Origin of the sequence: Hafnia sp. CBA7124, from assembly GCF_002355555.1 — a bacterium.
GTDB lineage: Bacteria > Pseudomonadota > Gammaproteobacteria > Enterobacterales > Enterobacteriaceae > Hafnia > Hafnia alvei.
Genome location: NZ_AP017469.1, coordinates 2,476,566 through 2,530,766 on the forward strand (window position 1 = coordinate 2,476,566; position 54,201 = coordinate 2,530,766).

General features: G+C 47.8%; 67 protein-coding genes and 2 pseudogenes (1 of these 69 cut by a window edge). 19 read left to right on the forward strand and 50 right to left on the reverse strand.

Features of this window, described 5'->3' with window-relative positions; genetic code table 11:
• Positions 1-2: 2 nt before the first annotated feature.
• A complete protein-coding gene (locus CPY98_RS11470; RefSeq protein WP_025796988.1) occupies positions 3-206 on the reverse strand; it encodes a hypothetical protein in 204 nt (67 codons plus the stop codon).
• 244 nt (positions 207-450) lie between these two features.
• On the opposite strand from CPY98_RS11470, the gene CPY98_RS21010 reads away from it, so the two are divergent.
• The 3 genes from CPY98_RS21010 to CPY98_RS11485 all read left to right on the forward strand — a co-directional run bounded on the left by CPY98_RS21010 (position 451) and on the right by CPY98_RS11485 (position 1,933).
• Positions 451-624, forward strand: a complete 174-nt coding sequence (locus CPY98_RS21010) for a YnfU family zinc-binding protein (protein ID WP_219334615.1) — start codon at positions 451-453, stop codon at positions 622-624.
• 133 nt (positions 625-757) lie between these two features.
• Entirely contained in the window at positions 758-1,297 is a 540-nt protein-coding gene (locus CPY98_RS11480; RefSeq protein ID WP_040046593.1) for a DUF2058 domain-containing protein, read from the forward strand.
• 153 nt (positions 1,298-1,450) lie between these two features.
• Entirely contained in the window at positions 1,451-1,933 is a 483-nt protein-coding gene (locus CPY98_RS11485; protein WP_040046592.1) for a cold-shock protein, read from the forward strand.
• A gap of 105 nt (positions 1,934-2,038) precedes the next feature.
• On the opposite strand, the gene CPY98_RS11490 is transcribed toward CPY98_RS11485, so the two are convergent.
• The 3 genes and pseudogenes from CPY98_RS11490 to CPY98_RS20910 all read right to left on the reverse strand — a co-directional run.
• A complete protein-coding gene (locus CPY98_RS11490; protein WP_043493527.1) occupies positions 2,039-2,341 on the reverse strand; it encodes a hypothetical protein in 303 nt (100 codons plus the stop codon).
• A 400-nt stretch (positions 2,342-2,741) separates the two neighbouring features.
• On the reverse strand, positions 2,742-2,987 hold the full coding sequence (locus tag CPY98_RS11495) for a YmjA family protein (RefSeq protein ID WP_043493530.1): 246 nt from the start codon (positions 2,985-2,987) through the stop codon (positions 2,742-2,744).
• Positions 2,988-3,105: 118 nt separating this feature from the next.
• Positions 3,106-3,219: pseudogene (locus CPY98_RS20910) on the reverse strand (hypothetical protein); the annotation flags it as partial.
• A gap of 85 nt (positions 3,220-3,304) precedes the next feature.
• Here CPY98_RS20910 and CPY98_RS11500 point away from each other — a divergent pair.
• Entirely contained in the window at positions 3,305-3,541 is a 237-nt protein-coding gene (locus CPY98_RS11500; RefSeq protein WP_051874146.1) for a hypothetical protein, read from the forward strand.
• 122 nt (positions 3,542-3,663) lie between these two features.
• Here CPY98_RS11500 and tolA read toward each other — a convergent pair whose 3' ends face one another.
• Together tolA and CPY98_RS11510 are read right to left on the reverse strand one after the other, a co-directional pair.
• Positions 3,664-4,047, reverse strand: coding sequence for a cell envelope integrity protein TolA (gene tolA, locus CPY98_RS11505; protein ID WP_046449183.1), 384 nt, complete (start codon positions 4,045-4,047; stop codon positions 3,664-3,666).
• A gap of 29 nt (positions 4,048-4,076) precedes the next feature.
• The gene (locus CPY98_RS11510) at positions 4,077-5,018 is read right to left on the reverse strand and encodes a LysR family transcriptional regulator (protein ID WP_046449182.1); all 942 of its coding nucleotides are present in this window, start codon (positions 5,016-5,018) and stop codon (positions 4,077-4,079) included.
• A 103-nt stretch (positions 5,019-5,121) separates the two neighbouring features.
• On the opposite strand from CPY98_RS11510, the gene CPY98_RS11515 reads away from it, so the two are divergent.
• The gene (locus CPY98_RS11515; protein WP_096387746.1) at positions 5,122-6,330 is read left to right on the forward strand and encodes an MFS transporter; all 1,209 of its coding nucleotides are present in this window, start codon (positions 5,122-5,124) and stop codon (positions 6,328-6,330) included.
• Between the two features lie 100 nt (positions 6,331-6,430).
• Here CPY98_RS11515 and CPY98_RS11520 read toward each other — a convergent pair whose 3' ends face one another.
• Complete coding sequence (locus CPY98_RS11520) at positions 6,431-7,333, reverse strand: LysR substrate-binding domain-containing protein (protein WP_043493539.1); 903 nt, start codon at positions 7,331-7,333, stop codon at positions 6,431-6,433.
• Positions 7,334-7,500: 167 nt separating this feature from the next.
• On the opposite strand from CPY98_RS11520, the gene CPY98_RS11525 reads away from it, so the two are divergent.
• The 5 genes from CPY98_RS11525 (at position 7,501) to CPY98_RS11545 (ending at position 10,575) form a co-directional block, all read left to right on the forward strand.
• Positions 7,501-8,046: a sugar ABC transporter gene (locus CPY98_RS11525; RefSeq protein WP_096387748.1), complete on the forward strand. Its 546-nt coding sequence runs from the start codon at positions 7,501-7,503 to the stop codon at positions 8,044-8,046.
• Between the two features lie 4 nt (positions 8,047-8,050).
• A complete protein-coding gene (locus CPY98_RS11530; RefSeq protein ID WP_096387750.1) occupies positions 8,051-8,377 on the forward strand; it encodes a hypothetical protein in 327 nt (108 codons plus the stop codon).
• 13 nt (positions 8,378-8,390) lie between these two features.
• Complete coding sequence (locus CPY98_RS11535; protein WP_096387752.1) at positions 8,391-9,233, forward strand: MBL fold metallo-hydrolase; 843 nt, start codon at positions 8,391-8,393, stop codon at positions 9,231-9,233.
• Between the two features lie 393 nt (positions 9,234-9,626).
• Positions 9,627-9,971, forward strand: a complete 345-nt coding sequence (locus CPY98_RS11540; RefSeq protein WP_038502276.1) for a hypothetical protein — start codon at positions 9,627-9,629, stop codon at positions 9,969-9,971.
• A gap of 145 nt (positions 9,972-10,116) precedes the next feature.
• Positions 10,117-10,575, forward strand: coding sequence for a GNAT family N-acetyltransferase (locus tag CPY98_RS11545; RefSeq protein WP_096387754.1), 459 nt, complete (start codon positions 10,117-10,119; stop codon positions 10,573-10,575).
• Positions 10,576-10,640: 65 nt separating this feature from the next.
• On the opposite strand, the gene CPY98_RS11550 is transcribed toward CPY98_RS11545, so the two are convergent.
• From CPY98_RS11550 to CPY98_RS11565, 3 genes and pseudogenes are all read right to left on the reverse strand, one after another.
• Entirely contained in the window at positions 10,641-11,078 is a 438-nt protein-coding gene (locus tag CPY98_RS11550; protein WP_043493551.1) for a glyoxalase/bleomycin resistance/dioxygenase family protein, read from the reverse strand.
• Between the two features lie 229 nt (positions 11,079-11,307).
• Positions 11,308-12,123 carry an excinuclease Cho gene (gene cho / locus CPY98_RS11555; protein WP_096388756.1) on the reverse strand — a complete coding sequence of 272 codons (816 nt, stop codon included), beginning with the start codon at positions 12,121-12,123 and terminating at the stop codon, positions 11,308-11,310.
• Positions 12,124-12,454: 331 nt separating this feature from the next.
• Positions 12,455-12,628, reverse strand: a pseudogene (locus CPY98_RS11565) (isocitrate/isopropylmalate family dehydrogenase); the annotation flags it as partial.
• Between the two features lie 979 nt (positions 12,629-13,607).
• Between CPY98_RS11565 and CPY98_RS11575 the strand changes: the two are divergent.
• On the forward strand, positions 13,608-15,371 hold the full coding sequence (locus tag CPY98_RS11575) for an EAL domain-containing protein (protein WP_096387758.1): 1,764 nt from the start codon (positions 13,608-13,610) through the stop codon (positions 15,369-15,371).
• Positions 15,372-15,614: 243 nt separating this feature from the next.
• Here CPY98_RS11575 and CPY98_RS11580 read toward each other — a convergent pair whose 3' ends face one another.
• A complete protein-coding gene (locus CPY98_RS11580; RefSeq protein ID WP_096387760.1) occupies positions 15,615-16,499 on the reverse strand; it encodes a LysR family transcriptional regulator in 885 nt (294 codons plus the stop codon).
• Positions 16,500-16,671: 172 nt separating this feature from the next.
• Here CPY98_RS11580 and CPY98_RS11585 point away from each other — a divergent pair, with 172 nt between their 5' ends.
• From CPY98_RS11585 to CPY98_RS11595, 3 genes are all read left to right on the forward strand, one after another.
• Positions 16,672-17,799: an alpha/beta hydrolase gene (locus CPY98_RS11585; RefSeq protein WP_096387762.1), complete on the forward strand. Its 1,128-nt coding sequence runs from the start codon at positions 16,672-16,674 to the stop codon at positions 17,797-17,799.
• Positions 17,800-17,942: 143 nt separating this feature from the next.
• Entirely contained in the window at positions 17,943-19,136 is a 1,194-nt protein-coding gene (locus tag CPY98_RS11590) for an MFS transporter (protein WP_096387764.1), read from the forward strand.
• A gap of 320 nt (positions 19,137-19,456) precedes the next feature.
• A complete protein-coding gene (locus CPY98_RS11595) occupies positions 19,457-21,070 on the forward strand; it encodes a restriction endonuclease (protein WP_072309755.1) in 1,614 nt (537 codons plus the stop codon).
• 333 nt (positions 21,071-21,403) lie between these two features.
• Here the strand turns inward: CPY98_RS11595 and umuC are convergent, their stop codons facing one another.
• Positions 21,404-22,672: a translesion error-prone DNA polymerase V subunit UmuC gene (gene umuC, locus CPY98_RS11600; protein WP_072309757.1), complete on the reverse strand. Its 1,269-nt coding sequence runs from the start codon at positions 22,670-22,672 to the stop codon at positions 21,404-21,406.
• Positions 22,672-23,091, reverse strand: coding sequence for a translesion error-prone DNA polymerase V autoproteolytic subunit (gene umuD / locus CPY98_RS11605; RefSeq protein ID WP_072309758.1), 420 nt, complete (start codon positions 23,089-23,091; stop codon positions 22,672-22,674). The genes umuC and umuD overlap by 1 nt, the downstream gene beginning before the upstream one ends.
• A gap of 870 nt (positions 23,092-23,961) precedes the next feature.
• On the opposite strand from umuD, the gene CPY98_RS11615 reads away from it, so the two are divergent.
• On the forward strand, positions 23,962-24,507 hold the full coding sequence (locus tag CPY98_RS11615; protein WP_072309760.1) for a serine acetyltransferase: 546 nt from the start codon (positions 23,962-23,964) through the stop codon (positions 24,505-24,507).
• An 18-nt stretch (positions 24,508-24,525) separates the two neighbouring features.
• Here CPY98_RS11615 and CPY98_RS11620 read toward each other — a convergent pair whose 3' ends face one another.
• From CPY98_RS11620 to CPY98_RS11740, 25 genes are all read right to left on the reverse strand, one after another.
• On the reverse strand, positions 24,526-25,041 hold the full coding sequence (locus CPY98_RS11620) for a tail fiber assembly protein (protein ID WP_157743844.1): 516 nt from the start codon (positions 25,039-25,041) through the stop codon (positions 24,526-24,528).
• A 7-nt stretch (positions 25,042-25,048) separates the two neighbouring features.
• On the reverse strand, positions 25,049-26,713 hold the full coding sequence (locus CPY98_RS11625; protein WP_096387768.1) for a phage tail protein: 1,665 nt from the start codon (positions 26,711-26,713) through the stop codon (positions 25,049-25,051).
• Entirely contained in the window at positions 26,706-27,260 is a 555-nt protein-coding gene (locus tag CPY98_RS11630; RefSeq protein ID WP_338085263.1) for a phage tail protein I, read from the reverse strand. Before CPY98_RS11630 ends, CPY98_RS11625 begins: the two co-directional genes overlap by 8 nt.
• Positions 27,250-28,164: a baseplate J/gp47 family protein gene (locus CPY98_RS11635; RefSeq protein WP_096387772.1), complete on the reverse strand. Its 915-nt coding sequence runs from the start codon at positions 28,162-28,164 to the stop codon at positions 27,250-27,252. The genes CPY98_RS11630 and CPY98_RS11635 overlap by 11 nt, the downstream gene beginning before the upstream one ends.
• A complete protein-coding gene (locus tag CPY98_RS11640; protein ID WP_096387774.1) occupies positions 28,148-28,498 on the reverse strand; it encodes a GPW/gp25 family protein in 351 nt (116 codons plus the stop codon). Before CPY98_RS11640 ends, CPY98_RS11635 begins: the two co-directional genes overlap by 17 nt.
• 33 nt (positions 28,499-28,531) lie before the next feature.
• Positions 28,532-29,656: a contractile injection system protein, VgrG/Pvc8 family gene (locus tag CPY98_RS11645; protein WP_096387776.1), complete on the reverse strand. Its 1,125-nt coding sequence runs from the start codon at positions 29,654-29,656 to the stop codon at positions 28,532-28,534.
• A gap of 2 nt (positions 29,657-29,658) precedes the next feature.
• A complete protein-coding gene (locus CPY98_RS11650; RefSeq protein ID WP_096387778.1) occupies positions 29,659-29,874 on the reverse strand; it encodes a tail protein X in 216 nt (71 codons plus the stop codon).
• Positions 29,849-30,325, reverse strand: coding sequence for a phage tail protein (locus CPY98_RS11655; RefSeq protein WP_096387780.1), 477 nt, complete (start codon positions 30,323-30,325; stop codon positions 29,849-29,851). Before CPY98_RS11655 ends, CPY98_RS11650 begins: the two co-directional genes overlap by 26 nt.
• Positions 30,325-32,340, reverse strand: coding sequence for a hypothetical protein (locus CPY98_RS11660; RefSeq protein ID WP_193764504.1), 2,016 nt, complete (start codon positions 32,338-32,340; stop codon positions 30,325-30,327). Before CPY98_RS11660 ends, CPY98_RS11655 begins: the two co-directional genes overlap by 1 nt.
• Before the next feature lie 102 nt (positions 32,341-32,442).
• Complete coding sequence (locus CPY98_RS11665) at positions 32,443-32,739, reverse strand: phage tail assembly protein (RefSeq protein ID WP_096387782.1); 297 nt, start codon at positions 32,737-32,739, stop codon at positions 32,443-32,445.
• A gap of 54 nt (positions 32,740-32,793) precedes the next feature.
• Positions 32,794-33,282: a phage major tail tube protein gene (locus tag CPY98_RS11670; protein WP_227719215.1), complete on the reverse strand. Its 489-nt coding sequence runs from the start codon at positions 33,280-33,282 to the stop codon at positions 32,794-32,796.
• 17 nt (positions 33,283-33,299) lie between these two features.
• Complete coding sequence (locus CPY98_RS11675) at positions 33,300-34,763, reverse strand: phage tail sheath C-terminal domain-containing protein (RefSeq protein ID WP_166493271.1); 1,464 nt, start codon at positions 34,761-34,763, stop codon at positions 33,300-33,302.
• A gap of 36 nt (positions 34,764-34,799) precedes the next feature.
• Positions 34,800-35,414: a phage baseplate assembly protein V gene (locus CPY98_RS11680; protein WP_096387786.1), complete on the reverse strand. Its 615-nt coding sequence runs from the start codon at positions 35,412-35,414 to the stop codon at positions 34,800-34,802.
• A complete protein-coding gene (locus CPY98_RS11685) occupies positions 35,407-35,946 on the reverse strand; it encodes a hypothetical protein (RefSeq protein ID WP_096387788.1) in 540 nt (179 codons plus the stop codon). The genes CPY98_RS11680 and CPY98_RS11685 overlap by 8 nt, the downstream gene beginning before the upstream one ends.
• An 8-nt stretch (positions 35,947-35,954) precedes the next feature.
• A complete protein-coding gene (locus CPY98_RS11690) occupies positions 35,955-36,614 on the reverse strand; it encodes a hypothetical protein (protein ID WP_166493272.1) in 660 nt (219 codons plus the stop codon).
• 1 nt (position 36,615) lies between these two features.
• On the reverse strand, positions 36,616-36,990 hold the full coding sequence (locus CPY98_RS11695; protein WP_096387790.1) for a head-tail joining protein: 375 nt from the start codon (positions 36,988-36,990) through the stop codon (positions 36,616-36,618).
• 7 nt (positions 36,991-36,997) lie between these two features.
• Entirely contained in the window at positions 36,998-37,381 is a 384-nt protein-coding gene (gene gpFI / locus CPY98_RS11700; protein ID WP_096387792.1) for a DNA-packaging protein FI, read from the reverse strand.
• A gap of 37 nt (positions 37,382-37,418) precedes the next feature.
• Positions 37,419-38,456, reverse strand: coding sequence for a major capsid protein (locus CPY98_RS11705; RefSeq protein WP_096387794.1), 1,038 nt, complete (start codon positions 38,454-38,456; stop codon positions 37,419-37,421).
• A 75-nt stretch (positions 38,457-38,531) separates the two neighbouring features.
• Positions 38,532-38,858, reverse strand: a complete 327-nt coding sequence (locus tag CPY98_RS11710; RefSeq protein ID WP_096387795.1) for a head decoration protein — start codon at positions 38,856-38,858, stop codon at positions 38,532-38,534.
• A 10-nt stretch (positions 38,859-38,868) separates the two neighbouring features.
• Positions 38,869-40,161, reverse strand: coding sequence for a S49 family peptidase (locus CPY98_RS11715; protein ID WP_096387796.1), 1,293 nt, complete (start codon positions 40,159-40,161; stop codon positions 38,869-38,871).
• Complete coding sequence (locus tag CPY98_RS11720; RefSeq protein WP_096387798.1) at positions 40,148-41,743, reverse strand: phage portal protein; 1,596 nt, start codon at positions 41,741-41,743, stop codon at positions 40,148-40,150. The genes CPY98_RS11715 and CPY98_RS11720 overlap by 14 nt, the downstream gene beginning before the upstream one ends.
• Entirely contained in the window at positions 41,740-41,946 is a 207-nt protein-coding gene (locus CPY98_RS11725; RefSeq protein ID WP_072307257.1) for a phage head-tail joining protein, read from the reverse strand. Before CPY98_RS11725 ends, CPY98_RS11720 begins: the two co-directional genes overlap by 4 nt.
• Position 41,947: 1 nt before the next feature.
• Positions 41,948-43,864 carry a phage terminase large subunit family protein gene (locus tag CPY98_RS11730; protein ID WP_096387800.1) on the reverse strand — a complete coding sequence of 639 codons (1,917 nt, stop codon included), beginning with the start codon at positions 43,862-43,864 and terminating at the stop codon, positions 41,948-41,950.
• Positions 43,836-44,336, reverse strand: a complete 501-nt coding sequence (locus CPY98_RS11735) for a terminase small subunit (protein ID WP_096387802.1) — start codon at positions 44,334-44,336, stop codon at positions 43,836-43,838. Before CPY98_RS11735 ends, CPY98_RS11730 begins: the two co-directional genes overlap by 29 nt.
• A 212-nt stretch (positions 44,337-44,548) precedes the next feature.
• A complete protein-coding gene (locus CPY98_RS11740; protein ID WP_072307254.1) occupies positions 44,549-44,986 on the reverse strand; it encodes a GNAT family N-acetyltransferase in 438 nt (145 codons plus the stop codon).
• 523 nt (positions 44,987-45,509) lie between these two features.
• On the opposite strand from CPY98_RS11740, the gene CPY98_RS11745 reads away from it, so the two are divergent.
• Complete coding sequence (locus tag CPY98_RS11745; RefSeq protein ID WP_227658306.1) at positions 45,510-45,764, forward strand: YqjD family protein; 255 nt, start codon at positions 45,510-45,512, stop codon at positions 45,762-45,764.
• Between the two features lie 653 nt (positions 45,765-46,417).
• Here the strand turns inward: CPY98_RS11745 and CPY98_RS11750 are convergent.
• The 3 genes from CPY98_RS11750 to CPY98_RS11760 are packed head-to-tail and all read right to left on the reverse strand — an operon-like array spanning position 46,418 to position 47,672.
• A complete protein-coding gene (locus tag CPY98_RS11750; RefSeq protein ID WP_231899408.1) occupies positions 46,418-46,888 on the reverse strand; it encodes a lysis protein in 471 nt (156 codons plus the stop codon).
• Positions 46,885-47,412, reverse strand: coding sequence for a lysozyme (locus tag CPY98_RS11755; RefSeq protein WP_166493273.1), 528 nt, complete (start codon positions 47,410-47,412; stop codon positions 46,885-46,887). The genes CPY98_RS11750 and CPY98_RS11755 overlap by 4 nt, the downstream gene beginning before the upstream one ends.
• Positions 47,412-47,672, reverse strand: coding sequence for a phage holin (locus CPY98_RS11760; protein ID WP_231899409.1), 261 nt, complete (start codon positions 47,670-47,672; stop codon positions 47,412-47,414). Before CPY98_RS11760 ends, CPY98_RS11755 begins: the two co-directional genes overlap by 1 nt.
• A 546-nt stretch (positions 47,673-48,218) precedes the next feature.
• Between CPY98_RS11760 and CPY98_RS11765 the strand changes: the two genes are divergently transcribed.
• Entirely contained in the window at positions 48,219-48,512 is a 294-nt protein-coding gene (locus CPY98_RS11765; RefSeq protein WP_072308778.1) for a DUF1883 domain-containing protein, read from the forward strand.
• A gap of 97 nt (positions 48,513-48,609) precedes the next feature.
• A complete protein-coding gene (locus CPY98_RS20865) occupies positions 48,610-48,768 on the forward strand; it encodes a hypothetical protein (RefSeq protein WP_155403083.1) in 159 nt (52 codons plus the stop codon).
• A gap of 102 nt (positions 48,769-48,870) precedes the next feature.
• Here CPY98_RS20865 and CPY98_RS11770 read toward each other — a convergent pair whose 3' ends face one another.
• The 9 genes from CPY98_RS11770 to CPY98_RS11810 form a co-directional block, all read right to left on the reverse strand.
• Entirely contained in the window at positions 48,871-49,104 is a 234-nt protein-coding gene (locus CPY98_RS11770; protein WP_072308777.1) for a hypothetical protein, read from the reverse strand.
• 234 nt (positions 49,105-49,338) lie between these two features.
• Complete coding sequence (locus tag CPY98_RS11775; RefSeq protein ID WP_096387808.1) at positions 49,339-50,034, reverse strand: bacteriophage antitermination protein Q; 696 nt, start codon at positions 50,032-50,034, stop codon at positions 49,339-49,341.
• A 20-nt stretch (positions 50,035-50,054) separates the two neighbouring features.
• Positions 50,055-51,053, reverse strand: a complete 999-nt coding sequence (locus CPY98_RS11780; protein ID WP_096387810.1) for a DUF968 domain-containing protein — start codon at positions 51,051-51,053, stop codon at positions 50,055-50,057.
• Positions 51,050-51,697 (reverse strand): phage N-6-adenine-methyltransferase, encoded by a 648-nt coding sequence (locus CPY98_RS11785; RefSeq protein ID WP_096387812.1) that lies wholly within the window; start codon positions 51,695-51,697, stop codon positions 51,050-51,052. The genes CPY98_RS11780 and CPY98_RS11785 overlap by 4 nt, the downstream gene beginning before the upstream one ends.
• A gap of 2 nt (positions 51,698-51,699) precedes the next feature.
• A complete protein-coding gene (locus CPY98_RS11790; protein WP_130992435.1) occupies positions 51,700-51,972 on the reverse strand; it encodes a PerC family transcriptional regulator in 273 nt (90 codons plus the stop codon).
• Between the two features lie 2 nt (positions 51,973-51,974).
• A complete protein-coding gene (locus CPY98_RS11795) occupies positions 51,975-52,841 on the reverse strand; it encodes a conserved phage C-terminal domain-containing protein (RefSeq protein ID WP_096387816.1) in 867 nt (288 codons plus the stop codon).
• Entirely contained in the window at positions 52,838-53,017 is a 180-nt protein-coding gene (locus CPY98_RS11800) for a DUF4222 domain-containing protein (RefSeq protein WP_072308768.1), read from the reverse strand. Before CPY98_RS11800 ends, CPY98_RS11795 begins: the two co-directional genes overlap by 4 nt.
• Positions 53,018-53,197: 180 nt before the next feature.
• Positions 53,198-53,731: a YmfL family putative regulatory protein gene (locus CPY98_RS11805; protein ID WP_096387818.1), complete on the reverse strand. Its 534-nt coding sequence runs from the start codon at positions 53,729-53,731 to the stop codon at positions 53,198-53,200.
• 39 nt (positions 53,732-53,770) lie between these two features.
• Positions 53,771-53,983, reverse strand: coding sequence for a helix-turn-helix transcriptional regulator (locus tag CPY98_RS11810; protein WP_096387820.1), 213 nt, complete (start codon positions 53,981-53,983; stop codon positions 53,771-53,773).
• Between the two features lie 109 nt (positions 53,984-54,092).
• Here CPY98_RS11810 and CPY98_RS11815 point away from each other — a divergent pair, with 109 nt between their 5' ends.
• On the forward strand, positions 54,093-54,201 hold the 5' portion of the coding sequence (locus CPY98_RS11815) for a LexA family transcriptional regulator (protein ID WP_096387822.1). The gene runs 545 nt beyond the window's last position; only the first 109 of its 654 coding nucleotides appear in the window; it begins with the start codon at positions 54,093-54,095; its stop codon lies beyond the right edge, outside the window.

The following is a 54,201-nucleotide window of genomic DNA, read 5'->3' on the forward strand; positions in this document are numbered from 1 at the left end:
GATTACTGCTCTTTATTTGCTTTAGAATGAAATGAAAGACGAGTCTTGAAATAGGCTTTCACGCTCTCTCCCATCGCGTGAATTTTGGCGTCGATATCCTGACATAAAAACTCATCACTGTTCATTGCTCTGACTCTCTGTAACGCGAACTCGTCTATTTCTTCTTTTTGCTGTTCAGTTAGCTCATGGTCATTTTGTTGTTTCATTGGGAGTGAGTCCTCTTGTTTAGTGGTTAAAATACGCATTGTGGGCATCACCTTCAGAGTCAGACACATTAATGCCAGACGTGACGGTTCTATCCCTTAATTATACGAGTAATGACACTATAGTTTATAAATGCACGCTACACGGCTTGTGTCATATGGCAATAATGAACAATAAATAGGCATTTTAGGGCTATTGCTGAGCTTTCAGTGTATGGTGATCTCCCATGTACTCAGAGAAAGCCTTATGTCATTTTTTGATGGTTTAAAGCTATATAGTACTCGTTCTATACAGATCACCTGCCCCAAATGCTCTCATGTATCAGAGCAAAGTGTTTCGAAAATTCGCAAGAACACAACACTGATTTGTACAAGGTGCGGTGAGTATTTCTTGCCTAATGAGATTAAAACCAAAGAGTAACACTTAGTGTTTCTAAACAAGGCTGCTTTAGGCAGCCTTTAAGCTATGTATCAAGCATGGTTCTACGCTCTGGCATAGTCTTAAAAATTACAGGTATAATCCCACCTATTATTCAACTGGTTTAGAAACGAAGATGACAAAACTCACCTTACAAGAGCAGATGCTTAAAGCTGGACTCGTCACCAGCAAAAAAATGGCCAAAGTGCAAAGAACGGCTAAAAAATCACGCGTTCAGGCTCGCGAGGCGAGAGAAGCCGTGGAAGAAAATAAAAAAGCGCAGCTTGAACGAGACAAACAGTTAAGCGAACAACAAAAGCAAGCCGCTTTATCGAAAGAATACAAAGCCCAAGTGAAGCAACTGATTGAAATGAATAGAATTGACATTTCAAAAGGCGACATCGGATTTAATTTCACTGATAATAATTTAATTAAGAAACTCTATGTCGATAAGCTGACCCAATCTCAGTTGATTAATGGTCGTCTCGCGATTGCTCGCTTAGTTGTCGATGGCAGCAGTGAGGCCGGATACGCAATTATTCCCGCAAGCGTGGCCGATAAGATTGCGCAGCGTGACGCGGACAGTATCGTATTAAATAGTGCGCTGAGTCAGGAAGAGCAAGATGAAGAAGATCCGTACGCCGACTTTAAAGTTCCTGATGATTTGATGTGGTAATGAGTGTCGAAGCTTAAAAAGCCCAAATGGGCTTTTACTCTCGTCACGATTTTATGTTCACCCCGATCATGGAAAGACGTAGGCTACGCAGACATTGTGCTTTACACTGCGCGCTGCAAAAACTGAGTAGATAAACAATTTAAGTAGGCGGTAATGGCGATGAATGGAACGATCACAACGTGGTTTGAAGATAAAGGTTTTGGATTTATCAAAGATGAAAACGGTGATAACCGCTATTTTCATGTGATTAAAGTCGCCAACCCTGAGCTGATTAAAAAAGATGCGGCGGTCACATTCGAACCCACCACGAATAACAAGGGCCTATCGGCTTATTCTGTAAAAGTTATTCCAGACAGCAAATATATCTACATCGCAGGCGAGCGTATTAAGCTGACGTCGATTAAGTCTTACCTCGTTTACAGCGAAGAAGTGCCAGCCGATACCCGTATTGATAAAGAAAATACCGTGCTATCGGTCGGCATATTGATGAACAGCATCAGACCAAAAGCATCGACTCAATCAGATGAAATGCGATCGCTGAAAAAACTGGCGATCACCACTTTTCAGGAAACGACGCTAATCTTCACTGAAGATGAAATCGACATAGATGCGACGGTGAAACTGCTCAAGGTCTAAGTGATTCCAATGCTGGGCTCTTGTCCGATGCAAAAACAGGGTTTCAGCCCATAAAAGAGGCCACCTAAGGTGGCCTTTTCAATTTTTCAAACCGCTAAAAATACGTTAGTTTTGCGTTTCGATCTGTGACCAGCCCTTGCTGTACATGCAATCTTTAATCAGCACTTTGCGCTTTGACTCATTTGCGTCAGAAACCGAATAGCTCGTATCAGACGTTTTATTTTTCTTATCTTTTGTCGTATATGTCGAACTAACAACATTATCTGGAGGTAGGTCTCTTAGGGCCTGAGCTTCACATTTGGTTTCAGCGATGGCGGCATCATTTGCATTAGAACCCGGTTTCACCCATTGATAGGTGCTACACCCAGAAAGGAGTAGCACCGCTGAAAGAGTAATAAACTTATTCATTATTAATCACTTATAATTAAAGCTTAGTGAATATCAATATAAAAAAGAATTACTTATAGAATTCGAATCCATAAATCCCCTTCCCTGATCCATAGATATTCACTCAAAAGATAAATCCGCTGTTACCAGCTAGGATAGTGGTTTGTTGCCGCAGCCGTGCGTCAACTTAAGTTGTTCATGGCAACCACCCTTTTCCATAAGCTGGGTTAAAACATGCAACGCTCTCAGAGTAGCCGAATGAAATAACATAAACAATAACTGCACGTTATTTGTTTACTCTTCATTAACCGCGAAAATGACGGACTGATATACCCAGCGCAACGTAAAGCCGCTAGCATCTAACAACCAAGACGTAGTGATGTTGCTAGCAACCCACACTGAGCACCTTATGCAAAATGAGCTACTCATTACCCCATCGATTGAGAAACTCGGCAATATCATCAATTCGTTGCTCGTCAATACCCGCCTCGCCGGCCATCTGTTTCTGCGTATCTTCACTCACTTCTTCGTTGTTCATTAAGCGGGTAATCAGTAGCTGGAAGTAATGCGCTAGAGAATCACGTTCCGACTCGCTCACTGGTTTTGCTGATTCCGTCGAATATTCATCCAAAATGTCATAATATTTCAGGGATACTTCATTATTCATAATCCATCTCCAAAGTTAGATCCAAGTCAGTGACGATCTATATCGTCTGGTTTTAATAATATCATTCTTCCTATATTTTCTGGCGTGTGATAATCAGGCCTGAACCTGCGACAGCAGTTTAACTCATCAAAATGCTATATTTACCAGGTGAAAAGTCCGTCTTGCGTTTAAACATATTTCCGAAAGACTCCGCAGAAGCATAGCCTAGCCGGTGGGCGATTTGAATAACACTGCCCAACGTTTTGCTCTGCACCTCGGATACCAGTACGGTTTTCAGCAGAACATTGCCCGTAGCAACAAAGAGAATAGGTGAAAAGATGGTGTCTGTGCCACAAACGGTGGATGAATTTATTGCCAGCAACGCCTCAATATTTATTCAAGGGGAGAGTAACAGTGCCACAGGATTACTGGCAGCGGCAAAATTACTCAGCCAAATAATGATGCGAGAAGCGCAAACAATGGCATTTTCCGATGCATTTTTGCTGATTAGTATCTTACTGGGTATCGCATTTATGCTAGCTCCTGTAATGGATAGAGCTACCGGTGCTACATAGAAATAACTCATGCGATTGGACAGTATACAATTCGCCCTAGATTATCCCTTCCTCACTGAATAATGTGCTGTCCCCCAAAGATAACCTTTGATTGAGTCGCTCGTGATTATTTATCGTCTAAATCAATCAGGTCTAACAGCAATTATTGTATTTTTAAAAATCTGATAGACCTCATTGCTCGGTGGCTTAGGGAATTTGGCTAGTTTCACTGCCTTGACCGCGTCACTACATAACGTTGGGTCGCCATCTTCTGCAGTCACTGCCAACAAACGACCATCAGGGGCAAGATTAATGCGTAAATTGCAAATTTTCCCTTTGAAGCTGGGTTGTATTTTAAAATGCCACTCTATTGCAGATTGAATATCACCAGCATAATTTCTAATAGCTTGGCTAAGCTCAGTCCCTTTAGAGTCCGCGACTTGTGAATTAGTCTTATTGCTACATCCTGACAAAAGCGATAGCGCGCATAGTGCCCCTACTCCCAATAACGAAACAAGTATCTTCATATTACTCCACCATTGTCTGTGACAACTATTTAATCCCCAGATGCAACATGATTGGTTGTTGCGAAAGATATATTACTCAATTTTTGCTGCATGAAATCAATGAGCGCTCTTGTTTTAGCGGGTAAATAACGCCGATCTGAATAAAGTGCGAACAATTGCAATGGGGCTACCGATTGTTCAAACTCAATCTCAATTAACCGTCCATCGTTAAGGTAAGGTTGGCAGGCTTGTTTCGATAGAATGGCAAAACCGACACCTGATACCGCCGCCCGTCCTGCCATCTCTCCGCTATTTACCCGATAATGGCCTTTAACCTTAATAGTCTCGAACTCCCCTTTTTTATTAACAAACTGCCAAGGAGCACCTTTAAGTGCACTTACCGTAGTAATACAGGGTAATTCTTCAAATTGCTGTATACGAGAAGGGATGCCATAACGCTGAATGATGGAGGGAGCTGCAACGATGGTGCAAGGGATAGTCACCAGATGGCGGGCTATGCAGTCACTGTCATCCATCTGACCACGGCTAACAATGATCGCTAAATCCAGATCATCTCGCAGGGATTCAAAACCAGACAAATTTGTCACGCAGCTTATTTCTAGATCAGGGTGCTGACAGGCGAAATCGGCAACCACAGAACCCAACAATGCAGGACCTATTTCATTGGGGATACAGATACGTAATGGGCCCTTGAGTTGCATTTGACGCAACGTTAATTCTGTTTCAGTTTGTTCAAGCGCCTCCAATAAAGGCTTCGCACGAGTATAGAGTAGGTGCCCCGCCTGAGTGAGTTTCATATGTCGGGTACTGCGCTCAATGAGTTGAAGATTCAGTTTGTCTTCTAACTGAGAAATACAACGACTCACATTTGATGTCGGCATTTCGAGGGCTTTCGATGCCCCAACAAAACTTTCTCTTTCAACCACAGCAATGAACACTCTCAGGGCATTAAAATCAAGAGCCGGACGCATCAACTATCCCATAAATGATAATAATAAGTGCCATTTTTACCATCTAATGAACAGCTTTGATAGCGGTTAAACTCGGATATCTTTCATCCTCAGGTCACTTGCTATGCCACTGGTCACAACAACGTTTAACCATAAATCTCTCTTACGGATAGCTATTGTAATGGCTTTTATCCAGTTCACTAATGCGCTGGAATATATGATGTTCAACCCAGTATTTGCCTTCATGGCCGCCGATTTCGCAGTTCCCGTGTCATTCGCAGGCTATGTATCCGGCATGTACACATTTGGGGCAGTCCTATCGGGAATTGCCGCCTTTTACTGGATTGGCCGTTTCAACAAGAAACGTTTCTTAATCGCCAACATGGCACTACTCTGCCTACTGACACTTTTGACGACATTTACCTCCAGTTTTAGTCTTCTGCTTACATTACGATTCTGTGCGGGATTGGTTGGAGGTACGACAATGGGGGTGGGTATCAGTATATTGATAAACCACGCACCGACTAACTTGCGTGGAAAAATGTTGGCGACGGTGATTGCGTCATTTTCGATGGTAAGCATTGTAGGAATGCCCACTATATTATTTCTTTGTACTCATTACGGTTGGCATGCCGCTTTGTGGTTAATCAGTACACTGTGTTTGTTGGCGTTGCCACTGATTGTCGCCATCATCCCTCAAGACCCAGCCTCTTTCGACACACGCCACGCACTGCCTCTCAATAGGGATACTTTACTGTTTGCTTCAGGTAATGCGCTTGTACAGTTTAGTCCAATGTTAGTCATTCCTATTCTGGTACCTTTAATGACACAGCAACTAGGTGCTTCTCAAGACCTGTTAACTTGGCTGTTCTTCGGCGGTGGTGTTGCAGGGTACCTGTCTACAAAAATGACAGGCGAATTAACCTCCCGTTTTTCTGCTTTGATTCTGGCTACAGGTTCAACCATAGTTTTTATACTGAGTTTGCTAATACCAATGCTGGGCTATCAGCATCCGGCGTTATTTATTATGTTATTTCTTGGCGCATCTTACAGTCGTTTGGTTTCATCTTCGGCGGTTACAATTCAGTTTCCTGATGATAGTCAACGAGCTGGATTCTCTTCATTACAGACATCAATAATGTATCTAATTACAACCGTTGCATTTTTCCTGTCCGCTTTTCTATTACCTAATCATGGCATGGCACCACAAAATGTGAACATGTTATTGGCAGTATGTGCAATTTCCGCATTAGCACTCCCAATTATCGTAATCATTCTGCAAAAGAAACTGGCTAAACGTAAGATCTCGCCAGATCATCTCATCATTGATTAGCATAACGTCCGCTGTTGGCACAAAGTGAATAGTACAGTTAGCTGTCAGGTCCGCTATGAGCGAACGGCGAGCGTGATGTCATACTTTGGCATTAATGGCTTCAAATAGATGCTTCTGCAAGAGTATGTATTTCAGCAAGCAACCATCGTTCAAAAATCTCCAATGCAGCTTCATTTACTCCAGTTTCCGGCGGTTTTACTAGACAAAATTTTTTGCTCAGACTTTCTGACTCTGGCCAAGGCGAAACAAGTAAGCCACGGCTCAATTCATTCTGGACATACATCCGCGGCACCAAGGCAACGCCCTGTCCTGTCATTACGGCAGCTATAGCCATTTCATGAAGATCATACCGAACTCCCTGCGTCGGATTGCCAAGACTTATTTCATTTTCATTCGCATAGTGATGCCATGCATCCGGATTCTGCCGCCGATGGATCCGTGGGATATCGTTTAATTGTTCATAGACGTCCTTATCCGTTAACAGTGTTGGTTGGCATACAGGTACCAGTTTTTCCTCAAAAAGAAATTGTATGCGCATGCCCGCCCATGCTGGATGCTCAAAATGAATAGCGGCGTCAAAACCACTTTCGGTCAGAATGAAAGGATCGGTTCTGGCAGCAATATTCAATGTTATATCCGGATACATAGCCTTAAAACCACCCAGACGAGGAATAAGCCATCGACTGGAAAAGGTAGGCAGAGCAGCAATATCCAGACTCTTACTTCCTTCAGGTATTCCCATTATGTACTGAGTATCCCGTTCGAGCCGCTCAAGCGTTTCGCGGATGTGATGAGCATAGTGTGCGCCTGCTGGATTGAGCTTCACGCGACTTCCCGTACGGTCGAACAGTTTACGGTTGAGCAAAAGTTCAAGGCGTGCAATCTGGCGACTAATGGCTCCTTCCGTCAGCGATAGTTCCTCTGCGGCCCTGGCAAAATTACCATGCCTTGCGGCGGCATCAAAAGCTTGCAGGGAAGCGCTACTGGGTATTTTCCTGCGCATAAAAACGGTTCCTTTCTCTGTATCTGTGGTGCGCCATCAGTGAGTTAATGTCACTAAACCATGAAATAATATCGATTTATAGAGGGAAAAACAGTGGGTAGCATGATGAAAAATCATTGATTAGGTTTATTAATTTCTTGCTACTTGTTTTATGTGGAGGGAAGTCGATGTTCTATACCGTGGAATGCTCATATAACGATCCTGATAGCGAGGATGAGTGGAATGAATTTTACAGCAAGGAAAAATTGCCAGCGTTAATATCGGTTATCGGATTCAGTACGTCTCAGCGTTTCCGTGCCGCCAAAGCCGGTAAGCCTGTTTACCTCGCTATTCATACCGTTAAAAATGCGGATGTTCTTAGCAGTGATGATTATCGGCTGAAAGGGGGTGGGAATTTCTCTCGTTGGCAGGCCTATATCACTGACTGGTATCGAAATCTATATGAATGTGAAGGTCTGGCTCCGGCCGTATCCCCAGATGAAATCCTGCTATTGTGCGCTCAACCGATAAGCTCTGTAGCGACAATCCCTAGGTACCGGGCTCTGGAAATGCACGCGGTAGGACTGGATAAATTCCCGGAACGTCGCATTGCATACATTCTGCCACGTGAAAATGCAGCATCGTTTGCGGATGTACCCGGGGTCTATCTCTACGAACCCCTTACATCGCAGTTGCAAAATTCTGTTAAGGGCTATCAAAGAGCGAAGCTATAAAATCATGCCTAATCTGACTTTTTATATTTCTGAAGATCAATCGGACAGGTTTGCGGACCTTCCCAGTTTTACTCATAACTGTAGCGCTCTCTGCTGTGGCATTCTCGGTGCAGAACCCGAAAAAGTTCATATCATATATGTCGATATAAAATCTGGATGCGGGCATTTGGTATACGCCGAACTTTTTTATCGTATGACAACACTGCGTACGCCAGAAGTGATGAAGAACTTTATGTATGAATTGGATCTCGCCACTCAGCAGGCTTCGGGGCTAATAGCCCGTATTCGCTGTTTTGGTTCTACTTCATCACAACTATACGCCCGCAACTAACCTTGAGGTATTTATGAACAATCAGATCTTCCCATCCCGTCAGATAGGGGATTTTCAGGTAACGGCTCTGAGTGATGGCGATATGTCTGCCAGCCTAGATTTACTATCCGGCATTGAAGCAACGGATGCAGAGGGTATTCAGTACACGGCTGGGGTTACGGAGCCAGGTAATATCCATATCACCTGTTATCTCATTCGTGGTCAGGGGAGAACGATTCTGATCGATGCCGGTGCTGGGGGACTGAACAACGTGGGCGGGCAGCTCAAAGCAAATCTCGCAACCCTCGGGATCAGCGCTAACGAAGTAGATACAGTCTTATTAACACACTGCCACCCAGATCACATTGGAGGCCTATTGGATGCTGAAAAACGGCCAGCCTTTAAGCATGCTGAACTTCTTCTTCATTCTCTCGAAGCAGAATACTGGTGGGATGATGAAAAACTTAAAATAGCGAGTGAACGTGGACAACGTAATATCAGGCTGGCCCGTCAAACGTTAGATACTTATGCACAGAAGATCCGTTTTTTTAGCAATAGCGAGATAGCAAAGGGCATCGTCCCAGTGTGGCTACCGGGTCATACACCTGGGCATACAGGGTTTCGTATTGATTCGGGCGGTCAAAGCTTATTAATTGGCGGGGACATCTTCCATTATCCGCATATTCAGTCGGCACAACCGACTGTTTCCGTTTTGTTTGACGTCGATCCTGCTCAAGCCGAAGAAACACGGAGAAAATTTTTGGAACAGGTAGTCAGAGAAAAACTGCTTATTGGAAGTATGCACTTAGGCCGTGCTGGCTTTGCTCTCGTTCTCAGGGGGAATAATAGATATCATATTTCCTACCCTCAGAAATGAATGGTAATGCCTAGCTTACTCACCCATTGATGGGTCAACGCAAAGTTATCAAAGTCTACTTATGGCACAAAGCGAACCTAAATATTAGCGACTATCCACCAACAATAATCATAAAAAACTAAGGAATGCCTAATTGGAACCTGAAGATAGAACTACCGTCTAACCCTCCCACCTACCACGGGTTTTTGATAGCCCTAAAATTAAATAATAACAAAACGGGAGCACTAGGCTCCCGTTGCTATGTTTAGACATGACTCGATTACATGCGTTTAATATTAGTTTCTGCTACTCAACGAGCTGTGGGCCAAACCTGCTTAAGCGGTTACGGCCTTGCCACTCTTACTCCCCCTCAGATACAATCTTCTGCAACAAGCATCTCAATAAGCTCATGAAATGACTGTCACATATTATCTAAAAAACTGTTTCTGGGGTTTATTTGGCCCCGGCTTTCTTGCTTACAATATTCTGAACGACTTACAAGATGGATTGATCTTTCCTGCATACATACCCTATATGCCGTATGTTGCTATCTATTTAGCAATAGGCGCAGTTATTTATCCTTTTTCTTTCTTTGTTTTAGAGCAGTTAGCAATGAAAATAATGAAAAAAGAAACGTGGCGATATTATTTTACTTTTGATGGCCCGTCACGGGGACTTTTTATTTTTTCATATATGCTTTGTGCGTTGTTATCAATACCATTGTTCATGCTTTATCCAGTTATAAATAAAAAACGTTAATATCACACTAGACTCAAAAGCGATAAAGATTAAGAGCGACAGAACTTTCGGCGGTCTGCTGGTGATTTTTGGCGTGAGCCAGCCGGACGCGTTAAGGCCGGCATGGCCGTAACATAATGGTCAAGACATAAGGTGAGGATTAAAGATGGAAATAAGCTGGAAGGCATTGCGGGGCAGCAGCCTCAGCGCACGGCAGTTACATGATATTCTGGCACTGCGCATCGCGGTTTTTGTCGTGGAGCAGGCCTGCCCTTTTCAGGATATTGACGGGCAGGATCTGCCTGAAAGTACCCTCCACATTGTTGGCTACAGCAACGAAAAGCTTGTCGCCTACGCGAGGGTGCTGCATGTGGATGACTCACCGGATGCGGCCAAAATCACGCGGGTAATTGTTGATGACACATTCAGGGGGCAGAGGCTGGGCTTCAGGTTGATGGAAAAAACAATGTCCCTTATCCACGATAATGAGCCAGACAAGGCGATAAAGCTCTCGGCGCAGTCTCACCTCGTCAGATTCTATGTGGGATTCGGGTTTAAAACGGTGTCCGATGAATACCTGGATGACGGCATCCCCCATCAGGATATGGTGTATGCGGACGCCTGAGTCTTACCGCGCCTGACGGCTTGGCGTCGCCTGCGGGCGTTGTTGCTGGCAACAACTCGTCTGAATTACCCACGAAGCCATGGGGTTATTGTAAGCCCAGTGAGCAACCCTTCAGGGCTAAGCAGGCGAGTCACTGCTTGCCCCCAAGGCTCCATGCGGTTAGCCACCAACAAGCGATAACCCTTCTCGCTCAAGATACGAGTAGCTGAATCGAGATCCTGTACCTCATATTCAATCCATCCCTGCGGTATTGGGTATTCGGTTGGCCACTGGTCAGCACCAAAACATGAATTTGCAGCCTGTGATAACGGCCAGACGGCAAAATGCTTAACGCCCTTCAGCATACACTCTTCCGACAGCAGGTAATCACTGTTACCTTCCATTGGTTTAAGCGGTAGACCGAGTACCTGCACATAAAATTCGGAGCTGGATTCAGTATTCTGCGAGATTGGGCCAAACCCTGCTACAAACAAAACTTCAATTCCCTGTAAATTCTGCAACATGCCGGCTTCCCTAATTGTCTGAAGTTGAATTCTAAATTTATACTACGACTCACTAAACCGCCACGTCTAATATTGACATCTCGGTGCCATATGAGCGGAATCCATTGCATCTACGCCTCGCTCATAAGAGATTTAGCAAGACACGGCACCAGCATATATGAGTACTCCAATACGAACTAAGCGGCAGTGAGCATTAAATATAAAAGATTGTAGCGGGAATAACTTCAATTCATTCCAAAGCAATAATATTAAACTTCCCACTCAATAACGGTTTGCATAATATTTTGTATCCGTCCCTATCGAAGCAATCTGCCGTAGTGTTGATTGATTTGGCCTCTTGCAAGCTTCCGACTGTCCCTAAGTAAAACCAGTTATTAATAATATGATACTGAGTGAGAGTCTCGCTGCTTTCCTCAACAGCAACTTTGCCATCATATGGCCAGCACTGCACACGCATGCTCTCCATCGCTTTCACCAAACGCAACTGATGCTCTTCGAGCGATTCCTTACCGCAGCAAGCGCCGGCACACCGTTTAAGAGCATAACGAAAGCAAGAACGTCCTTGAACCAAACGCTCCAAACCTAATACGCCATAACAGAGTCTTTGCTGATCAGCTACCGCTCTTAATGCATCTAATGCTGACGATTTATTGGGAAATAAACCGAATAATTGGTCTTCGTGCCAAAAGCCACGATCTCCAGCATAAACAACCTCAACGCCGCTATGCTTTAGCGATAGCGAACAAAGCTGCTTAGCATGTCTCAGCCTTTTGTTGAACAATGGTTTTTGTGCCTTTATCAACTGAGCTTCTATCAGCAGAGTCCCTAGCTCACCCGCCATTTCTATATGTTCAATATGGGTGGTTAAATGAAGCAGTTTTGCTTCATTCTTATTCCTAAAGTGCGACATAACCCTAGAGCGAATATTGACACTTTTACCGATATAAAGCGGCATTGTCTTACTTGTACCATGAAAAATATATACCCCTGGTCGCGAAGGGAGGGCCGCGAGTTCGTTCTTCAGATGCTCTGGATATTTATACATATCCTCATCTAATATTGACACTTATTGCCTCCTTTCAGCCAGAGATGGACTCGCTCAAGAGTGGCCTTTAGAGAAAGTTGTTAACAGACGCCTAATTAGTACTGCGGATGCCTAATTCATAGACTAGACATGGTACATCGTAATGTCTTTCTATTGCCTTGTAAGTCATGCCTAACCGCTGCATTACACGCTGCGAAGGGATGTTTTCAGGTTCGGCAACAGCAACAAGATAAGTTGCGCCCTTAATAACCCGTCTTGATAACCGTTAGCGTTCTAACAAAAGAAAACGGGCGTGTTATACGCCCGTTACGAGATCTAACAAATGCAATGATTACATATGCTTAATAATCGCGTCACCAAACTCTGAACATTTCAGCAGCTTAGCGCCTTCTAACTGACGTTCGAAGTCATAGGTCACGGTCTTGGCAGCGATCGCGCCTTCCATGCCTTTAACAATTAAATCAGCCGCTTCGAACCATTCCATGTGGCGCAGCATCAGCTGCGCGATCCATTATTACATTACTGAATCAATGGAGAAAAATCAAATTCTCTAGCTTATTTTTTGCGTTAAACAGCTTTTCGTAACACATTGATTTAATAAGAGTGAATTTTTGTTTTGGGGAACCACTTTACCTTCCCCATATACAAAAACTGTCTCAGTATTTCGAACGTCTCGCCAGCAAGCGTCGCCTTCACATCACCAATAGCTACTATTCAGTTTACCCTACTATCTTCACAATAGAGACTCATCGTTCTGAGAAAAAGTGAGTTTTTAGTCAGCTTTGTGCCAGGAACGGACGTTTGTGGTTTTAGAAAGACTCCTATGATGTGGCCAGTTTTTATGGACCAGTTCAACCCCAATGAAGGGAAGGTCAGCCGCTCTTAAGACGCTTGATGCTATTACCTTACCTGGAGTCTTTCATTGCATCCTGCTTCCCGGGATTGCATTGCTGTTTTGTCCCGGGAAGATAAAATTTTCCCGACCGGTCTGGATTGGTTCCGCCCGGACAACCCACCCGGCCCGGAGCAGAAACAGTATTACTACCGTCTGATCCGTTGCCTCCATCAGAATAATTCCCGCCATTCCCGCCATTCCCGCCATCAGCAGCATTTACAGCAAATGCGCATATGATAAAAAAAAGCGCAAAAACACGCCAGACCATAAAAACTCCATTGTTTAACAATCAAATGTTCAACCTAGCCCCCATTGTAGGGCATGTCAAAGGATTAGGTCCGCTCCTCGCTCATAGCTGCTGGTCAAATATCTCTCATTCAGCATGCGAGATGATAGTATCTGGCTGAGGGGCAGATTTACCTGGCAGCCCAGGGGCGATATTTCCGGGAGACAATCAACGAGAAACATTTTAATGTGAGAGTTAGGCAGGTCACAGCGTATGTATTACCACATGCCATCAGATGAATGATACATGCCACCTGCGAGTGTGGAATAACCAAAAGCCTACTGCACTGGAGGATGTCTTGCCATGTTGACCGATCTAAGCAGAGATGAAAGTAAAAGACTTGCGGCAATAGAATTGTTGAAAAATCCTGATAAGGGTCGTGATGATGCGTTAGAAAAATATACTCATCTAATATGCCACTTGCTAAGCATGCCGATGGGCTTTGTTTCTGTTCTAGATGAAGAAAAGCAATACATCAAATCCGCCCAGAATATTGCCGTCACGGAAACCAGCCTGAGTGAGGCATTTTGCGTACAGACCCTGAAGAATAGTAAGACATTCATTTGCCATGACACCCATCAGCACCCTACCTTTCGTGACTATCACGCGGTAAAAGAAGCTCCATTCATTCGCTTTTATGCAGGATGTCCACTTAAAACCCAAGATGGAGTACCCGTAGGTACCTTGTGCATTCTCGATACTCAACCTAGAGAACTTTCAGACGAGCAGCTTTATCTTTTTGAGAAGATTGCAGGGCTTATATCGGATTTTCTGGCCTCTTGGCACTCCGTGGGCTATCTCGATATAGTCACGCTATTACCAAACCGGCAGCGACTGTTGAAAGATATCGAGATTTCAGCTGAAGGAGTATTCAGGCTCGTCATTATTGATTGTATTGATATGCCATTAGCCTACGAAATGGCTCGCTCGCTCGGTATGGCTGCCGTCGAAAATCTTCTTCGTAATATGGCCACCGAGTTGCAGGCCCGCCTACCTTTAACAGGGCTACTCTACGCCGTGGCAGTCGGACGATTTGCCTTTTTTACCCATAAGCAAAAAGCCCTGACATTAGAAGATATCTCTCAAAGCCTTAAGGGGATTCAGGCCAGGATCACCCCGGAAGTTCCCCTTGATCTGGATATTCATATGGGTGACTCCGGGCTTTGCGATAAATCTTTGACATCGAATGAAATTCTCCGCCGCGCTGTCAGCGCGTTGCACGAAGGGATAAGTCAGGGCCGCCGGTTTACAGTCTATGATGATGCACTGGATACCCGTAAGAAGACTGACTTCATCCTTCTTACTGAAGTCAGACAAGCACTACATGAAAACCAAGGCTTATATCTGGTTTATCAGCCGAAAATCTCACTGGTGACAGGGCGTGTGACGGGGGCCGAAGCTTTGCTTAGATGGCAGCACCCTAAAAACGGCGAAGTGTTACCGGGTGTGTTTGTTCCTCTGGTCGAAAAGACCAGTCTGATGCGAGAACTCACAGCGTGGGTTATCGATCACACTATTGCGCAATTAAGTGACTGGCAAAGCCGTGGGCTTTCTTTAACCGTGTCGATAAATCTGGCCGCCAGTGATTTTTCAAGACCAGATTTTGCCGATGAGCTGGAACAGAAAATTCTGGATGCACATCTGGATCCCGCCCAACTGGGGGTGGAGTGTCTGGAAACCGAGAAGATGCTGGAAAGCCCCGCTGCACTTATCGGCTTAGCCATGCTCAAACTACGCGGATTTAAAATATCTCTGGATGATTTTGGTTCCGGATATAGCAACATTAATTACCTGCGACAAATCCCGATGGACACCATCAAGCTTGACCGCTCTATTGTAAGTAAGGTTGCTCACGACAAGTCCAGCCGCATCATTATTCGCAACGTTATCACCCTCCTCAAGCAGCTCGATTATATCGTTCTGGCCGAAGGAGTCGAGGAGGCCAGTACCGTTGATATTTTAAGAACGCTGGGTTGCGATGAAGTTCAGGGCTATTTTTTTGCTAAACCAATGACGCCAGATGCTTTTGAAACTTGGTATCATGCCAGAGACAAAGCCTTAAAGTGAGCGAGTATTAAGTAAATACATATTGTTGCCTGCACGTAATAAATGAAAAAGAAGGGAGATGCTCTCCATTGATTATCAGACGCCAATGATAGTTCTACACCTGGGTAATCATGACAAATTCTAACTACCGCTATTCGCTCACTGCAGACCTTCAGCTCAGTCAGCAATGTCCGCGCTGTGTGCCAGAAGCAGAAACTGTTTAACGGTCCTGCTAAGTCTTATGTCATACATCGTCGTTATTCCTTAAACCCTCAATGTATCAATAACTGCTCGCAGAGCGGGTGACACATTGCGATGAGGATAATAGATGAATGAACCTTCAAGACGTAAGCTGTAACGTTGCAGAACCCTAATTAGATTACCTCGTTCTAAATCATCGGAAACTAACTCTTCCGGAAGATAAGCCAGTCCCAGTCCTAAACTGGCAGCTTTTGCTTCCATATAGCTGTCAGCAAATACCCACTGTCCCTGCGGCCGATGGGTGATTTTTTTATCATCTTGATGTAGCTCCCATGCATACAAGCTACCGTCACCGAACTGATAAGCGATACAAGGATGAGTCACTAAATCTGCGGGGGATTGCGGAAAACCGTAGCGACGGAAGTGCTCTGGCGTACCGACAACAGCCATCTCCATATCGGGAGAAATGCGAACAGCAATCATGCCACTGCCCACTTCCGGCCCCAACCGCACACCTGCATCGAATCTCTCCGCAATAATATCGACAAACCGGCTTTCGCTGATGAGTTCCAGTCGGATGTCAGGGTAGCGCTGCTTAAACACTGCAAGCTTCGGCAGGAGTAGTTTATCAATAGCGTGCTGACTGGCATTGATGCGTACCGTACCTGATGGGGACTGGCGATAATGAGCTAGCGTGGCTAGCCCCATATCTAAAGCGTCGAATCCTGACTCAAGGGTTCCATACAGTTGTTCACCTGCATGGGTGAGCGATAATTTGCGGGTGGTGCGTACCAGAAGTTGAACGCCCAGTCGTTCTTCAAGTTCGCGCACAGAACGGCTGATCCCTGATTGTGCCAGGCCAAGGCGTTGTGCCGCGGCGGTAAAACTCCCTTCCCGCACCACCTGCATGAACAGGTATAAATCGTTATAGCTTTCCCGTTTCGCCATAATTTCTCCCTCGCAGCCGCACCATTATTTAGAACAATTTGGTATTAATTCTAGCATTTTTTACCCACTAATCAGCACTTTTACTGCTAACTATAATGTGCTCATTGCAACAAAGCACAGCAGCGTTGTCCGTATGAAACCTGCATCTATCATGTTTTATGAGGAGATTTTGATGACTGCTTTCACCAAAAAACTGACAGGTGCCATGCTGCTATGCGCATCATTAAGTGGAGTCTCAAATATGAGTTATGCCGATACAACCAATCCGAACGCGCCTGCTACGTTAGTCGATAAATGGGATAAAACCTTTACTCAAAGCACGAAAGTTGATCACCATAAAGTGACCTTTCAAAACCGCTACGGGATCACCCTCGTCGGGGATCTCTACATTCCCAAGGATCGTGGCGAGCGTAAGCTGGCTGCCATTGCCGTCAGCGGCCCCTTCGGCGCGGTGAAAGAGCAGTCCAGCGGCCTGTATGCGCAGACGCTGGCAGAGCAAGGATTTGTTACCCTAGCGTTCGACCCTTCTTATACGGGCGAGAGCGGAGGCTACCCGCGCAATGTCGCGTCTCCAGATATCAACACCGAGGACTTCAGCGCGGCGGTAGATTTCCTAGGTCTGCAAAAAGAGGTGGATCGCAACCGTATCGGGCTGCTGGGTATCTGCGGCTGGGGCGGTATGGCTTTAAACGACGCCGCGATGGATACCCGCGTCAAAGCAGTGGCGACCAGCGTGATGTACGACATGAGCCGCGCGATGGGACATGGCGTGGGAGATGGCAAAGATCGTTATACGACACAGGACCGTCGTGCCATATTGCAGTATCTGAATGCACAGCGCTGGAAGGATGCAAAAAATGGCGCTTTCGCGCCCGGCGGGCATGACATTTATGTTGATGAGAAAGGCAACGTCAGTGCGTCGAGTCGTATTCTGCCGGAAACGTTACCCGCCAATCCCAATCCGATCCTGAAAGAATTCTTCGATTACTATCGTATGCCGCGCGGTTTTCATGAGCGTTCGGTCAACTCAACCGGCGCGTGGAATGCAACCATGCCACTGTCATTTATGAATATGCCGCTGCTGACTTATGCAAATGAAGTCACGATCCCTACGCTTATCGTGACCGGTGAAAAAGCCCATTCACGCTATTTTGCTGAAGATGCCTTTAAGACGATCGGCAGCAAAGAGAAAGAACTGGTCATTGTCCCGGGAGCAAACCATGTTGACCTGTACGACAACGCTGCGGGTAAGATCCCGTTTGCTAAATTTGAGCAGTTTTTTAAAACCAACTTAAAGTAATGACTTAGAGCCGCCTGATATTTGCAGGCGGTTGTTTATCTCCCATACACCATCCCTACCCACGTTTTTGTCGTTATTCTCTGAATAGCGTCTGTTTTAGCTGCGGCTAAGTCTCGCCGAAGCGATATAAAGAGATACTGATAATGTCCACAGTAAGTCATAAAACATCACCCACTAAAACAGATGCACACTGGGGGGGCGTGTTTGCCATGACGCTCTGCGTTTTTGTGCTAATCGCTTCCGAGTTTATGCCTGTCAGCCTGCTTACGCTTATTGCCAACGATATGCACATCACTGAAGGACTGGTAGGCCAAGGGATCGCCATATCTGGCGCACTAGCGGTACTGACCAGCCTGACTATCTCTCGTATTGCCGGAAATCTGAATCGTAAATATCTTCTTCTGGGACTGACGGTCTTAATGGCCATATCCGGAATGGTCATCGCGATAGCACCTAACTATCCGGTTTATATGCTGGGAAGGATTATGATCGGTGTCGTTATCGGTGGGTTCTGGTCAATGTCGGCTGCAACTGCCATTCGACTCGTGGCGCAGCATCAGGTTCCCCGTGCGCTGGCAATTCTCAATGGCGGGAACGCGTTGGCGACCGTTGTGGCTGCGCCGCTTGGAAGCTATCTGGGGACGACCGTCGGTTGGCGCGGGGCTTTTTTATGTCTCGTTCCCGTTGCCATAGCTGCGTTCATTTGGCAATGCATCAGCCTACCTTCAATGGAAAACGATAAAAGACAAAAGCAACAGGGATCTATGATTCGTCTGTTTAGAATCTCGAACGTACCTACGGGACTGGTGGCCTGCGGACTATTCTTTGTGGGGCAGTTTGCCTTATTTACCTACGTGCGTCCCTTTCTGGAGACGGTAACCAGCGTGGGCCCCTCTGGCCTATCCCTAATTTTGCTAGCAATAGGCGTAGCAGGTTTTGTCGGCACAATGATCGTATCGACACTCCTAAACGCTAGGTTCTATCAGACCTTAATTATGATCCCTCTGCTTATGGCAGCGATTGCCGGTACGCTACTGCTGGTAGGCCACAGCATCTGGGCAGTTGCCGTTTTGCTAAGCCTGTGGGGACTGCTTGCGACGGCTGCACCAACGGGATGGTGGACATGGATAGCACGTACGCTGCCCGAAGATGCAGAGGCTGGGGGTGGTATCATGGTTGCTGTCATCCAACTCTCGATTGCACTTGGTTCAACAGCAGGAGGTCTAGTATTCGACAGCTTGGGATGGCGAAGTACTTTCGGATTGAGTGGTATAATACTTCTTGGCGCGGTAGCGATGACGTTTCTCACATCGCATAAAAATAGCAATGCGCGCTAGCGTAATCACGTTCGTCCAAGCGTCTGATTCTCACTCACAGCGGACCTTAAACTCTGTTAGCTCGTCCACTTTGTGCCAGAAGCGGACCTTGATAAATCCGCACTGAATCAGTTAATGATCATGACGAGCTCCCCGTTGATTGGTTAAGAAGCAACAAACCTGCTCATTTTAAGATATGAGCTAATTGCTTTTCTAAAATGTTATAGATTGGCTTAGTGCTAATAGAGTAAATTAATTGCAGGTTAATTAGATGGACGGTTGCTTGAGGCAACTTCACTTGTTACACATTGAACTTTCGGTTGGAGGCTGCGAGGACTGGGATGGGACGGAGATCAGGATTTGAAGGTTTTATACGTGCTACAGGCAGAGCCGTTGCAGCAGCAGAGCGTGAACGTAAGAGATCAGAACGTCATCATTTTGCCGAAGTTCGACGTATAGAGCGTGAATTAAAACGTGATAATGCTCAGAGACTTCGTGAGCAAAAAGAGGCTGATAAGTTAGCAAAAGCTATGTATTTGGAAGAGCGTCAAGATGAAGTTTCCGATCTAAACGCTGAGCTGAACGAGAATATCACCGCGCTTTCTACACTTTTAGAACATACCCTCGAATTTGACGATTCGATTGATTTTTCAGCCTTGAAACAAATCCCAAAATTCGATGACTTCAAAACACCCAGACATCTCTTACCAGACCCTGAGCCAGAGAAGAAAATCGTGAACGCTCCAGCTGCATGGAAGACTATTTTCCCATGGATAAAGAAAAAATATTATCGAGAATTACAGAGTGCGGAAGAGTCTTTCAGTAAAAGTAAGGAAGCTCATTCAGTTATTCTTTCAAGTCAGAAAATTGAACTTGATGCATTGATTGCTGATTATCAGACTCGAAGAACAGCTTACCTTGAAGAAATAAAAAGTCAGCATGACGAAGTTGATCAGTTTGAGCAAGACTATCTCAACGGCGATCCTGACAGCGTATTGGCTTATTGCGAAATGGTGTTGACACGGTCTGAATATCCTGAGAATGGCTTTCCCCAAACCTTTAGGTTGGCTTATTTACTTGAGAGTAAGGAGTTGGTAGTTGAATACAACTTACCTGAAATTGCAGTAGTACCTCGCGAGTTGGAATACAGATATGTCAAAACAAGAGATGCCATTGATGCCAAAGCGCGAAAGATTGGTGAGATCAAAGAACTCTATCAAAATATAATCGCCGCGATAACACTCCGCACAATGCATGAGCTTTTCGAAGCTGACAAGGCATCTGCTTTAACGTCAGTTCTGTTTAACGGTGTAATAGAAACTATCGATCCTACAAGTGGGCATGACACCAAAGTCACATTAGTGTCTGCCCGTGCTCATAAGGATGATTTCATCCAAATAAAACTGGAAAGGGTCGAAAAGAGTGCATGCCTTAGAAGTTTAGGTGCACAAGTTTCAGGGCGACCAGATGAACTCCAGGCAGTAAAGCCTATTATCGAATTCAACATGGTTGATAAACGCTTCATTGAACAAGCTGATGCTTTATCTGTCCTTGAAACACGTCCAAACCTTATGGAACTTTCACCATCAGAATTTGAAGTGTTAGTATCAAATCTTTTCACTCAAATGGGTCTGGACACGAAACTCACTAGAGGTACAAAAGACGGCGGCGTTGATGCGGTGGCATTTGACACTCGTCCGATCCTGGGTGGTAAGGTGGTGATTCAGGCTAAAAGATATAAAGACACTGTCGGTGTTAGTTCTGTTAGAGATCTTTATGGAACAATGATGAATGAAGGTGCTAACAAAGGAATTCTGGTGTGTACAAGTCAATATGGTAAAGATGCATATCGTTTCTGCGAAGACAAACCAATCGAACTCATTGATGGAGGCGGGCTTCTTTACCTCTTAAAAGAGCACGCTGGGGTATCAGCACGTATCAACCCTAATTTTTAATTACTGACTCAGATCTAGCCTAATGTTTGTCGCGAATGTTCACGGCTAGAAATTCAGCACGAGTATTTGTCGAGTAATTCAAGAATGTTAGCTTAGGGCAGAAATTCCTGCCCTATTTCTTATCCCATTAAGCAGAATTGCTCCCCGTTGATTTGTAAGTATCCCTGAAATCCTCACCATTATCTTTTAGAAAGTAGATTACGCTACCTTGGAAGCGAGCATGGAGATTCATGGGCTTGCGCCCATTCCTGATGGTTTCAGGATTTAGTGAACTTCCGCTTCTCGCTCTTAGCGGACTGATACCTTTCTGTATCCTGATACAGGACTAGGCACTTACTTAGCAAACGCTATGGGCAACTCTGAAAAACGCGTGGTATAGGCTGGGGAAAGCATGTTTCGTTTCATCTGCCAACCCTTCATGATCCCTTGCCCTGCAAACCAAATCTTGCCCCTACCCTTATTGTTTATCTCATCGAGAACCTTCATCAGCGACTCGCTGTTGGGCTTTGGCCCCAACTCATCAAAAAGATTAAGCTGTGATACGCCTTTATCGTAAAAGTCACCAAGCATGATCCCCGCTTTTTGATACCGATTACCCGGCTGCCAAATTTTATCTAAACATGACAATGCGTGTTTGATGATATCTCGAGTGTCATTCGTGGGAGTTTCTAGCCGTGAAGACGCTAAATTGCTGTAATACAACTCCCGCGCAGCAAATGGCGATGTTTTGATGAAGGTGCTGACATGTTTACAGAACTGGCGCTCACCGCGCAGCTTCTCCGCGGCGCGCTCAGCATAGCTACAGATAGCCTCTTTCATATCCTGGTACTCAGTGATTCGTTCACCAAAACTTCGGCTGCACACAATTTGCTGTTTGATTGGAGCGACTTCTTCGATATCGAGGCATGATTCGCCACGCAGCTCCCGCACCGTTCTTTCAAGCACAACGGTGTAGTTCCTACGAACATAGGCCAGATCCATATCGGCTAACTTCAGCACTGTATCAACGCCTATAGTTCTAAGTGACTTGGAAAGTCGTCTGCCAACTCCCCACACCTCTTCTACTGGCATGATGGCCATCAACTTACGCTGTCTTAGCTCATTCGATAAATCGACAACGCCGCCAGTTTTACTCCACTGCTTTGCCGCATGATTAGCAAGCTTAGCCAGCGTTTTCGTCGGGGCAATGCCCACGCCCACCGTTAGGTGCGTACTCCACTTAATTGTTTCACGTACTTCACGCCCAAAATCTTCAAGATTACGGCAATGGCTCACACCACGGAGATCCATGAACGCTTCATCAATCGAATACACTTCAACTCGCGGTGCCATCGCATCAAGCAACCTCATCACTCTCTGACTCATATCACCATAGAGCGAGTAGTTACTGCTAAAAACATGCACGCCGTGCTGCTCAAATAATTGTTTTTGCTTGAAGTAAGGCTCGCCCATTTTTATCCCGAGTTTTTTTGCCTCGGCAGAACGCGCAATCACACAGCCATCGTTATTTGAAAGCACAACGATTGGCTTACCATTCAGGTCGGGGCGAAATGCTGCCTCGCAGCTGGCATAGAAGCTGTTCACGTCAACAAGGGCAAACATCACCGCGCCTCATTAATCACAAACTTAACCACACCAAATGCCTCCAGATCCTCCCCTTCATAAAGTTCGATAGGTGGATAAGCAGGGTTCTCAGCTAAAAGCATCGTTCTTGGTCGAGTGACATAACGCTTGACCGTGAACTCACCGCCAAGGCACGCAATGATAATGTCGTTATGCTGAGGTCTGATGCTCGAATCCACTAACAACAGTGAACCGTCGAAAATGCCCGCCCCTGTCATTGATTCACCGGACACACGGACAAAGTAAGTGGCCGCAGGGTGTGCAATTAAGAGCTCGTTTAAATCGATTGGCTTGTCAATGTAGTCGGCAGCAGGACTCGGAAAACCTGCTGGCACACGATTGTCAAAGAGTGGAAGAGATACAACTGAAAGAGAGGCTGCAGCTGGATAAAATTTCATAACGTCAAACCATGATTACTGTATATACATACAGCATAATGTAAGTTTTTAATTATGGAAATAGCTCACTGATTAGATAAACAGCGATTAGGCGGGAATGTTCTGATTAGGCAGGGATTAAATATTTTCTAAGATTAGATCTATCCAAATCCTTGGCTCACTCGCTTACTTTTACTCAACTCGCAAGCATTTGAAAAATGGCTCTCACTTGAAACATAAAAAATTCTTATGGCTGGTATGGAAAATTCCCATGCTTAATCTACTATCTATGTGTTACTGCAATACCTACCTCAGAAGTTAAAAAACTGCATGTTTTACTCCCTTTGCTTCAGGCTACCCGTTAAGTAGCCTGAAGTTTTTTTATATGGTAATTCAATGAAAAAGCGTAAAAATTACACTAGGCAAGTTCAAATAATCGAGCAGGAATCACCTATAAACTTAGATACTGATGACTATATAATATTAAGAGACACTTATGATTATTTGAGAACTATCAAGCCCGTTGTGTCAGTCGAGTTCGTCATCTCTTGCTTTGTCACTGAGCTTGAATCGACTACAGATGCACTTCTTGCAGAAAGCTATAGACGCTTACTCACCTATCTTCATAAAACGCCTAATCAATTTGTTTAATCGATAGGATAGATCCCACATGCTGACTGACGCAAACCTAGGTCATCGGGGTCTTCTTTTACATAGGAACATGAAGTTTTTCGTTGATGACAGCTCTGATACCCACCATATTTCCGAATATACTGGGATATGAATATTTCTTTTTTCAATGTAAAATTTAAGCACATCTATGTTGAATATTCAGGTTTCCATGATGGTTGACAAAAATAAATTAGTGACTGATGTGATGAGAACTCTACAATGAATGATAATTATCTCCATTTCAAAAGATGCATCTCAGCAGAAATATTGAACAAGCGCAAATTCTCTTGGCGCAGGGTTCTACACCGCTATTGGTCTCTACCCAATAAGCGATTCTATCTTTGGTGGAGATTAGCTGAGTTATTTTTTAGTCGTGATGGCACTACAAGTAAGTGGGCAGCTCGCTACCTAAATAGAAAAATAATGAAGAACTTCAACACAGAGATTGGTCTAGGCGCTAAAATTGCTCCTGGCTTTAAAGTAGTTCACTTTCAAGGGGTTGTAATTACTGATTGTTGTAACATTGGTGAAAACTTTACGATAAGGCAAAACACTACAATTGGAATTCAAGGTAAAACAAGCGCAATGATTATAATTGGAAACAATGTAACTGTTGGTGCTAACTCATGTATTTTAGCCGATAATATTAATATTGGTGACAATGTAGTAATTGGTGCCATGACTTTTATAGGAAAAGATATACCACCAAATACTACTGTATATACTGAGAAAACAAATAAATTGATAGTTAACGACATAAGTTAGCTATTCATATCGTAATTTTCACTCAGGAAGCACTGGCCACTTGATATCTGGTGCTTTTGATGTATCCAGCCTACTTAATACAACTCTAATTGACTTTAACTCCCTCAACAAAATCAATTCATCGTTTGATATATCATCTAATTCAAGAGCATCTTGCAAAGGAAGTATTCTATCAGAGATATGCCGAAGCATGTCCGAGCGCTGGGTATCAGCTAAGGCTACAACCTCATCTTGTGACAATACTCTTTTAACAATCTTTCCATTTTTGAGTTGCCAACTGGCATCTGCCTTAAATTCATTCGGTAAATTTGATTGGTAAACCTCAAATACTGATAGCCCCTCAGGCCATAACGTTGACACATCAACTGAGGCCATAAGTATTACCCCATTACTATCACAGCCCATCTTCATAGTTGAATCTGAGAATAATTTTTGTGACTCATACCAATCTTGGTCATTCTTATCTTTTAAATAAAGAACATCCGGAGCCATTTTAATAATAGGCTCATACTGCAATAAGTTAATTAGTTCCATGTTGCTATTATCCTGAAATTGTTGCCCAAACACCGTTAATATTTCTCTGGATAGGCTTATAGATAAGCCTATTGAGTTTCCAATCATCGGTACCAGCGCCAACCACAACACATCCCCCCGGAACCGAACCATTTCCTCCAATGCTTATGGTAGCCGCTGTTCCTAATCGCATATTTTGAATATAACGCCCATCAGACTCCCCTTTTGTATATGCTTGCCCCGCTGGGGTATAGCTTCCTTTTGGTTGGAATCGCCCATCACTTACTGCTTTGGTGTAAGCTTCTCCGGCAGGGGTATAGTTACCTTTAGGCTGGAATCGCCCATCACTTACCGCCTTGGTGTAAGCTTCTCCGGCAGGGGTATAGTTACCTTTAGGCTGGAATCGATTATCACTTTCAGCCTTTGTGTAAGCTTGTCCTGCAGGGGTATAGTCGCCTTTTGACTGATATTTAGCGTCAAAGTTAGCGTAGTTTGTTGGAATAATTTGCCCAGTGAACGACAGAATATTGATGTTCCAATACCCCATCTTTTTACTATTGGCCCAAAAATCTACTTGCCCATCGACAGAACTGCGCAACCCTGAATCATTGTCACCAATATTTAATACGCCATTTCCTACACCACCCACTTGAATTTGGTTTTTTACGATTAAGTTGCCATTAAGCGTGCCGCCGCTAATAGGTAATGCATCAACATCGCTGGCATTCGGCTTATTTAAGGAGTTGTATTGTTTAGCCCACGGCGTCCATGCACCATCCATATACTGGCTACGGGTATAAATGCGGCTGCTGTTATACACGCGATATTCTTGTGTGATACCCGCGTTCTTGTAGACAAGCAACGTACCAGCCTGCGCTTCAGGATAGTTCAGCGCTAGCGAACTATTAGCGTTTGCCGTTTGGTAATAGATACCCGGTGTTTTGAAGTTATTCAGGTTTTGATTAGCGCCAATACCAACAGCCTGAACGTCAAAAATATCCGTTGATGTCACGTTGATGTCAGCACTTAATGCTTTACCATTAACCTTGCGCCCGCTCGGTACGCGTCCGTTGGCATTATCATTCGCCGCTTTCACTGCTGCCGGTGTTGCCGCCTGTGTTTCACTGGTGCTGTTAGTGGCACTGTTTAGTTGAACTAACCCTTTTTGCTTTGTTGACGCATCCACAACAGCCAGTGATTCGCGCGCTGTTTTTTGTGCCTGTGCTCCGCGCCCGCGGATTTCCGACAAATTCTGATCGATTCGCAAAAACAGCCCGTCACCCGTCGCGACATTTAACGTGATATTGGCCGTATCTGACACCGCCAGACGAAACTGCATATTGACGCTGACACCGCCGACCGGCTTTTCAATTGCAGCACAGTTCGCCACGGCATACAGCTCACCGGCATCAGTTAGTATCCCGATTTCACGCACGGTAAAGCCGCCCACGTCGATCGGGAGGACTATTTTTGCCATCATCTGGGTCGATTGATCAGGAGAAACGCTGAGATCCCCAATGTCGCCGCGGTATTTCTCGTTCACTAGCTTGGTTTGCGTTGGCTTTGGCGGCGTGGCCTGCCCGTTGCCGTCACCGACGACAAATTTCACCAGCGTGATTTTCGTCCCACTCGCCAGCGCTTCCGCTTCCAGCTCTTTGCCGCGGTTCGTGATAATGCTGTAAAAGTTAGCCATTGGGCTCCCCTGCAAATATATCGATATCAATGTGCGCGGTCGCAGCACCTGAAATATAAAAAAGTCCTTCTGTTCCCACGTCGGTGATCACATCTATTTTGCTCAGGTGGCTGCGGAGGTTCTTTGCGCGATCGGTAAGGTTACGGATCTGCGTGTACAAGGCTTCGGTCACCCCCTGTGTGCTGTAGACCTCAATACGAAAGGTGTACGGGTCTTGCCGGGGTTGGTCTTGCCACCATTCCACCACGGTAGTGGGTAGGCCCACCGCGCTTAGCGATCGCCGCACTGCACCTGCCGTTCCTCGGTGCTGGTGAACATAGGCCGCGTCCGCAATAACCTGCCGCTTTTGTGCCTCGTCCCAATCAGGGTTCCAGTAATCCACTGCATATTCCCATGCCAGCCACGGCAGCAAATGTGCCGGACAGGTCGCGGGATCTTTGACATGACGAATAGGAACCGGCAGCGCAAGAATTTGTTCGCCGTTGGTCTGTTCGATCGCGCGCTCTTCGGACTTAGCATTAGGCGGGAGTAACGACTTAAACATCATCCGCCTCCAATAAGGTCAACGTGACCGTGCTGCAATACGGCGCTGCCCCTGTTTTGGCTTCAATATCCGCGGGGGGCTGTGCCAAATGAACACGAGTCACACCCGGTTGATGCAGGGCGCGGTAAATACCCGAAAGCGGTGCTACGCCGCCAATGCGATGCACCTGTGCCACGTAGGTTTCAAGTGCTGCTCTTGCACTCTCCAACACCGTCTGGGCGTCAGGGCCGTCGGGAATATCCAACGTGGCCACCACGGCGTATTCACTCAGGACCGCGCTTTGCACCGTCACGTAATCCGTTAACGGCCGAACTTCATCTTCGTTTAATGCATGACTGACCGTATCGAGTAGCGTTTGGGGCGCGGTACCGCTTCCCGTTCGCGACAGCACATACACATCCACCTCGCCGGGACGATTGTGGGTTTGGGGTCCATAGGCTTCCGCATCCAATACATCAGGATCGGCGGATTTGGCGTAAAACCGGTAAGCGTTACGCGCACCGGCGGTACTGAGCTGTGACCATGACAGCTGGATGCGTCCCCGATACGCCTCATCCTCCTCCATCTTGGCGTCAACCGGCGGAATGGCCTCGGGCTGGGCGGGAGTTATCACCTGCCTCGCCACGTTAAATCCGGCGCCAATCTGATCCAAATCCGCGCCCAACGCACTGGCCAACAACACGCCACGCACCGCATCATTGATACGCTGCAATAACAAGATGGTTTGATACGCATTGGCTTCGCCCTGCTTGTAGACCGGATCAGACTCCACCAGCGCGTCATAGACCGTATCCAGATCGCGGAGCTTCTCGAGCCAACTGTTAAAAATAGTCGTCGCATCAGGGACAAGAATGGCATCCGGTACCGGGATTGCGGAGAGATCGATAAGGTTAGGACTTGTTGCCATAAATGGTTATCCCTTCAAGCGTTACCGGCTGACCGGTCTCTTTGTTAATGCCCTCGATGGTCAGCTCAAACACACCATCGCCATCACGCACCACCTGTACGCGCTTGACGGTTAACCGCGGTTCCCAGCGTGCCAGCGCAGAGGCCGTCGCCCCCACAATGCGCACCCGCGTGCTTTCGTCCTGCGGGTTATCAATCAGGTCAGGTAAATCACTGCCATAATTACGCAGAAGCACACGGCTATTTTTAGGCGTGCTGAGAATGTCGATAACGGATTGGCGTAGATGTGCATTCCCCGCCAGTCGTTTGCCCGTCTGAGCGTTTACACCCTGCATCTCACCTCCATAAAAAAACCCGCCGGAGCGGGTCTAGTTTTTCTGTTTGCCGAAATATTCGGGGCCGGTTTTATCCTTCTTCTCTTTCTTTTTCTTACCGCTTGTCGCCTTGGGTTTGATATCCGTCGCTAAATTAAATGCCACCGAGAGTCCCCCACTGGTTAGGCTATAGACCATCGACTCAATCAACCATGAGCGATCCTCACGCTGACCAAACCCTTGCGTAGTCACGCGCGCCTCGGCGGTCAACGGTAAGTGTTGAGGACGGCACGGCGCGGTGATATTCATCCGCCGCTCGTTGCGTTTGGCCTGCGTCTTTTTCGCCTTGGCCTGCTGGTCTGCCTGCGCTTTATGCGATTGGGTATAGGGGTTTTCGAGATCGGGGCCATCATGCTCGGTCTGCGCCACTTTGGTCTGCCCGGTATCCTCATCATAGTAGTTGACCCCAATCTTGCCCTTCTTCTCTTTTCCGCCGGACGACGGCTTTCCCGTAGTCGAACCGCGCTGGCCTTCACTGTAAGTCCAGTTCGATACCTCAGGCGGGACGATAGTCACATCGGCAAGGGTTTTGCCGCTGGCGGTTAACGCCGCGCCTTGCTCCAAGAACAACCAATATCCCCCACTGGCTTTACTGACGGCGTTATGACTCCGAGCCAGTCGCGTCAAGAGATTGGCATCAGACTCCGACACCTGATCAAGATGCGGTACCGCAATTGCCGCCAGCTTATCAGCGACTTTCGGGATCAGGCCATTGTCGGTGGCCACCGTTTTCACAATGTCGCCCAGCGTCAAATTATCCCAGCTGCGCGTTTTGTGGCTTTGCACGTTCCCGCTGTGCTTCTGGGCATTCATCGGTGCTGCCGTGGCATAGATCACCACTTTACGCGGTGGACCACTGCTCGAGACACCGCTGACCACAAACCAGCCCTTATCTTCTAACTGACCGTTAAACCCCAAACCGAGCTGCAGTCGTGCCCCATTACTGGGCAGCGGTAAGGTTTCCGATATCAGCGTGATTTGTAGCTCATCGGCTTTGCCTGTGGCCCCGCCGTTGTCGGTAAGCGTCAGTTCTTGCAGGCATTGGCGTAACGCTTTAGAGATGTCTTTACCCTCGGCGGTCACGCTAAACTCAGGCCGGTACTCTTCTACGCTGTTCATGCCTAATCCCACAGTTGAAGGGGTGACGCTGCTACCGGCGTATCCAGATCCGGCAGCGTTATCATCACACCGGCACCATAGACAGCGCCAAGGTCCGCAAGACCCGGATTCGCGTCCAGTACCAGCACTACCGCATCCCCTAAATTGGGCCAGCCATAATGCGCGGCGCAAATCGCGTCCAGCATGTCCCCCTCACGGGTTTGATAGGTCGTCGGCATAATGTCGTATCCCTATTGAGAAGGTTTTGTGGCGCGGCGTGCCAGCGGGGAGAAACTTGGAGGTGCTGTCGTTAAATTTCTCAATCACCCAATAGCCCAGCACATCACCCGCCCCGCTCACCAGCTGCTGCGGGGTAGCCTTATCCGCTAAGTCGTATAAATCATCAATGGCACCCACCCCCTTGCGGTAAAAAGCATGAGCCTCACCGTGAAGCGTGACCGTTCGTCGCTCTTTGCCGGTAAACTGCAATAAATCCGCCTGTCCGATACGCTCTTGCGCACTCCAGCGCCAGCTGGCCTCACGCGAAAGTTCGTTGTAGGTCAACGCATCGATAGAGAACTCGAAGCCGCCCAGTATCAGCATCACCCGTGGCGGATCGCTGGCAGCGGACGCGCGTTGAACCGATGAGGCGCTTTGTTCAACCGCCGCTAACACTGAAAAACCGCTCATCACCACAGCCCCCCGTTGTCGTACATGGCGTTATTACCGTTAAAAATATCGGTCGCTTGCGCTTTGTTGATCACCTCATCAGCAATGGCTGAACCTTCCTGCTCGTTGCTCACATTGATTTCAATCTTGAGCTCCTGCCGACGGCTGTCCGTTATCGCGGTGGGTTTCTGATCGGTGTCCACACGCTCAATCTGCTGAATGAGTGTTGGCCACGATGATGCTGACTCAGGATCAAGTGTGCCAGAAGGTTCTGCTTTATCATTGCTGTGGGTCTGTGGCTCTCGCGGCAACAACGGTGCATCAGGTGTATGTGGCAGCAAATCGGGGCGCGGGGAGTTTAAGCCGGAGTCATTGACGAACTGTATGGCATCAGGAAATGTCGTGTTCGGATCGGTATAATTAACCCGCTGCACGGCATCGGGTAAAACCGTCGGCGGCAATGAAAACTGCAGGCCCTGAGTCTGTTCAGGCAGAGGCGTTCCGCGCCCGACATCAGGCGAAGGAAAGGTTAAACCCAATCCTTTTTCCACCGGTGTTGTGCCCGTACTTGGGTCACTCTTCGGCGTGTTTTTGCTCATCTCTGTGGCCCAATCAAACGAGAACGGGCCATCACTGCTTTTACCGTCCACACTTTCAAGCAGCTGCTGGCGCTCTTTTCCCTCCTGATCTTTATCCCAGAACAACGGGATAGCGCCGAGTTTGGACTGTGAGCCCGACCACTGATCACGCAATGATTTTTCCATGCCGGGTTTATTCACATTTTGCGCAAACCACTCCCCTAAGCCGTCCCCCTCGGCTTTGATTTTTGCCACCTCCATCGGCATACCCGAACCGATCGCCGTGAGCACATCGGTTTTGGACTCGTTTTCGTCCGGCAACATCCATGACAGTTTTTTCGCCGCGGCATAAATAATCTTGCCCACGAAGACCACGCCGTTCCCAAACGTCAGCACGCCGGGATAAAGCTCGTTCTTCATAAAGTTGACTATCTTGCTAATCCCGCCGTTTTTAAACCACTCCGCCAGATTGTCCGTCAGCGATTTTATCTGCGGGGAAAGCTGTCCGCCGAGTTGCCCCGAGATTTCATCCATCGCAGAAGAGAGTACCGTCTGCAGGTTACTCACCGCGCGATTGCCTTCCACCGCCCCCCTCGCACCTTCTTCCGTGACCAACTGATAGCGTTTCTGTTCGTCCATCAAATCGCGATAGCTTTTGCCGGATTGCTTGAGCAGCATCAGCATTTTACTCGCCTCGCCCCCAAACAGACTATCGAGGGCAAACGACGCCTTAGACTGATCTTTTAAGGTCAGCGCGCGCTCTACAATTTTGCTGAACTGGTCTATATCACTCAGACCAGCAAGATCACCGGCTTTAAATCCCAGCGTTTCAAACGCATCCTGCAATCCACCCTGCTTGCCGTTCTGTTTGTACTCCCCGGCTTTATGCAGATACTCTTCAAACAGATCGCCAAAGTTCTCGCCGTTCATGCCGTATTGCTTGCCCACCGAGTCCCATGCGTTAAAGGTTTCCACCCCCACGCCATAACTCTTGGCGATCCCCGTTTTTTCGGCGGTTTGCGCATTACGGGCAGCAGGTGCAATCAGTGATCCCAACGCCCCGGCAATCAGCCCGCCGCCGCCCAGCGCCAAACCGCCGGGAAACATGGACGCGGCGATATTACCCGCTTTAGCAAACGCGCCTTTGCCTAAACCTTGGACGCGTTTAAATTGCTCGGCGCGTTTCAGGTCACGATTCAGGGCCTCTTGCGCCGCGCTGGCTTTCTTAATCTCTTTCGTGACACCGCTATAGTCACGTTTAAGCGCGCTGATATCCTTCCCAGCAAGCTTGCTCTTCTTGATTTCACTCGCCAGCGTCTGTTGTTGCTTGGTCAGCTTCTGGGTTTGTTTTTCAACATCCTTAATGCCTTTGTTGATCCCCTGCGTGGAGCGGTTCCAACTGGCATCAAGATTGCCGCCAAAGGTGATGACGGCTTTAAGGTTTTGGTTTAAGGCCACGTTTTACCGCCTCCACTTCATCAAAGAGAAAATCCTTAAACGTGCTAAACGGCATATCGAGGTAGTCACTCATCGCAAAGTGCAAGCGACGCCCTAAAAACCTTATGCCTTGGCGGATTTCACTTTCGGGCGCTTGTCTGGCGGGAGCATAAAAACATTGAATGCTTCCTCAAGTTGCAGGTAATCCGCTGCGGTTAACGCGTACACGTCCTGTTCGTTCATGCTGCACAGCAGCGCCAACATGCGCGCATCTTTTTCCCCTTCGCTTCCACGGTCTTTCTCACGCGTGATACGGTCGCGCACCGTGGGCTCGCGCATTGCCACCTCGGTCAGTTGAGAACCATTGGCAAGGGTTAACGGGGTATACAAGGTGATGGTTTTTGAATTGGCTGGGTACATAATAGGCTCCATAAAAAAACGGCCCAGAGGCCGTTTATTCGTTTACATTAAGGTTTAAAGGCGGATTTTTGCCGCCAGTCCACCCAACTGATCAACACCGTTGATGCGTCGGGTAAAGCGTTCGGTATCAATCTCGATAAGCTCGCGCCCTTCCAGCGTCTGCTTGTAGTAATTGAGCGCAAGATCGACCGTCACCGACACTTCGGATAAGGATTCGCCCGAGCGAGCATCGCGTGTCACTTTGGACACAAACCCCTCAAACTCTTCAATCGTGCCGAGCGCGGTGCCGTTGCTCATGTAACCTTCATAGGCCGTAAAGCGTGGCTTTTGCCCCACTACACAGCCCAGCAATGCCAATACGTCGGTATCAATCCCCCAGAACTTCACCTGACAGGTCAACGCCTCCATCCCATCATCCACCGGCGTCGGGGCGTCTTGGGCACCGCTACGTAAATTGGCGACCTGAATACTCAGCTCCGGCGGCGTGTATTCGTGCGCCCCTTGAATGCGCTGGCCTTTGGCAAAAAAAGACCAGGCACGCATTGTGCTTTTGTTTCCCATTAGGCGGTCATCTCCTCAACGGCATAATTATTATTGACGCGAACGCGCAGGGTAATGCGCTCGGTAGGCGACTTAGGACCAAAGTCGTAATCGATATACAGCTGGCCTGCGGCCAGTGACTCGGCGGTGTTGAGCTCTTCATCAAGCCATGCTTTTCCCCCGAAAATCGCTTTGAGGCCAACGAGCTGGCGCATATAGGCATTGATGGTGCCGATAATGTCGTCGGCAATATCGCGATCGAGCGGTCGGTCGTTATACAACAACACGGTTTCTTGAATGCTGTCTTCGATAACATCCGCCGAGCGGCGTACCGATTCAAAACGCCACTGCGGATCGGTTGTACACAGACGGTTGCCCCAGTGTTTAAACCCGTCACGGCGCACAATGGTGCTGATATTTTCCATGTTCAGCAGGTTGGCCTGACAGTTCGGCTCACCCAAAATAAACTCGTCAACCTGCTCCACGCCGAGGATGTTGTTAATATCCTGATTGGATTTACTCCACCACCAGCCCTTTTCCACGTCGATACGTGCACGCAGACCCGCTGCGCGTGCCGAATACGGCATATAGACGTTTTCGCCAGCAGCATTAGTGACCAGCACACGCGGACGTAGCAGCTCGACGCGCGCACCGTATTGCTGGCGACGCTGCACCACCTCCTGCGCGGTCGCCATCGATGCACAATCTACATAGGCCACGCCCCGCAGCTTGTTGGCCAGCGACTCTATGCCTTTACCCACGGCATCATCTTCACTAAATCCGGTGGCAATCAGCACCCGCGGTTTATAGCCGGTGATTGACTCGCTTTGCGCCCACGACTGCATACCCGCAAGCACGGCGGCACGCTGTTTGGCTTCCTCCGTGACCACCGGCACGCGCACCACGATAATGAGCGCCGCACGCTGATCGTTAATATCGGTGATAGCTTGCTTAAGCGTCCCAGCAGCACCGAGTTTATTCAGTTGGCTTGTTCCCACCATCGCCACCGGTGTATTGAGCGGGAAAGGCTCATCTTCGCCGCCGGTGAGAGTGACGCTAAACGGGCTAATAAGGCCCTCTGCCTCGGTAGCCGCCAGCGTGATTTTGCTGTCCGCAATCGCGGCAACCAACGGTGACAGTTCACTGGCTTTTGCCGTCACGACACCACCGGTATCACAGCCGAGCGTCAACGTCAGTACACCGGCGTTATATTCCGCTGACGAGGCCACCGCTTCGGGCGTTTCAGGGTCGGGAACGGCGGCAACCGCCACCACCTTATATTGATTGCCTAAGCGTCCCGGTTCACTGGCTGCAAATGACAACACGTTATCGAGCAACGCGGTACCGACCGTCGCGGTGGCGTTGGTACCCGCCGAGGCATCTGGGGCCGTTCCGACAAGGCCGATCACGGCAGTCTGGATAGTGGTCACCGCCACCGTCCCCGACGTTAGTTCAATGGTTTCAACGCCATGAAGTTCTGACATAGTTTCTCCTGACATAAAAAAACCCGCCGGAGCGGGTTACATTTTCTGATTGGGTTCTTTCGTAACGCTGTCGGTTTCCGTGTGCGTATGGCCGTTATAGGTCAGGCGGATACCACTCATTTTTCCTTTGCCATCCGAGATCTCTCCGGTGGCACCGATATTGCCTTTGACCGTGGTATTCGCATTAATCGTGGTTACGCCCTGCACCGTCAGCGTGTTGGTAATTTCCACCGGCCCATCGAGCGTCCCTTTGCCGACAATTTTATAGGTACCTCCTTCGGCAATCGTAATGGTCAGCGCATGGGCTTCGCGGTCATAACGCACTTCGGTCCCGTCACCGTAGACCGTAATATGCTCCGACTCACTGCCCTCGGGTACCGGTGCACCACCAGTGGCCCAGCCCGGAAAAACACGCCCGTTGTTCAGATCGCCCCCTTCTGACAGGACCGTCACCGCATCCCCCACCGTGCACGGGTTCACATCAGAGCGAAAGCCCCCTGAAAATCCCTGACACAGCGGTAGCCAATCGGTAATAAGCTCACCAATTGAGACGCGGCATTTAGGGATCTTGCCGTGCTGTGTAGAATGAATCACACCGCGCCGCACGATATTGGCAAGACGGCGCTGTAAATCACCTTCCATATCACTCATCGGGTGCCTCATAGATTTTGCGATAATCGGCTACGTGTGCGGCGCCAACCTCGGGCACCTTGCCCAGCCATATCCCTTTCACCGGCACACCGTCGCGCGCAAACGGATCTGCACCAAAGGCGGCGCCCTGCTCAAAGGTGATACGCCACACCAGATAGTCATCCATAGCCGGGTCGAACGCATCGGGCTCCGCGGAGACAAACACCGCACCATCGATATGCGGCAAACCAAACTGCTGGCCGCCAATCCACTGGGTTACATCAGCCGCCGCGGTACGTATGTAAATATCCGGCTTGGTGATGGTGGCGCTGGCACGATCGACCACGATATACAGCGATACCGAAAGCGATACGCTCGGCTGTCCGCTGGTATTACTCTTGGGGTCCCAGCCATCCACGGAAAGGTAAACAGCAGGGGTCATCAACTGCGTGGTGTTCTCGGGATAGGTATCCGCATACGCCACCCACGGTAGGGCTTTTAAGGTCCCGATCACGGCGTCATGATAAGCCGCCATCGATAAAGGCTCAGCCATTGCGCCTCCTATAGACTGATTTTGGCCTTCACACGGCCTTTAATATCGGATTGGAAGTGGTGCATAAAAATCGCCATCACATCGGCAAAGGCGTTATCTTCCACGTAATCGAGCATCGGAGCATAAATGTCGATTTCAGCCTCTTTTGCTCGCCGCGTCACCGGATCACGGATAACCACGGTGCGCCGATTTTCACGCCGCGAACGCGCGACTTCGCCGTTGGCAAAGGTGTGTGCCTGCAACATCGAGCCTTTTGGGTCAAACCCCGCCTCGCCCGTAGATTTACGCCGCCCAGCAATATAGCGACCCGTCGTCGGATCGCGGCGGTCATGATGGGGACGAATACGCCCCCGAACGCGACCTTTCAGATCTTTGACCTTGATGGCGTTTAACCCAAACCAGAGCTTGGCCTCATCGAGCATTGCACCGCGAGAAATACGAAAAGAGAGCAGACGTTTACGCACCATCGCCAAACTCCGTGGCGCCAAACCGATTTTTAAATCAGCCAACGCTTGTTTACGCAATGTCACCGCCGTACGTTTCAACGCACGTGAATAAGCATTGCGGTACTGCTTGTGTGTAGCACCGACGCCATTGGCAATTTTCCAGAGTGCGCCGGTATCAATATCCACCAACATGTCACGGCGTAACCGGCTGTCTCTTGCCATCTCATCGACTCCACTGTGTGATATCTTCCGCCGGCTTACCCGGCTCACCCCGCGCCAGTGTTATCGTGCAGGTACCGCCATCATCAGGTCCCACTTTCACGACCCAAAAAGACGATGCCCCCACCCGAACCAGTGCTCTTTTCTTGACCCCCAGTACCAACACCGTTTTTACAAAAAGTGAGGGCGCTACGTCCTGAATCTCACCGGCGTTATGACGTAGACTCACATCCGCGGCAGGCTCATCAAAGACAGCGAGGATAGGTTTCATTTCACTATTAATTTCAATATGAATGGAAGGCGATCCCATGGTGTCCAAAATCACATCGTCAGCACCGCAGAGCGCCTCATCAAAAAGGTTATCGAAAGCCTCGCTCATAGGGACCTCACTGCACCAACGTCACCAGCCCCGCTGCCGCTAATGCATCCGCTTCATCCGCCGCGACGCGCAGCAACTCACCGGTATAAATGAGAGTTAGCACCTCATCACGCTCAGCATGCAGCGCTCGGACATGCAGGGTTTTACACGCTACTGCGCGAACCCATGATGCGTTCTCCATCGGAGCAGATTCATCACTGAGGTTCTGCGTATGTTGGCCATCGATGATCAACTCATCACCCTCGTCGTTTAGCGCATCCAACTCGTCCTGTGCCTCTCGAATACGCATCTGTAATTCTGCCGCGGTACCGCTGATATCAGCATCGCGCTCCAGTTGTGCACTCAGCGCCTGTAGTTGGCCAATCAGCTCATCTTTATTCGGTGTTGCCATACTGCCTCCTAACACGGGGCGATTGCCCCGTCCTGAATTAAGCCAACGTCACCACAACAAACTCATCCGCATCCGCCAACAGCATTAGCGGCGCCGACTGGGTCATGGTGTACTCACGTGCAGGGTCACCCGTGGTGATCCAGTTTTTAGGATAGCGACGCGCTTTAGTGATACCCGCCGCTAACGCCTCGGCATCCTGCAAGGCACCATAGGTACGAATACCGCGCGCTTCGGTGTTGCCCAACACCAGTGTGTTATCCGGCAGGAAATTGGTTTTCTTCTGGGTTTTCGGATCGATGTACTGGCCGGAATAGACCACGATGGCCACATCGCCATACATCCCTTTAATGGAAACCACTTTATTGAGGTCTTTGAGCGCGGTTTCCAGATAAGCCATCGAGCCGCGACGGGTATCGAGCTTCTTCTGGACTTTGTCAAAGCTGGTGAACAGCGCCCATGCTTTCGGATCCATCACCATGATATTGATGGCGCCTGCTGCATTGAGAGCATACTGTTCGATATCGGCGGTAGGGTCATAAGTCGCCTTATCTTGCTTGCTCCAACCAGCGGCTCCCGCTTGGGTGATATTGTTCGCCGCCGAACGCTGCATATCCACTTCCACCGCGTCAAACTGCTCGCCGTTCATCACGAATTTACCGAACAGCACCCCATCCACCGCCTGTTTTTCTTCCACCTGCTGAATCGCCAACTCCTCATCTTTGAGGTTTTGCATAATCAGGCGTTTACGGCGATAGGCAGGATCTTGCAGCAACATCGGATCCTCACCCGGTAGGCGGCGCAGCAGCATTTTCGGGTTAATTTCGTGCTTAGGTTTAACGTATCCCGGCTGAAATTGGGTTTGAATACCACCGCGAGTACGTTCAATTTTTCCGTTGATCGTTGGGGAGATATACACCGCCATGGCGACTTCTCCGGGGATTTGGGTTAGGTCCACTTTTTCGGTATCAAACTCGTAGGTTTCACGGAAAAACAGACTTAAAAATAACGGATCGAACTTGAATTTCTTCTCAGTAACGGCAATCAGTTTACTGGTCGAAAAGAGAGAGACAGGCATTTCTTTTCCTCATAAAAAAACCGCGCGAGGCGCGGCTTGGGAGAATTTAAAATAAACGAGCAGATAATTACGGCGTTACACCACGCTCAATGCGGTACCGGCAAATGCGTTGTATTTCAAGGTATCGCTTATCCCCTCAGGCCACTTCACTACATCAATCCGGAACGTGCCTGATTTGTAATACGTGAGCGTCGTAGCCCCTGCCGCAGCATCAAGCGCCAGCAGCCCAATAGCTTGACCTGCATGCGCGCCATCCCAGACCACCAGCGCGTTACTGGTTGCATCCAGCATCAGTGGCGTAAATGCAGGGGTATCCGCGGTCATTGCCCCCATACCAACGCCGGTATAGGCAGGGTCATTACTGCCGAGGGGTTGGAAATGCTCAAAATTTTCCTGATTCATCTGTGTGTCCTTATACCGGAATATTGTCTAAGTCATCGGCATCCGACAACGCCGCCGCACTGCCCGTGCCTAACGTCTGTGGCGCACTGGCCATCATGGTGTCGAGCGCGGTATCAGTGCGAGCTTGAGCACTGATTGACGCCGACGCCAGCAAACGCTGCGCATCCGCAACGCTCATCCCCGGCGTATTCGCCAGCTCGGCCGCCAGTCCTTCACGTCCTTTGGCCTCTGTACATCCCAAGATCCCCGTCATACGCTCACGTTCAGCGGTGACCGCGGCGTTTAACTGCTCGGTGGTCAAGGTGGCGCTAGCACTTGATGCTGCCGGCACCACATCATTCGTCGTTTGTGCCACAACCTCGATGGTTGTCGCATTTGCTTTTTGGGACATTCTCCCTCCTGTCGGGTAAATTTTAGTATTTAACGTATCGGCCATCAGATTGAGTGCATCGGCATTAATCACCAATGCATCGGAAAGCCCCACATCGATAGCTTCCTGACCAGTAAATACCTGAGCCTCGGTTTTCATGACGGACTGTAACGATAATCCGCTGTGCTCAGAGACTTTCTGCGCAAACTGCATGCGGGTTGCATCGATACGACGCTGAAAATCTTCTCTTACGGCGTCTGGCAATTTTTGATACGGATTGCCATCCACTTTATGGTTACCGCTATAAATCAACGTGATTTCTATGCCAGCCTGCTCCAACTGACCGGCATAGTTGCTGTGCGCCATGATGACCCCGATAGACCCCACGCGCGCAGTCTGGGTTATCAGGCGATGACTGCACGAACTGGCAATGAGTTGCCCCGCCGAACAGTGCATATCATTGGCTAACGCCCAAATAGGTTTATGCTCTCGAAAGCGCGCAATCATGTCGGCGGCATCAAAGGCCCCCGCCACCATCCCGCCCGGCGTATCCATATCCAGCAAAATGCCCTTAACATCCGGATCGGCTATCGCCATTTCAATCCGGGTGATGAGGCCGTTATAGCCCGTCATACCCGAATATGGTCGCAACGATCCGGCTTTGCTCACCAACGTGCCCGAGACTGATAGCTGAGCGATACCTTGCTGTACGTCATAGCCTCTATCTGTACCGATCGATGAGCTCCCTAAATATCCAGCCGTGACCTCCGGCATCTGGGCGGATTCAATCACAGCGCCGCTGCTGTCAATCAATCGGCCCGCACCAATTTCCTGCCCGAGCGCGCAAAAGAAAACCCGCGCATAGGCGGGTTCAAGTAACAGCGGCTCATTAAAGGCAAGACTGGCAATATGCGGCAAATTACGCGTTTGCATTTTTCTCCTCTTGTGCTGATGGTTGGGACTGTGCACGCATGACATCGGCAACCCATGCCGGCGGGGTTAAGCCCGCCGCTTTGCGTTCTTCAGACTCTCGGCACTGCTGGCGGAAAATATCCTGATAATCTTCCCCATATTTGCCGCATTCTTTCTCGTAAGTGCTCAGTCCAGCCTCGATAAGCATGATAGATTCTTGCACCTCCTTCACCCCATCGATCGCCATACGCCCTGCACCAATCCACTCTGCATTTCCCCATGCGCAGCGAGCCTCTTGGAAGGAGAAACGGGCATTTTTCGGCATCGTGACCACACGCCGCACCAGCGCTTCTTCTAACCAACATCCAAACATCTGGCTCGCCTGACGTGCGGCAATGAATTTGCGACGCCCTAAGAAATAGCGCCACGACTCGTTAGCCGAGGCTCGCGCACTCGAGTAGCTCACTTGGCTGTAATCACGAGAAAGTTGTTCGTATGACACGCCAAGCCCTGCCGCGATATAGCGCAGCAATGACTTTTCAAACACCGAATAACCGTTATCAGCATTCTGGGCGGTTTGTAATTGGAGCTTATCGCCGGGGAACAAATGCGGAATTTTAGCCCCGTTAAATTTGACCTGTGCCGCTTGGTAATACACAAGGTACTGTTCGAGCATTTGATTGAGCGGGGAGGCTGTACCCGGTCCTTTATCAGCACCGAGGATAAACTCAAAGGCTTTCTCAGAATCTAACTCAGACTCAATGGTTGCTGCATACATGGCTTTTACGATGGCACTTTGCAGTTGAGTGTTTTGCAGCGTATCGAGCATTTTCATTTGCTCCATCACGCTGTAGAACTGATTAGCACCTCGCGTTTGCCCATCCTCCACCGGCTCAAAAATGTGGATCATGCTGGGGCGGCCATTCGGCATCTCACGGGGAATACGGACCCATTTCTGTGTCCCAAAATGAGGATAACTGTCCTCACTCACCCAATAAGCTACCGCGGCACCATGGCGATCAATTTCTACCCCTGCGCGACGCTGCTGCGTATCGGTTCCGTTATAAGGATTACTGATACGTTTGGGGCTAACCATCTTAAAACGTGTACGGAATAAGTCGCCATGGCTCTCACTCCAGCACGGCTGTACGCCCAACTCACCATTAAAAGCATGCATGGCCACGCCTTCGCGGATCATCATGGTAAAGGTGCGTTTGCGCTCAACATCCAAGCAACAGTTATAGTCTTCGGCATATTCTCGCCATGCGGCTTCAACCTCATCCGAAAACGCTCGCGCATCTTGCTCATCAATACCGAGATAACGCCAGTTTGGACGATGGCTCAAACGAAAAAACGATCCGACGATATGATCCTGGTGTAGCTGAACGCCATTAGCCGCAAATCCATTATTGCGCACCAAATCATCAGCACGTGCGTTGCCGCGTTCTAACGTAGGTAATAATGCGGCATCGACACTTTCAGTTTGTGGGATCCACTTCGCGAGCTGCCCCCCAAAGCCACTACCGCCCCCATGGTATCCGGCATATTCACGTAGCGCCGTGTGGCCATCCGGCCCCAACAGTTCCGGTGCTGATGGATTCATAGCACCACCCCAGACGGCGGACGGCGCCGGGAATATTGCCCCAACTGGCCTTTTAAGTTGTCGATATAATTTTGTAATTGATCGAGAGAAGCGGAAGTAAAATCGACTTTACGCCCGTCTTTTTGCACGGAAACCACACGTTTCCCAATCAGTAAGTCATGCAGCGCACGCTGTGCCGCTGCCAAATCATTTTCAAGGCTCACATCATCCTCCTAGGCTTGCGGCTAAAGCGGCTAAATCTTTAGACGGGGTCTTTAGTGTTGTCGGCGACTGCTGTGCCTCCCAAAGCGCATTCAGGTCTAATTGCCAACGCGATACGCTGATGCGCAGTGCCGCCAGCGCATAAACAAAACAGTCCAGCGCCTCATTGCGTCGTTTTTTAGCATCCCACATGAGCTTCACCTTGCCGTTTTCGTATTTTTCCACCAGCTCTTCAGCGGTTAATTGCTGGGCTTCAATCAGATCAAAAACATCAGGGTTATTTGGAAAATGGACCACGCCCGCACCCGATTCACTTTCGGCAGGCGCAATCTTAAAGCGGGAATAAATCACTTCCTTCGCCGTATCAGTGCCAATTTCCGTGAGAAACACGCCATCTTTATTTTTCTTACGTGGCATATTGGCCACTGGCTTGCCATATACGCTTGCTCCCTTGATGGGAATGACGCGAAATAGACCGAGCCTCTTCGAACGCTTATAGACAATGCTGGGGTCAATACCACCAGAGTCCCAACAAATACGCCCAATACTGACTAACGAGCCATCCTTTCGGGTGTATTGCCGCGCTATCGCCGCATCCACACGTAACAAGGTTTCCTCTTCGTCATGCCGCCCCATGACAATGATGCGATCGATAAGAAAAGCCTCTTCATCCGGCCCCCATCCCCATACTCGGCACTCGTAACGGTCGCGTTGGGAGTCGATCCCCATCGTAAGATAGACAGCACGTTCAGGGACCTGTGCAGGATAAAACTCAGCGCGTTCATGCAATACCTCGGCATCGAGGCGATCGCCAATATCCTCCGACCACGTCTCCCCCAGCGTCGTATTCACAAAGGTTTTACGCTTTCCCGGATCCCCCAAAGTCTTACGAAACTCTTTCACCATTTGTACCCACGTGGTGAATGGGCTGTACGCGGTCCAAATGTGGAAGGACACCGAATCAGGCGGGTCAATCTCCGTCCCTGTGGAGCTAAACCATCGCAAACCGTCCGTTGTGGTCATGCCAGTGGTCTCGCAGATGTACCGTCCATCAGCAAAATTCACTTCGTTCTGATGAATAACGCAGGCATTGTGCTCGCACAGGTAATAGACACTCTTGGGTTGTCCTGCTTCCCATTTGAAGCCACACGGGGTTTCTTTGTCTCCCCACTTGAGAAACTGTTCACCACCGCAGTGTGGACATTTAATGTGGTAACGCATCAAATGCTCAGACTCTCGCGCCGCGCGCTCTATCTGGCAGATGCCTTTAATTTTTGGTGTTGAGCCACGGATCGATTTAGGCCAAACCGAGCCCTCAATACGCTTATCACCCAGAAAGGTGGGTGAGCCCTCTTTCTCGATGTCTTCATCGAAAGCTGCCAGCTCGTCGTAACTAACAAAATCAACTGACTTTTCACGGTAGTTCTTCGCCGCTTTGCCGCCTAAACACCAGAAGCCACGCCCATTGGAAAAGCGCTTCATCGAAAGCGTATTATCTCGGTTCTTTTTGCCATACCACGGCGCTAGCGCAAGTAGTCCGGGCACATCACGGATCGTCGGTTCAATATGCGATTTCATGAAGTTCTCAGCGTCGCTATCGGTGGGTTGCCAAATAAGCCCGTTGCGCTGTTTATGCTCAATGAAGTAGCTGATAACACCCAGCAGCATCTTGGAGTAACCAACACGTGCTGACTTAATAAGATTCACTTCTCGGATATCATCGCTGCCCATGGCGTTCATGATCGCCACCTGAAACGGCAACGTTTCCCAGCGCCCTTCTTGGTACGAAGACTCTTTTGGGAGGTAGTAATTTTCGTTGGCCCACTCCACGGCGCACACCGGCACGGGACGAAACAGAACACGTAATCCTGCTGAGACCGTTTGCTGCAAACTACGAATTTGTTTGCTCGATATATTCATTCAACAGCTCCGGCACTAACTCCCCTGTTGCCGCGGCTTTATTCATCGCTTTGACCACATCGCGCTTTAAAAACTCGATATGCCTATTCTCTAACTCAGGGAAACGACGCTGCATGGAAAGAGGAATACCATCTAAAATACCAGCGATTTCGGCGGCAACACGGGAGAGGACAAAAACACAAAAGGCAGTCTCTACCACTTCCGCCATATCTTTTGCATTCTTTAGCTCTTGAGCGTCAGCTTGCGCTTTTGTTAGTCGCCAACGCTCAAAATCAATATTGACCGCGGGATCATCCTCAGCAGCCGGTTGTTTGTGGCTCTGATGCTCGAGCCGGTTTTCCAAAACAGTACGCACATCGTAGAGCACTTCGCGACCACGGCGTTCGGTGGGCGTGACACCCCATTTATCAAATGCCTGAACAGAAATCCCGAGACTCGCCGCCATATCTCGCTTATTGAGGCAGACGGTCATGGATCACCTCCTCAGGTTGGTGTTAGTTGTTATGTTTTTTTACGAAATGCGCGCGGGACAAGGCCTGAGGGGGAACAACGAAACAACAACCAACTCTCCAAAAAAGCTCATAAATAGCGATATTTCGCGCGTCTACCGCCCCTCGGTGTATTTAGATGCTAGAAAGGACCCATAAAAAGCCGCCCGTAGGCGGTTATCAATTACTGAATCTTTTAAAATGATAAATTAAGCTCAAATCGATTAATTTCATATGAGTAAAAAAGCCTTGTTTTAGACCAAAATGCTTTCGCTGCATCATCAAGTGGCTCAGCAAAAATACTAGCGATATTCATTTCCATAGCCAAAGATATGATCTGAGAGACGACCTCCGATCCATACCCCTCACCTCGAAATTTATTAAAAATATAAAGTTTGGAGATTTCTAACATCGTTCCATTGTCGGTATCAATGCCGCAGCAAATAACATAACCAAGCAGATGTTTACTATCTCTACAAATGAAGCTAATAAATTCACTGCTTCCTATCAGTCTCTTATGGACGATGAATGGCGCTATGTTGCAGCTTTCAGGCTCTTTCCTAAGCGCTTCATTTATCTCTAAAACTTCACTTTTATAGGATAAAATCTTTAGTACAACCAATTCAAAACCCACCCATTTCCAATCATTACAGGATATGCTGCAAGAACAGAACATATTACAATATATTAACAATTGCATGTAATTTGTTAAACATGTGGCGAGGTATATGTAAAAGGGCTGAACGATATGATAAATGACTCTAACGTGACTGAGCACCCCCATTTCACTTAGCGCTGCTCACATTTGATGATGACATTTCCATTTACACTCCGAATTCGGAAACGGAACCACATAAAGCTTTTAACGTTATCATTTGATAAATAGTTTATTTTTTCATTTTATGATTGAATATTTGACTCACCATTTTTTAGAAATAGATGCAACGTTGTAACCTGATTTAGCAACCACACTACTAACAAAAATTTAAATCAACAAGCCTCTTTTGTGGTAATGGACATAAATAGCCATAACAATATAATTAAATAAAATCAAATGGTTAAGGAATTATTTGATATTGCTATAGCCTTAGCCCTGCAGGATTCAACATTCTCTTCTATGCTGAATAAGTCGTTTTTATTTTATAAGGAGGCAATTTATGGGTTTGTTTGAGAAAGCTAAAGGTGTAGCAAATGAAGCGGCCGGTCATGTAGAAGAGTCCTATGGTGAAGCTACCAATTCGCATGAACATAGATTAGAGGGGCAGGCTCGACAAATTTACGGTAAAGGTTTAGGTGCTGCATCTGACGTGGTGGATACAGCGAAACAGCAAGTAGAAACAAACCCTCTTGCTTCGGTAGCTATTTCAGCTGGTATTGGTCTAATTCTAGGCTACTTACTTGGTAGAAAGTAATCTCTGGCCCCTCATTTAGGGGCTCTTGCTCTAAATCTTTGAAAACGAAGATTGAGTTAATCGTATTCATACCATTCATGCTTTCGCTTCATTCTCCGTGTCATAAAATTAGGTAAGCCTGATAGCTGTGCACTCATGCGCAGTCACCCTCTGTTAATTAATATCTATATCTATAGAAAATTTTAATTACCTCCAAAGTGATGAACGCCAAAGCTGTCACTTCTCCCTTATTACAATTGCCAGCAATTGAAATAATACTCATGCTAACAATTTACTAAGAATACACTTCTGTGTGGTTCTGGAATGCACAATGCAATTCAGATGTAAAATAAACTTAGCAAGTACTGAGGCTAAAAAATAATTATATGCAATCTGTTTAATAAATATTTAGAAATGCTATCATTTGCATAAATATTAAAACAAGGACACGAAAGTTGAACACTACTTTTCTTACTGCTGCTTCAGTGTTACTTGTTTTCTCAGTTTCTAACTGTGATATGAGTATTCCCAAAGAAAACAGGCACACGCTTAAATCTATGTATAAGAGGTTTGAGGTTAGAGAAAAATTGCAGTGCATGCATAGTCCGGCTTGCGATGTGATAAGGCATTAATTATAAGCTCTTTTCGTGTACCATTAATCACCAGTGTCTGTCTTAATTGCACTGAGTTCTAACGTAATCTTGTAACCCATTAATCATTGTTTCGGATTGTCTGATCCGTTCGACGAGACTGAGATAATCCCGTTCAGCGGAGTCATTAAGTCGGGGGCTAGTTGCATCAGGCTTGCCGGTGGCGGCGGTGGTTTCTGGCAGTTTTGGACAACTGGCCGCGATGCGCAGCCGCTTAGCACCAGTGTTAAGGTCAACACGAAGAGTTTCAATTTGTGACTTAGCATTTACTAACTCCTGCATATACTTCGCGTCCAAAGCCGCATTAAGCTGCTGACGGTGAGCCATATCATTAATGGTGGATTGGCGTTCACGGGCTAACTGTTCAGCAGCAATGCGGTCTTTATCAATCTGATGGTATTTAACGCGGTAATGGTCAGCTATTCTCCCAGAGACGACCAACGCCACCAGCAACAATCCTATTGCCATCATTCGCCAACTGAAATTTATATTCATTGGTCTATATCCCAACAGGTAAGCTCCGACTCTTGCCCTCTCCGCACCGGCTGCCCCGCGCAATTATTTTCTTTAATCCGACAATCTCTACCGCCGTCGAATATCCAGCGCTTTATCTCAGCGCAAGCACCAATGCGATCACCAGCATTCAACTTCTTATAGAACGTTGAGGGAAAGCATTTGGCTGGGCCAATGTTGTAAGGGCAAAAAGAAGCGATACCCGCGATGGCTGGCTCGGAAAGTGGCACAGTCACATTTCGCTTAACCCATGCGATGGCTTTATCACGCTCTACAGCGTCGTAGCGCTTGCACTGGCTGTATGAAAGTTTCAGCCCTCGAGTGACTGGTCTCCCTTCAATATGCGTCAAACCACGGCATATCGTCCAAATGTCACGTCCATCCTGATACGCAATAGTTCGAACGCCCTCTTTCTCATCGAGAAACTGGTCGAGGATTTTATCTGCTGTGGCTCCGCCGAGAACTAATGCCAGAACTGCAGCGCTAAGTTTTGTTTTAGTCCCCATCAATCACGCTCCAGCATTTCCAGCTCTTCATTCACCAGCGCAGCAGCTATCACCTGACGGCTTTGAATCCATTCACGTAATAAGCGCTCACGACGGCAGCGGAAATAAATCCCCGAAATAAGGCCAGCCAGAGTGCAAAAAATGCCAACAATGATGCCGACAATCATCCACTCATTAGGTGAGAAGTAATTAATCAGGCTGAATAGCCATGACGAAAGCCCACCGGCGAGCAAGGTGTTATCGGCAGCACGTGTGTACATTCTTTTCATCCTTCACCTCCACCAGCGAGGCAGGGTTATTTAGTGAATAGCGCCCAGCCGTAAAACCACTCTCAGCTAGAAAGTGTTTAATGTGTGGATGGTTGTTGGCTGGACGCTAGAAATAAAAAAGCCCCCCCAGAGGGGACCTTTAAAAGATGATTACGATATTAGGACCATATTCTATTAAAAAAGGTTTAACTTTTAAAAAACGCAGTGACTTAATTTCTAATTACTAATATATATGAACCAAGAATCATCTCATCCTGATAAATATAAGACAAAAGCAATACCTTTGAAAAAAAGATCATTTTCAATTACTTAACATGAAGCATTAGAGTTAATTATGATGTAATAAGAAAAACAAATACTCATCATAAAATAAATAGATCTAAATCAATAAGTTGCGATTCATCCTAGGGTATCAATTACTAACTGCGTTTGATTATACATTAGCATCGCTTTTCCCTGGTGTTGGCCTATGGCCCCTCTCATCTGAAATTACGGGGGTGAGAGGTTTCTTTTTTATTACGTGTGGAGTTCCATCGAATGAAAAATAGTCGATTGTTTCTTATTGCCAACAGCTATGTAAAAGTGGTTTGCTCAGAGCCTGCAAAAATTCTTTTGATTAATGAAAAGTATTTCGACAAGTTTTGTAGAGATAGCTGGGCCGACTATCATGGTGGTTTTTTTACCAATTTCCCGGCCATTGTCGAAGTTCCATACGATGGGATTTGGAATATTGTGATTGATACTCATAGTCATGGAGACACTGAGCCTTCAGTGAGCATATCTATTTTGCCTAATCATGAATTATTAGAGCACCAAGACATGCCCAAATAGTAAGGGAAGTCTAATTACAGGCAGTTATCAATGTAGGAGTTCACCATCAACCACAACTGTCATGAGCACTGGGTAGCCACCCCACGTTGATTCCTAGATGAATACCAACTCAGTACTCATGCAGTTGTTCAGCACATCAAACGCTCCGGTTTACCCTTCTTCGCTGACTGATGTGCTGAATGCCGTGGAAAATCCTCCCGTCCACTTCTCTCACAAACTAGCCGAGATCCACGGCATGTATAAACGTAACTTATAAGTAGATTCTATTCAATCAATCTACGTTACTCCCAAACGATCATTTATTTCCCAAGCAATGGTAAAATCATCCGTTAGCAGGCATTTTTCGTTGACTAAGATATTACAGGGAGAAACGCTTCGCCCATTCTGTGATCTGTTCACCGTAGATGAACTGAATGTTGAATGATTCTGTTGGGCTCTGTACCGGCCCCAAGTAAGCAACACAGGGATACTTTTTCGGTCGATTATCAAAAATATAATCAACGATGTCAGCTTCATCAATCAGGTCATCGTCAGCAAAACAAGTAGCTCTAACCCACAAATCATATACAGCTTCGTTAAGCAGTAGTTCCATCGCATTTCTCTGTAAGTAGTTTACCCACATACAGAGTAGACGAACTCATGTTAGTTGTGCTGAAAATTGAATTCACAGATGACCACTTCCCAAATTCAGGAATATCCGTACAGCCTCCTACCATCCATCAGGGAAGTAGAGTTAGTGTATAGATGGTTGTTGGCTGGATGCCATGTTCAAAAAACCCGCACTTGGCGGGTTTATATGTAATTTTGGCAACATACCAAATTAACGTTAAATATGGCTCATTTTGTTGACTTTTGCAATAACTTTGTCGTTAAAATGCACGATATCATCAATTCTTTTGTTATCTACATCACGCAATACGCCTTCATCTAATCGCTCACACTCAAGGATCAAGTGTGCCCAATGATCAGCATAGTGTTTTGACCAATTGTCCGGGGCAATCCCCAGCAAGCTCGCTAATTCACATGCTTTACGCTGCTCTCCATCCATAGCTCTGCGAGTGTAGGCATACTGCTGCACTGCCAGCCACACCAATTGTGCAAGTCGTGACGTCACTTTCTTTGTGATCCGCTTGCCTGCTAACGTCTTTTTGAACTCGTCCCATACATGTTTAGTGATCAGGACTTGATAGTCATAGTTCAGGTCATGCGCATAGCAATACCGAATCCATCCAAGCTGGTGGCCATCAAGTGTAGATATTGCCCGGCGCCACGAACTAAGACAGAACACAATTTCTTCAATTGGTGGCCTTATATCCTTACCGCCTCGAGTTTCTGCACACTTAACCGGATCAGCAATGCGAACCTGCCCGCCAACTTCGCGCACTGGCTTACGTGGATAACGTGACGTGTTTACCAATGCCGCTCCCTGAAACGCATCAAGCTGGCCTTTTGTTGCTCCGACAATGTTTGCAAGTGCCAGCGAAACGCAGCTTCTTACATACTCTAAATGCTGTAAATTCATTACTCAGCGCTCCCCACACGTTACGCTTTGAAAATTGCGCCAACACCCAGCGCGTAATTTAAAAATTCAATCAATAGGAATCGCTGATCCCCGTGTTTCTGCTCCCACGCCCCAACATCCTTGTGCAACTTGTCGTGGCACCGTCTGCATAACGGCAACACGAACAGGTCATGCGTTTTGGTTCCCATGCCACCGAGCCCGTGGTTAATCACATGATGCGGATCGTCAGCTGGTTTACTGCAACCGCAGCACTTTTGCGTTTTTACCCACCGCGTGTATTTCTCACACTCCCACCGCTGTAACTTAGGTTTCAACATAAAGCTCGCTGGTGGCGCTTCATCACCCGAAAGCTTGATAACGGGTTTTACCTGCTCCACAAGATCGGTAACAATAGAGAATGGATCTGGCTCCCACGGGTTAATATCCGCCTCTTTCGTTGTGCCTCCGATGGTGGGGAGTTCCATCCCAGTAATAGCGTACGCAGGAAGAAGGTCTGCTACACCGTTTAGCGTCGCCCACCAGCACACCTCAGCAAATGAAATCTCTCGCCCTTCACTCAGATCCAGTTTGATGCGAATGGCCTCGAGTAAGCATTCAATCCTGTTCTGCATAGCAATCGACATCATGGCTTCTGTGAAATGCGTGCGAGTACGATTATCACAACTCCAGCACAGCCGAACCGCGCTGCCCTCATAGGGTGTTGTCACTAGCTCTTTATGGTGCCAATCCGCATGCCACTGGCATTCATCCTTCTCATCGAGCCATGTGAGCAAACTATCCAACCCACCAGCTGCTCGATAAACACGATCATTAGCCCAGAAAGCAGATAGGCGCGGATCTGCGGCTAATGTCTGATGTTCTGCAGGAATTTCACCCGTTGGCAATTCACGCAGAGCACGGGGTTCATCAGAAATGTACAGGCGTTGCTGTTGTTTGAAATGATGCATCAGACCGGTACCGGGGCGCAGTAGCACTACGCCCAGATCTGACTGAGGAAACGCAGTCAGTAACAATCTCATGCTGCCACCAGCTTTTCAGCCATACGACGAACTTGCGCCAGAAATGCATCACCCCGAGTGATTAGATCATCGCGGGTGACATAACTGATTGCTGGTCCACGCCATTGCTTATCCAGAATGACCACCGCTCCAGCAAAAAACGCGCCGGTAGGCTTTTGCTTCTCATCAGCAGGCTTAAACCACACAGGCAGATCAAAGCCGATACGCCCACGAATGAAAGCAACATGATCGGCTTCTTCTGGCCACCACACTTCGCTTGTCGCAGCCTTAATCAGGAGGATGTAACGACCGCCCTTCTCACGCATAGCCATCGCATGATCGATAATGTGGCGCATGCCTGTGACATATTGCCCTTCATACTCTTTAACGCGGCTGTACGGTGGGTTTGCGTATGCCGCACCGCCTAGCTCTTTTAGACGTTCTGACCAGTCCTGAGTAAGTGCGTTATCTTCAGCGGTGTAGTACGCGTCACATTTGGCATTATCAGCATCAGCAAACAGATCGAGAGTAATTGGCCCGAACATAGCGTTAATGCCCCAAAACAATGAATCTGGAGTACGCCACTGATCGCCAACGTCTTTTAGGTAGTGTTCAGACTCTGCACGTTGTGCTGCTAAATCGGCGCAGTATGGGTTGATATTCATATTCACGACAGCACCTCCAAGCTGACAACCGTTTCAAAATCCATTCGCGGATCAGCTGTTACATACGTCGCACGGCAATGAATTGAGCACTGGTTACGGCATTTCACTGCGTGTTCCATATCTTCTTCGGTACCACAGTTCTCAATGACTCGGGACCATTCATATTCAGCGCGGCGCCACTGCTTTGATGCTTCGCAACGTCTAGCTCTTTCCTGATGAAGTTGAACCAGTGCTGGGCGATGGCGACGAATAACTGGCACGGTTTTAATTTTCATGATCATGTTCTCCAGCCAGTGGTTGGCGCTGAATATTCCTGCTTCGAGAAATCCATATTGACGTAGCTTGCTGGCTGTTTTGCTTGCGTGCCTGTAGGCCACTGAGATCTTGGCAGTCGACCAGCGGCCACCCATTTGGTCGCCGAACTGAGATATGCGGGGAATTTTGCTGGGCGAAACAGCGTCACCGGATTCAGGTTCGCTGAAAAATCAGGATTGCTGGCCCAACGCTCGACACTGAAATCCACAACCAACACCAGCTCGTCAGTGGTGAACCCTTCACGCAGTCGGCCACGGATATTATCGAGTGACGATTTGCAATTCTGGTACCGAGATGCGGTTACTTGGTTCAGGTGTTTGAGTACCTGAATGGCCTGATCGGTAATTTCCACCTCAGGGTCGGCCGAAGGCTGACAAAAGGTTTTAATACTTGATGGTTCAGGTGTTGATGTTACTGATGGATCGCCCCCAGATTCTGACGGGTGAAAACCGCCCTTTTTGCTGGATTTCGACGCGTCGGATTTTGACCCGTCAAATTTTGAGGCGTCAGATTTTGACGGGTCAGATTCTGACGCATGAGCAGCTAGCCGAAGTTTCTCAACATTAAGCTGGTAAATATTGCTGGCGTTCCGGTTACCTGCTCGGCGTTGTTGGCGGCTAACCCACCCTTCTCTCTCAAGTTTACCTAGCGCTGTACGTACGGTGCTTTCACCCGCGCCAATCTGGCGAGCAATGGTGGTCACTGAGGGCCAGCTTTTGCCCTCGTCACTGCTGAAATCTGCCAGACGAGCCATGATGGCCACCTCTGAGAGTTTTAACCCCGCAGCTGCGCAACCGTCCCAGACGTAACCTGATAACTTGTTGCTCATACATCGATCCTTTCAAAACGAGAGCGAAAGAGAATGAGCGGCGATGCACACTCAAAGTCATAGCCCTGACGGCGATAAATCACTTTCTGGTTAATCCGGTCGTAACGGATAACGTGGACAACAGTCCCTTTCCTGTCGCGATAGAAGCGATCAAGAGAAGCAATCCCGTGTGTCATGACGCCCTCCGCTTTCTTGCTATAACACCCACAATGGCCACCGCCCTTCTGTGGTTACATGGCACCCAGCGGTTTGCTATTCTTCGTTCATACCGTAACGGCGCTGGTGGCCGGACGTTTGTAGCTGGTAAGCAACGCAGTTGCGGCACCTGAGTATTTACTGTTAAATTGCTCACGCGATTATTTCTCCACACAAGAATGTTTCGCACCCGACGCCAAGAGCTGCATACTCTTGGCGTCACCCTCTCCCCACAACATTTCTGAAATCACCCAAATCTCAGCTATCAAAGACTGTGCGCGATACCCTTTAGCACGTAGGCGTTTGCTTTCTTCTTGGTCAAGCACGCCATCATGGGTGAACTCGTTATGTGCTCGGCTAAAATCACCCAGCGCCGCAAGCAGATCGTTAAACTTGTGCAGCAGCTCTTCATTTCCAACCTGCTCGATGTCAGGCAGTTTTACGAACACTCCACCAGCGCGTTTGCACATAGCTTCGGTAATATCCGTGCGGCCGGAAAATGCCTCCATCTGAATGGCCATCCCGAACGGCACCATTTGCCCACCGATCTGGCGAACGCGGTTACTCAGCGCGTTATGGGTACCGTTGTGCGAAAGCTGTTGCGCCATCGCTTCATACCCGCCTGGTGTCGATGTGATCAACTTGTGCATTGCTGCCGTCATATCTGCCGGAGCTGGAAAGTTTTTGTTGTCCACAGCGTTGGTCTCTCTTTTGTGGTTTTACTTTTGGTCTGGTTACTTATGATTCTTAGGTGGAAACAACCCGTCTAAAGTGACCACGCAGCCCAGTTGGTTAAAAGCCATTACAATTTTTCGGCACGATTCGAGATCTGGAGCTCTTATCCCTGATTCGTAATTAGCCACCCGAGACTGTGACCAGCCACACTTAGCCGCAAAAGTTGTTTGTGAAACGCCCAGCTTTTTTCGTTCTGATGCAATGTTGTTCATTGTCAATCCTTCGTGAGTATGAATACCGTCATTAAACACGTTTTGTGTTTAGCATGCAAACACAAAACGTGGAAAGCCATTTAACACGCTATGTGATAAATAGAGTTCTATGAACACAAATGAAGAAATCGCAAAACGCCTCAAGAATTTGAGGGAAAGAAAGGGTCTATCTCAAAAGGCTCTAGCAGAGCTTTGCGGATGGAAATCACAATCACGCA

What these genes read in the sequence shown, in the direction of transcription:
- CPY98_RS11470 (WP_025796988.1), bottom strand. Translation starts at nt 206, where the DNA reads ATGAAACAACAAAATGACCATGAGCTAACTGAACAGCAAAAAGAAGAA.
- CPY98_RS21010 (WP_219334615.1), top strand. Translation starts at nt 451, where the DNA reads ATGTCATTTTTTGATGGTTTAAAGCTATATAGTACTCGTTCTATACAG.
- CPY98_RS11480 (WP_040046593.1), top strand. Translation starts at nt 758, where the DNA reads ATGACAAAACTCACCTTACAAGAGCAGATGCTTAAAGCTGGACTCGTC.
- CPY98_RS11485 (WP_040046592.1), top strand. Translation starts at nt 1,451, where the DNA reads ATGGCGATGAATGGAACGATCACAACGTGGTTTGAAGATAAAGGTTTT.
- CPY98_RS11490 (WP_043493527.1), bottom strand. Translation starts at nt 2,341, where the DNA reads ATGAATAAGTTTATTACTCTTTCAGCGGTGCTACTCCTTTCTGGGTGT.
- CPY98_RS11495 (WP_043493530.1), bottom strand. Translation starts at nt 2,987, where the DNA reads ATGAATAATGAAGTATCCCTGAAATATTATGACATTTTGGATGAATAT.
- CPY98_RS11500 (WP_051874146.1), top strand. Translation starts at nt 3,305, where the DNA reads ATGGTGTCTGTGCCACAAACGGTGGATGAATTTATTGCCAGCAACGCC.
- tolA (WP_046449183.1), bottom strand. Translation starts at nt 4,047, where the DNA reads ATGAAGATACTTGTTTCGTTATTGGGAGTAGGGGCACTATGCGCGCTA.
- CPY98_RS11510 (WP_046449182.1), bottom strand. Translation starts at nt 5,018, where the DNA reads ATGCGTCCGGCTCTTGATTTTAATGCCCTGAGAGTGTTCATTGCTGTG.
- CPY98_RS11515 (WP_096387746.1), top strand. Translation starts at nt 5,122, where the DNA reads ATGCCACTGGTCACAACAACGTTTAACCATAAATCTCTCTTACGGATA.
- CPY98_RS11520 (WP_043493539.1), bottom strand. Translation starts at nt 7,333, where the DNA reads ATGCGCAGGAAAATACCCAGTAGCGCTTCCCTGCAAGCTTTTGATGCC.
- CPY98_RS11525 (WP_096387748.1), top strand. Translation starts at nt 7,501, where the DNA reads ATGTTCTATACCGTGGAATGCTCATATAACGATCCTGATAGCGAGGAT.
- CPY98_RS11530 (WP_096387750.1), top strand. Translation starts at nt 8,051, where the DNA reads ATGCCTAATCTGACTTTTTATATTTCTGAAGATCAATCGGACAGGTTT.
- CPY98_RS11535 (WP_096387752.1), top strand. Translation starts at nt 8,391, where the DNA reads ATGAACAATCAGATCTTCCCATCCCGTCAGATAGGGGATTTTCAGGTA.
- CPY98_RS11540 (WP_038502276.1), top strand. Translation starts at nt 9,627, where the DNA reads ATGACTGTCACATATTATCTAAAAAACTGTTTCTGGGGTTTATTTGGC.
- CPY98_RS11545 (WP_096387754.1), top strand. Translation starts at nt 10,117, where the DNA reads ATGGAAATAAGCTGGAAGGCATTGCGGGGCAGCAGCCTCAGCGCACGG.
- CPY98_RS11550 (WP_043493551.1), bottom strand. Translation starts at nt 11,078, where the DNA reads ATGTTGCAGAATTTACAGGGAATTGAAGTTTTGTTTGTAGCAGGGTTT.
- cho (WP_096388756.1), bottom strand. Translation starts at nt 12,123, where the DNA reads ATGTATAAATATCCAGAGCATCTGAAGAACGAACTCGCGGCCCTCCCT.
- CPY98_RS11575 (WP_096387758.1), top strand. Translation starts at nt 13,608, where the DNA reads ATGTTGACCGATCTAAGCAGAGATGAAAGTAAAAGACTTGCGGCAATA.
- CPY98_RS11580 (WP_096387760.1), bottom strand. Translation starts at nt 16,499, where the DNA reads ATGGCGAAACGGGAAAGCTATAACGATTTATACCTGTTCATGCAGGTG.
- CPY98_RS11585 (WP_096387762.1), top strand. Translation starts at nt 16,672, where the DNA reads ATGACTGCTTTCACCAAAAAACTGACAGGTGCCATGCTGCTATGCGCA.
- CPY98_RS11590 (WP_096387764.1), top strand. Translation starts at nt 17,943, where the DNA reads ATGTCCACAGTAAGTCATAAAACATCACCCACTAAAACAGATGCACAC.
- CPY98_RS11595 (WP_072309755.1), top strand. Translation starts at nt 19,457, where the DNA reads ATGGGACGGAGATCAGGATTTGAAGGTTTTATACGTGCTACAGGCAGA.
- umuC (WP_072309757.1), bottom strand. Translation starts at nt 22,672, where the DNA reads ATGTTTGCCCTTGTTGACGTGAACAGCTTCTATGCCAGCTGCGAGGCA.
- umuD (WP_072309758.1), bottom strand. Translation starts at nt 23,091, where the DNA reads ATGAAATTTTATCCAGCTGCAGCCTCTCTTTCAGTTGTATCTCTTCCA.
- CPY98_RS11615 (WP_072309760.1), top strand. Translation starts at nt 23,962, where the DNA reads ATGAATGATAATTATCTCCATTTCAAAAGATGCATCTCAGCAGAAATA.
- CPY98_RS11620 (WP_157743844.1), bottom strand. Translation starts at nt 25,041, where the DNA reads ATGGAACTAATTAACTTATTGCAGTATGAGCCTATTATTAAAATGGCT.
- CPY98_RS11625 (WP_096387768.1), bottom strand. Translation starts at nt 26,713, where the DNA reads ATGGCTAACTTTTACAGCATTATCACGAACCGCGGCAAAGAGCTGGAA.
- CPY98_RS11630 (WP_338085263.1), bottom strand. Translation starts at nt 27,260, where the DNA reads ATGATGTTTAAGTCGTTACTCCCGCCTAATGCTAAGTCCGAAGAGCGC.
- CPY98_RS11635 (WP_096387772.1), bottom strand. Translation starts at nt 28,164, where the DNA reads ATGGCAACAAGTCCTAACCTTATCGATCTCTCCGCAATCCCGGTACCG.
- CPY98_RS11640 (WP_096387774.1), bottom strand. Translation starts at nt 28,498, where the DNA reads ATGCAGGGTGTAAACGCTCAGACGGGCAAACGACTGGCGGGGAATGCA.
- CPY98_RS11645 (WP_096387776.1), bottom strand. Translation starts at nt 29,656, where the DNA reads ATGAACAGCGTAGAAGAGTACCGGCCTGAGTTTAGCGTGACCGCCGAG.
- CPY98_RS11650 (WP_096387778.1), bottom strand. Translation starts at nt 29,874, where the DNA reads ATGCCGACGACCTATCAAACCCGTGAGGGGGACATGCTGGACGCGATT.
- CPY98_RS11655 (WP_096387780.1), bottom strand. Translation starts at nt 30,325, where the DNA reads ATGAGCGGTTTTTCAGTGTTAGCGGCGGTTGAACAAAGCGCCTCATCG.
- CPY98_RS11665 (WP_096387782.1), bottom strand. Translation starts at nt 32,739, where the DNA reads ATGTACCCAGCCAATTCAAAAACCATCACCTTGTATACCCCGTTAACC.
- CPY98_RS11670 (WP_227719215.1), bottom strand. Translation starts at nt 33,282, where the DNA reads ATGCGTGCCTGGTCTTTTTTTGCCAAAGGCCAGCGCATTCAAGGGGCG.
- CPY98_RS11675 (WP_166493271.1), bottom strand. Translation starts at nt 34,763, where the DNA reads ATGTCAGAACTTCATGGCGTTGAAACCATTGAACTAACGTCGGGGACG.
- CPY98_RS11680 (WP_096387786.1), bottom strand. Translation starts at nt 35,414, where the DNA reads ATGAGTGATATGGAAGGTGATTTACAGCGCCGTCTTGCCAATATCGTG.
- CPY98_RS11685 (WP_096387788.1), bottom strand. Translation starts at nt 35,946, where the DNA reads ATGGCTGAGCCTTTATCGATGGCGGCTTATCATGACGCCGTGATCGGG.
- CPY98_RS11690 (WP_166493272.1), bottom strand. Translation starts at nt 36,614, where the DNA reads ATGGCAAGAGACAGCCGGTTACGCCGTGACATGTTGGTGGATATTGAT.
- CPY98_RS11695 (WP_096387790.1), bottom strand. Translation starts at nt 36,990, where the DNA reads ATGAGCGAGGCTTTCGATAACCTTTTTGATGAGGCGCTCTGCGGTGCT.
- gpFI (WP_096387792.1), bottom strand. Translation starts at nt 37,381, where the DNA reads ATGGCAACACCGAATAAAGATGAGCTGATTGGCCAACTACAGGCGCTG.
- CPY98_RS11705 (WP_096387794.1), bottom strand. Translation starts at nt 38,456, where the DNA reads ATGCCTGTCTCTCTCTTTTCGACCAGTAAACTGATTGCCGTTACTGAG.
- CPY98_RS11710 (WP_096387795.1), bottom strand. Translation starts at nt 38,858, where the DNA reads ATGAATCAGGAAAATTTTGAGCATTTCCAACCCCTCGGCAGTAATGAC.
- CPY98_RS11715 (WP_096387796.1), bottom strand. Translation starts at nt 40,161, where the DNA reads ATGCAAACGCGTAATTTGCCGCATATTGCCAGTCTTGCCTTTAATGAG.
- CPY98_RS11720 (WP_096387798.1), bottom strand. Translation starts at nt 41,743, where the DNA reads ATGAATCCATCAGCACCGGAACTGTTGGGGCCGGATGGCCACACGGCG.
- CPY98_RS11730 (WP_096387800.1), bottom strand. Translation starts at nt 43,864, where the DNA reads ATGAATATATCGAGCAAACAAATTCGTAGTTTGCAGCAAACGGTCTCA.
- CPY98_RS11735 (WP_096387802.1), bottom strand. Translation starts at nt 44,336, where the DNA reads ATGACCGTCTGCCTCAATAAGCGAGATATGGCGGCGAGTCTCGGGATT.
- CPY98_RS11745 (WP_227658306.1), top strand. Translation starts at nt 45,510, where the DNA reads ATGGGTTTGTTTGAGAAAGCTAAAGGTGTAGCAAATGAAGCGGCCGGT.
- CPY98_RS11750 (WP_231899408.1), bottom strand. Translation starts at nt 46,888, where the DNA reads ATGAATATAAATTTCAGTTGGCGAATGATGGCAATAGGATTGTTGCTG.
- CPY98_RS11755 (WP_166493273.1), bottom strand. Translation starts at nt 47,412, where the DNA reads ATGGGGACTAAAACAAAACTTAGCGCTGCAGTTCTGGCATTAGTTCTC.
- CPY98_RS11760 (WP_231899409.1), bottom strand. Translation starts at nt 47,672, where the DNA reads ATGTACACACGTGCTGCCGATAACACCTTGCTCGCCGGTGGGCTTTCG.
- CPY98_RS11765 (WP_072308778.1), top strand. Translation starts at nt 48,219, where the DNA reads ATGAAAAATAGTCGATTGTTTCTTATTGCCAACAGCTATGTAAAAGTG.
- CPY98_RS20865 (WP_155403083.1), top strand. Translation starts at nt 48,610, where the DNA reads ATGAATACCAACTCAGTACTCATGCAGTTGTTCAGCACATCAAACGCT.
- CPY98_RS11770 (WP_072308777.1), bottom strand. Translation starts at nt 49,104, where the DNA reads ATGGAACTACTGCTTAACGAAGCTGTATATGATTTGTGGGTTAGAGCT.
- CPY98_RS11775 (WP_096387808.1), bottom strand. Translation starts at nt 50,034, where the DNA reads ATGAATTTACAGCATTTAGAGTATGTAAGAAGCTGCGTTTCGCTGGCA.
- CPY98_RS11780 (WP_096387810.1), bottom strand. Translation starts at nt 51,053, where the DNA reads ATGAGATTGTTACTGACTGCGTTTCCTCAGTCAGATCTGGGCGTAGTG.
- CPY98_RS11785 (WP_096387812.1), bottom strand. Translation starts at nt 51,697, where the DNA reads ATGAATATCAACCCATACTGCGCCGATTTAGCAGCACAACGTGCAGAG.
- CPY98_RS11790 (WP_130992435.1), bottom strand. Translation starts at nt 51,972, where the DNA reads ATGAAAATTAAAACCGTGCCAGTTATTCGTCGCCATCGCCCAGCACTG.
- CPY98_RS11795 (WP_096387816.1), bottom strand. Translation starts at nt 52,841, where the DNA reads ATGAGCAACAAGTTATCAGGTTACGTCTGGGACGGTTGCGCAGCTGCG.
- CPY98_RS11800 (WP_072308768.1), bottom strand. Translation starts at nt 53,017, where the DNA reads ATGACACACGGGATTGCTTCTCTTGATCGCTTCTATCGCGACAGGAAA.
- CPY98_RS11810 (WP_096387820.1), bottom strand. Translation starts at nt 53,983, where the DNA reads ATGAACAACATTGCATCAGAACGAAAAAAGCTGGGCGTTTCACAAACA.